The sequence below is a fragment of the Microlunatus spumicola genome, assembly GCF_039536445.1.
In the GTDB taxonomy this organism is placed as follows: domain Bacteria; phylum Actinomycetota; class Actinomycetes; order Propionibacteriales; family Propionibacteriaceae; genus Microlunatus; species Microlunatus spumicola.
Map to the genome: position 1 here is coordinate 245,756 of NZ_BAAAYR010000005.1, position 56,217 is coordinate 301,972.

The following is a 56,217-nucleotide window of genomic DNA, read 5'->3' on the forward strand; positions in this document are numbered from 1 at the left end:
CCTGGCCCAGCTCGGCCCGGGCGTTGGCGGCCTCCGTGCGCGCCGTGGCCGCCTCGGTCCGCGCGTGCGCCGCGCCGGCCTGCGCCTCGGCCACCTCGGCACGGGCGGCCGCGAGGGCCGCCTCGCCGCGGGCGTCGGTGGTGTCGCGCTCGGCACCGGCCAGGCGACGCCCGACCAGCACCCCGGCGGCGACGCCCACCAGCAGCGCCACGGCCAGCAGCAACAGCGTGATCCCGTCCATGGCCACGAGGATGCACGGGCCCACTGACACAACGCCCACGCCACACCGTCGGGCGCCCGACCGCGACCGGCGTCACGTCGCCGGCCCCCGTCTACGGTGGTCGCGTGCCCGCGCCCACCACCCCGGCCGTCGACCCCTACGAGCGCCCCGCCGAGCGCCGTGGCGGACCCGCCGCCGCGCACCTCGACGACCTGGCCGCGTTCGTCCAGGCCTCGCCGACCTCCTTCCACGCCGCCGCGGAGGGTGCCCGTCGCCTCGCGGACGCGGGCTTCTTCCGCCAGGACGAGTCGGAGCCGTGGGACGCCTCGCCCGGGGGCCACTTCCTGGTCCGCGACGGTGCGCTCGTCGCCTGGCGCGTGCCGGACCGTGCCGGCCCGCTGACGCCGTTCCGCGTCGTCGGCTCGCACACGGACTCGCCCACCTTCCGGCTCAAGCCCTCGCCCGACCTGGCCGCGTACGGGTGGCACCAGCTCGGCTGGGAGGTCTACGGCGGCCCGCTGCTGAACTCCTGGCTCGACCGCGAGCTCGGGCTCGCCGGGCGGCTGGTCCTGCGGGGCGGACGCACCGAGCTCGTCCGCACCGGGGCCGTGGCCCGCATCCCGCAGCTGGCCATCCACCTCGACCGCGCCATCGGCGAGACCGGGCTCAAGCTGGACCGGCAGCACCACACCGCGCCGGTTTACGGCGTCGGGGTGCCCGGGCCCGGCGTCCTGGACCACGTCGCCGGCCTCGTGGGCGCGACCGGTGCCGACGTCGACGCGTACGACCTGCTCGCCTTCGACACCGCCGCGCCCGCCGTATTCGGGCCCGAGGACGAGTTCTTCGCCTCCGGGCGGCTCGACAACCTCGTCTCCGTGCACGCCAGCCTCACCGCCCTGCTGGCGGCGGGGGAGAGCGACGAGATCGCGGTGCTCGCCGCCTTCGACCACGAGGAGCTGGGCAGCGAGAGCCGCACCGGCGCGTCGGGGCCCCTGCTCGCCGACGTGCTCACGCGCACGGGTGCCGCGCTCGGCGCCGGGACCGACGAGCAGCACCGCGCCTGGTCCCGATCGTTCTGCGTCTCCGCCGACGCCGGGCACGCCGTGCACCCCAACTACCCCGAGCGTCACGACCCCGTGAACCGCCCGCTCCTCAACGGCGGCCCGCTGCTCAAGATCAACGCCAACCAGCGCTACGCCAGCGAGGCCGTCGGCATGGCCCGCTGGCGCGACGTCTGCCGTCGTGCGGGCGTGCGGGTGCAGCCCTTCGTGTCCAACAACGCCGTGCCCTGCGGCTCGACCATCGGGCCGCTCACGGCGACGCGGCTGGGCATCGCCGTCGTGGACGTCGGCGTCCCGACGCTCTCCATGCACTCCGCCCGCGAGCTCACCGGCGCGCAGGACCCGTACGACCTCTCCCGCGCGCTCACCACCTTCTGGTCCGGCTAGGGCCTGCCGGTCCGGCGTCCGAGAAGGAGCCCGAGGGCCCGGCGAGCGTCCCTGGCCGGGCGGCCCGTCACCTCTACGGTGGACGTCCACGGCCCTGACCAGGGCAGACGACCACTCGGAGGACCGACGGTGTCCAGCTCCTACACCCCGCCGACCCGGCCTGACGGGTACTCGACCAGCACGTCGGGGACGTCCGGCTCGAACGGCACGTCCAGCACGTACGCCCCCGCGACCCGGACCGGCGACACCGACCCCGACGTCAAGCCGGTCAAGCCGCGCGGCCACGCCCGCGCCGACCTCGGCCTGCTGCTCCTGCGCCTGGGCCTCGCCGCGATCATGCTCGCCCACGGCTACCAGAAGCTCGTGCTGCAGGGCGGCTTCGCCGGCACGCAGGGCGGCTTCGCCCAGATGGGCGTGCCCTACCCGCAGGTCGCCGGGATCCTGATCATCGTCCTGGAGCTCGCCGGCGGCGTGGCCATGGCGTTCGGCCTCCTCACGGTGGTCGTGGGCCTCTGCTACGCGGCCGCCATGGCCGTGGCGATCGTCTTCGTCCACCTGGCCAACGGGTTCTTCGTCGCCCAGGGCGGCTACGAGCTCGCCGGGCTGACCGGCGTCGTCGCCCTGGTCCTGGCCATCTCGGGCGCGGGGGCCATCTCGCTCGACCGGGCCCTCTTCGGCGCCAAGCGCCGTCGTCGGGTTCGCGAGGCCCGCGAGGCCGGCGTCCTCTGACGCAGGGCTGAGGTCGAGCTACCTCACGGGTAGCTCGACCCCTCGCTCGTTCTCGGGCCGCGGGCCGAAGATGCGTCGGTCCGCCTCGGTGATCTCCACGTCGTTGATGCTCGCCTCACGGCGGCGCATCAGCCCGTGGGCGTCGAACTCCCAGTTCTCGTTGCCGTAGCTGCGCCACCACCGGCCCTGCGCGTCGCGGCACTCGTACGCGAACCGGACGGCGATCCGGTCGTCGGTGAAGGCCCAGAGCGACTTGCGCAGCGCGTAGTCCTGCTCGCGCTCCCACTTCGCGGTGAGGAACGCGACGATCTCCGCACGGCCGGAGACGAACCGGTCGCGGTTGCGCCAGACGGAGTCCTCCGTGTACGCCAGCGAGACCCGCTCGGGGTCCCGACTGTTCCACGCGTCCTCGGCCGCCTGCACCTTCGCCGCGGCGGTCTCGGCGGTGAACGGCGGCAGCGGTGGTCGGTCAGCCATGCTCCGGACCCTAAACTCGACCGACGTGGCTCTCACCATCGGCATCGTCGGACTGCCCAACGCCGGCAAGTCCACCCTCTTCAACGCACTGACGCGCAACGACGTCCTCGCGGCGAACTACCCGTTCGCCACGATCGAGCCCAACGTCGGCGTCGTCGGGGTCCCGGACCCTCGGCTGGGGGTGCTCGGCGAGCTCTTCTCCTCCGAGCGCACGGTCCCGGCCACGGTCAGCTTCGTCGACATCGCGGGCATCGTCCGTGGCGCGAGCCAGGGCGAGGGGATGGGCAACGCGTTCCTGTCCCACATCCGCGAGGCGGACGCGATCTGCCAGGTCACGCGGGTGTTCGTGGACCCGGACGTCACCCACGTCGAGGGCAAGGTGGAGCCGGACGACGACATCTCGACCATCGACACCGAGCTGATCCTCGCCGACCTCCAGACCATCGAGCGGGCGCTGCCGCGGCTGGAGAAGGAGGCCCGCACCAACAAGGACAAGCTGGCCGTCATCGCCGCGGCGAAGGAGGCGCAGGTGGTCCTGGACTCCGGTCGTACGGTCTTCGCCGCCGGTCTCGACCTCGCGCCCTTGCGCGAGCTGTTCCTGCTCACGGCCAAGCCGTTCCTCTACGTCTTCAACTGCGACTCCGACGAGCTCGCCGACACCGCGCTGCTGGACCGGCTCCGCGCCATCGTCGCTCCTGCGGAGGCGATCTTCCTCGACGCCAAGATCGAGTCCGAGCTGGTCGAGATGGAGCCCGACGAGGCGCGTGAGCTCCTCGCCGAGATGGGCATGGACGAGCCCGGCCTCGACCACCTCGCCCGCGTCGCCTTCGACACCCTCGGCCTGCAGACCTACCTGACCGCCGGCCCCAAGGAGTCCCGCGCCTGGACGATCCCCAAGGGCGCCACGGCGCCCGAGGCCGCCGGCGTGATCCACACCGACTTCCAGAAGGGCTTCATCAAGGCCGAGATCGTCTCGTACGACGACCTCGTCGCGGCGGGTTCGGTGAACGCAGCCCGGGCCAAGGGCCAGGTGCGCCTGGAGGGCAAGGACTACGTCATGGCCGACGGCGACGTGGTGGAGTTCCGCTTCAACAACTGACCCCGGGCGCGCTCGCCGAGTGCGCGCTCCCGCACCCGACACGCCGGCGTGTCGCGCAACAAGTGCGCACTCGACGAGCGACTCGGCCCCGAGAGCCAGCGCACGGGACCTTCGGCCCTGTCCCCGTCACGCTCGAGCGGTCGAGGCTGGGCCGGCGGCCGAGGACCGCCGCACGCGAGGGGGGACAACGTGAGGTCGTACGTCTGGGGTGCCCTTCTCGTCGTCCTGCTGGGTCTGGTCGCCGTGCCTCCGGCCGAGGCAGCGCGGCGTGCCAAGCCCTACGACTTCGACGGCAACGGACACCCCGACCTCGTCGTGGGTGCACCGGGGCTGCAGGTCAACGGGCAGCCGGCTGGCGGCGTGGTCGTCCTGCCGGCCTCCGCGACCGGAATGTCGCAGGACGAGAAGGTCATCACGCAGTCGAGCCGCGGGGTCCCCGGGGCGTCAGAGGCCGGTGACGAGTTCGGACGCTCGATCGCCAGCGGCGACTTCAACCGGGACGGGTACGCGGACCTGGCGATCGGTGCCCCCGGGGAGACGTCGGCGAAAGCGCTGCACGTGGGCGCGGTGACGGTGGTCTACGGCTCGGCGCACGGCCTCGGCACGAAGCACGCCCGTCGCCTGCGGATCAGTACCAGAGACGTGTACGAAGCGAACTTCGGGACGTCGCTCGTCGCCGCCGACTTCGACCGGGACGGCTTCGCCGATCTCGCGGTCGGGTCTCCGGGAGCAGCCCCCGCCGTGCGCGACGAGTTCTTCCAGCCGAGCGGGACCGTCTCCGTCTTCGGCGGCGGTCGAAAGGGGCTGTCTCGCGCAGCGCATCTGGTCCTCCGCGGCGACCGAGACGCGTCGGACGGGGACATGCGGTTCGGCGAGAGGATCGCCGCCGGTGACCTTGATCTGGACGGAGACGTCGATCTCGTGGTGGCTTCCGACGGCTTCGCGGACAGCGGGGATGACTCGATGCCAGGGTCCCTCAGCTACTGCCTCAACGGAAGGTCAGGACCCAGGGGTTGCGCCCGCCTCGCGTACGGGGTCGGCTGGGCCGGCCCGAGCTCGGTGCTGGTCGCCAACGTCTGGGGCAGCGAGCGGCCAGAGATCGTGCTCGCGAAGCCGGTCGGCTTCGACGACGACGAGGGCCACGTGACCGTTCTGCGGCTGAAGGGGAGCAAGCGGTTCACCGTCGCCGAGGCCCGGTCGATGAACGGTTTCGACGTCGGTCTGCCGGGGACGGGAGATTGGGCGGCACGCCTGGGGGCCAGCGTCGACGCGGGCGACGTCGACCGGGACGGCTACGCCGATCTCGTGATGGGAGCACCAGGCGCGAACGACGGACGAGGGCGCGTGCTCGTGGCTAGGGGAGGAGCTGACGGCCCTCGATCGACGGGGAACGAGGCGTACAGCCAGGACAGCCCCGGCGTCCCGAACGCTGGTGAGTCCCAGGACTACTTCGGCAGCAGCGTGACGCTGCTCGACCACGACCAGGACGGCCGCCTCGACCTGACGGTCGGCGCGCCGGGCGAGAACGGCTCCGGGGCGATCACGACGCTCCGAGGGGCCGGCGACGGCTTCACGGCTGCAGGGTCACGGACGTTCGACCTGAGGTCCCTGGGCTACGAGCACCCGGAGGAGGCTGGGTTCGGCGGAAGCCTCGGTCACCGCTGACGGGTCACTTCTTCTTCTTGGTCTTCCCGCCCTTCTTGCCCAGCTCGGCCTGAGCGGCGGAGGACTTGCGCGGGTTCTTCTTGCCCTCCTTGGCGGCCTTCGCGTTCGCCTTCTTGGCGGTGTCGCTGCCCTTGCCCTTCTTGTCGGCCATCGTCGGCCTCCTTCCGTCACCCACTCCTACCCGGGGCGACCGGCGTCCAGTTGCACCAGTGGCGCCACTCGGCGCGCGCCACGCCGCGATCGCGTACCGGGTGGCGCCACTCGCGCACCTAGAAGTGGTCGAGGACCCCGCGGACCCGGCCGGCGACGAGGGCGTCCCAGTCCGCGTCCTGGGCCGGGTCTCCACCCGTCAGCAGGCCCAGGGCGCGCAGGTCGCGGCAGGGGGTCGCGCCGGTGACGAGGAGAGCGAGGCCGCGCGAGGTCAGGGTGCGGTCGTCGACGGCTGCACCGCGCTCGCACCGGACCGTCCCGCCCTGGGCGACGACGGCGTACGCACCGTCGAGGTCGGGCAGGACGTCGCCGGCGAGCGTGAACCCGGACCGCAGCGTGAGGCCCGGGGCGCAGCGGGCGCCCGTGAACGCGGCCTCCACGTCGAGCACCTTGAGCATGTAGAGGTCCTCCTGGACCGGCGTCCAGGCGGTCGTGGGCAGGAGGAGCCGGACGAGGTCGTCGCCGGAGGTCCGCAGCCGGACGGTCGGGGCCACGCTGGAAAAGCTGCCGAGGGTGCGCAGCAGGGCGGCGTACGCGTCCGCCCGGAGCGCGACCAGGTCGAGGACGAGCAGCTCCGGCGGAACCTGGCCGGGCCCGCGGACCCAGGACGCGTAGCCGAGCAGCGTGCCGTCGGCGTCCTCCGCGAGGGTCGTGCCGGTGACGCTGCCGACCAGCTCCGCGTCGCTCCCGGGGAACCGCACGCCGCGGCGGGTCAGCGGGCCGTCGAGGCCGGAGGCCCAGGCGTCGTAGACCCGGCGGATCCCCTCGGCGTCGTCGGCGCCGGCGCGTCGCAGCCGGACGTCGGGGGCGGGGGCGACCGAGGCGAGGGCGGCACCGGGCACGTCCACGCGGCGGGTGGCGGCGATGACCTCGTAACCGAACCGCCGGTAGATCCGCGGCGCGGTCGGGAAGAGCGTGGAGACGACGGCTCCGCGCTCACGGGCCCCCTCGAGCAGGGCGACCAGCACCGGCCCGAGCACGCTCCGGCCGCGCTCCTCGGCGGCGACCGTCACGTCGCCGATGCCCGCGACCGGCAGCACCCGCCCACCGAACCAGCCCTCGTACGCGTGGTCCACCGCCTGCGCGACGAGGCGGTCGCCGTCGACGGCGCCCCACCAGTGCGAGCCCGGCTTCTCGAGGTCGTCCGGCGCCAGGTCGGTCGCCGGCCAGCCGAACGCCTCCTGCTCCAGCCGCTTCGACGCGAGGGCGTCCTCGGGTCCGAGCCGGCGCACGTCGATGGTCACCCCGTCATCCTGCCAAGCCCGCTGCTCGGTGGCGCGGTGCCGAAGTCTCTCGGCGCTTCGCGACGCCCAGCCACCGCACCTCGCGGCGTCCGACCCGGGTCGAGGTTCGCCCGGCATCCCTCCCTCGTCGTCCTGGCGATGCACGCACCTGGACGCTGCCGAGCGCCGAGGAACGTCGGCACCACACCACTAGCCTCGCCGCGTGGACGAGCTGCGGACCGGCATCGGGTGGGACATCCATCGGCTCGTGGCCGGTCACCGGCTCGTGCTCGGCGGGGTCGAGGTTCCGGCCCCCGCGGGCTTCGACACCCACTCCGACGGCGACGTGCTGAGCCACGCGGTCGTCGACGCGCTCGCCGGGGCGATGGCCGACGGCGACCTCGGCGTGCACTACCCCGAGGACGACCCGGAGGCGGACGAGGCCCGCAGCCTCGACTTCGTGGTCGCCTTCGCCGCCCGCGTCCGCGACCGCGGGTTCGAGGTCGGCTCGCTCGACAGCTTCGTCGTCCTCGGGACGGTCCGGCTCCGGCCCCACGTCGACGCGATGCGGGCCAACCTCGCCGACGCGCTCGGCGTGCCGCTCGACCGCGTGTCGGTCAAGGCGCGGTCCGCGGACGGGCTCGGGCCCGAGGGTCGTGGCGAGGCGGCCAGCGCGTCCGTCAGCCTCCTGCTGCGTCCCCTCGTCGGGCGCCCGGACGGCGGTTGACAGACTGCGGGCATGACGAGCGCCGACCCCAGGACCGACACCGGGACCGACAGCGGGCCTGCCCTGCAGGTCCGCGGGGAGCAGCTGCCGCGCTTCGACGAGATCCTCACACCAGAGGCGCTGGGCTTCGTCGCCGCCCTCGCGGAACGTTTTCGGGGCCGGCGCGACGAGCTGCTCCAGGCCCGTGCGGACCGGTACGCCGCCGGCCGGCCGGGCGATCACCTCGGCTTCCGCGAGGACACCGCCGCCGTCCGCGACGACCCCTCCTGGCGGGTGGCGCCGCCCGCTCCCGGCCTCGAGGACCGCCGCGCGGAGATGACCGGCCCGACCACCCGCAAGATGGTCGTGAACGCCCTGAACTCAGGCGCCCGGGCCTGGATGGCCGACTTCGAGGACGCGACGTCGCCGACCTGGTTCAACGTCGTCGACGGCCAGCTGAACCTCTTCGACGCCATCCGCGGGCAGGTCGACTTCACCGACGAGCGGGGCAAGCGCTACGCGGTGGGCACCGAGACCCCGACGATCATGGTCCGGCCCCGCGGCTGGCACCTGGACGAAGATCATCTGGTGCTCGACGGGACTCCCGTGCCGGGCTCGCTCGTCGACTTCGGGCTCTACTTCTTCCACAACGCGCAGGCCTTGATCGACTCCGGCGCGGGCCCGTACTTCTACCTCCCCAAGCTCGAGAGCCACCTCGAGGCGCGCCTCTGGAACGACGTGTTCACCTTCGCGCAGGAGCGGCTCGGCGTCCCGTACGGCACCGTCCGGGCCACCTGCCTGATCGAGACGACCCCGGCCGCCTTCGAGATGGAGGAGATCCTCTACGAGCTCCGCGACCACTCGTCCGGCCTCAACGCCGGCCGGTGGGACTACATCTTCTCGATGATCAAGAACTTCGCGGAGGACGCCGGCCACGTGCTGCCGGACCGCTCGCAGGTCACGATGACGAGTCCGTTCATGGCCGCGTACGCGAACCTCCTGGTGAAGACCTGCCACGCCCGCGGCGCTCACGCGATCGGCGGCATGGCGGCCTTCGTGCCCAGCCGCAGCAACCCGGCCGCCACCGCGGCCGCGCTGGAGAAGACGACGGCCGACAAGTCCCGGGAGGCCGGGCTCGGGTTCGACGGTTCGTGGGTCGCGCACCCGGCGCTGGTGCAGACCTGCCTGGACGCCTTCGTCGCGGTCCTCGGCGACCGGCCCAACCAGCTCGAGCGGCAGCGCCCGGACGTCGCGGTGACGCGCGAGGAGCTGGTCGACGTCGCCACGACCGGCGGCGAGGTGACCGTGGACGGCCTGCGGACCAACGTCCGCATCAGCCTGGAGTACCTCTCGGCGTGGGTCGGCGGTGCCGGCGCCGTGGCGATCGACAACCTCATGGAGGACGCGGCGACCGTCGAGATCTCCCGCATGCAGGTCTGGCACTGGCTGCGCCACGGGGTGCGCACGGCCGACGGCACCCGGGTGACCGAGGACCTCGTCCGCTCGGTCCTTGACGAGGTGGTGACCACGCTCGCCGCGGCCGCCGACGAGCCCGGCGGGGCACGCCTGGCCGCAGCCCGGGAGGTGTTCGAGCAGACCTGCCTCGTGGGCGACTGGCCCGAGTTCTTCACCGGCTACGCCTACGAGCACTTCCTGGTCCAGCAGGGCCTCGTCCAGCAGGGCCTGGTCCAGCAGGGCACGAGCGGGACGGTGCCCGCGTGAGCGCCGGTGCCGACGGCCGGGCGAGCCTCACCCGGGTCGAGGCGGAGGTCCGCGCGGCTGCGCTGCGGGTCGAACACGTCGAGGTCGAGCTCGACCTGCTCGGGGACGCCCTGCCGACCTTCGGGTCGCGCACGGTCATCCGCTTCGCGAGCGACGTCGACACGACCTTCGTGGACTTCGCCGGCGAGGAGCTGCTCTCGGCCACGCTGAACGGTCGCCCGCTCGACCTCGCGACCTGGCAGCGGGCGCGTATCCCGCTCACCGGGCTGCAGGCGGACAACGTGCTTGAGGTCGAGGGCCGGATGGCCTACTCCAGCGACGGCGAGGGGCTGCACCGCCACGTCGACCCGGCGGACGGCCAGACCTACCTCTACGCGATGTCGTTCCTGGACGCCGCCCCGCGCTGGTTCGCCTGCTTCGACCAGCCCGACCTCAAGGCGCGCTACGCGTTCACGGTCACCGCGCCGCCCGCGTGGACGGTGCTGGGCAACGGCCCGGCCGTCGCGGAGGGCGAGGGCCGCTGGCGCATCGAACCCGCGCACCCGCTCTCGACGTACTTCACCACGCTCGTCGCCGGCCCGTACGCGTCGGTGTGGGGCGAGCACGACGGCATCCCGCTCGGCCTCCACATCCGCGCGTCCCTGCGGGCCGAGCTCGAGGCGCAGGCGCCGGACATGCTGGCGGTGACCGCGGCGTCGTTCGACTACTACCACCGGCTGTTCGGCATCCGGTACCCGTTCGGGGAGTACCACCAGGCCTTCGTCCCCGACTTCAACGCCGGCGCGATGGAGAACCCCGGCTGCGTGACCTTCCGCGACGGCTACGTGCCGCGCGGCCGGGTGACCCGCACGGAGCGCGCCACCCGCGCCGGGACCATCGCCCACGAGATGGCCCACCAGTGGTTCGGCGACCTCGTGACCATGCGCTGGTGGGACGACCTCTGGCTCAACGAGTCGTTCGCGGAGTACCTCGCGCACCGCTGCTGCACCGAGGCGACCTCGTACGCGCTGTGGCCCGAGTTCGGCATCCTGCGCAAGGACTGGGGCTCGGTCGCCGACCAGTCGCCCTCCACCCACCCGGTGGCCGGCAACGCCGCGCCGGACGCCGCGGCCGCGCTGCAGAACTTCGACGGGATCTCGTACGCCAAGGGCGCCGCGGTGCTCCGCCAGCTCGCCGCGCACGTCGGCGACGACGTCTTCCTGGCCGGACTGCGCGACTACATGAACCGGCACGCGTACGGCAACGCCACGTTCGGCGACCTGCTCGACGCCTGGACCGGCGCCGGGGCTCAAGACCTGCCCGTCTGGGCGGGCGCCTGGCTCAGCACCACCGGCATGGACACCCTCGACGTCGAGCACACCGACGCCGGCGTCCGCCTCGTGGCGATGGCGCCGGCCGGGGGAGAGGCGCGCCCGCACACCGTCCAGGTCGGGCTGGTCGACGAGACCGGCGGGCTCACCGTCCTGGACGCGGTCGACGTCGGCACCGAGCCCTCGGCGGTGGTCCCGGTCGCGGCGCCGGCCGTGCTGGTCACGCCGGACGCGACGGACCTCGCCTGGGCGAAGGTCCGCTTCGGCACCGACGGCTGGGAGCGCGTTCTCGCCGCCCTGCCGGGACTGCAGGACGAGACGGCCTCCGTGGTCGTGTGGAACGCGGTCCGCGACGCCGTGCGCGACGCGACGCTGGACCCGGCCTTCGCGCTGCGGGTCGTCGAGGCGGCCCTCCCGACGTCGGGCTCGGAGATCGTCTGCGCCTCGGTGCTCGGCTTCGCGCTCGACCAGCTGGCCGGCGTCTACGCTCCCGTCGCCGAGCGTGCCGGGCGGGCGGAACGCGTCCGTGCGGTGGCCTGGCGGCTCCTGCGGAGCGCGCCCCTCGGGTCCGACCGGCAGCTCGTCGCCTTCCGGCAGGCGGTGCGGTCGGAGGCCGACCCGGAGCGGCTGCGCGCCTGGTACTCCGGACGGGACCTGCCCGAGGGCGTCGAGCCGGACCCCGAGCTGGTGTGGTCGGTCGTCGAGCGCTGGTCCGCCCTGCAGACCGGCACCGACCTGCTCGAGGACGCCCTGGCGCACGACTCCTCGGCGTCCGGCCAGGTGCACGCGGCCCGCGCCCGGGCGCGCCGCCCGGATCCCGCGGCCAAGGAGGCCGCCTTCCGGCTGCTCGTCGAGCCCTCCTCGGCCGGGGCCTACGAGCTCTACGCGACGGGGGAGGGCTTCTGGGCGGTCGGGCAGGAGGAGCTCACGGCCCCGTACGTCGCGCGCTACTTCGGCGAGATCGGCCGGACCGCGGCGTTCCGCGAGGGCTGGGCGCTCGGCCAGGTCGCGACGCAGGCCTTCCCGCGGACCGCGGCGGACGAGCAGACGCTGCGCCTGGCCGACGACGCGCTCCGCACCGATCTGGCCGCGCAGGTGGGACGGGCTGTGACGGACGGCACCGACCGGCTCCGACGAGCGGTGGAGTCGTTGCGGAAGTGGTCCTGACGATCGTCCGGAGAGCAGGCAAAACCCCTGGTCAGCGCGTGTTCGAGCCTCGTCGCGTCTCACGAAGCGGATAGCCGGGAAAAGCATCCGCGCGAGGTCACAATCATGTTGCTTATCGGCGCGGCTTCTGTCGCTGGCTTGTGCAGGCTGGTCCGCTCGCCTAGAAAGGACCCCGTCGTGCGTGCGGGGTCTCGACGTGCCTTCGCGCTGATCGCGTCGATCGACGCAGATTTTCCTGAGGAGGAAGTACATGCGAGCAAGAACTCGCTTGCTGGCGGGCGCTGCGGTGACCTCGCTGGCGCTCTTGGCCGGTGCGTGCGGAGGCGGCAGCACCAGCACGCCGGGGACCTCGGCCAACGCGGGCACGCCCGTCAAGGGCGGCGTGCTGAACATGCTCGGCGTCGGCGACGTGGACTACATGGACCCGCAGTCGGCCTACTACTCGGGCTCGTACATGGTCCACCGCCTGTGGAGCCGGCAGTTGTACACCTACCCGGCCGACCCGGCGAAGAACACGACCTCGGTGCCCGACCTGGCCGACGGCCCCGTGCAGACGAGCGAGGACGGCCTGACCGTCACCGTCAAGCTGCGTGACGGCGCCCAGTGGAACACCACGCCGGCCCGCGCGGTCGTCGCGAGCGACGAGATCATCGGCGTCAAGCGCACCTGCAACCCGGTCCAGCCCTTCGGCGGCATCCCGGACTTCCAGGAGCTGATCGTCGGCTACGCGGACTTCTGCTCCGCGTTCGCCAAGGTCAAGCCGACCGCCGCGGCGATCAAGGACTACGTCCAGAAGACCGACCTGCCGGGCGTCACCGCGCCCGACGACAAGACGATCGTCTTCAAGCTGACGCACCCGGCCTCGTACTTCCAGGACATGCTGACGCTGACGGCCCTCGGCCCGGCCCCCGTCGAGTTCCTCGACGCGGTCCCCGGCGCGGAGTTCGGCAACGACGTCAAGAACCTGATCTCCAACGGCCCGTACTACATCGACGAGTACACGCCGACGAAGACGATCGACTTCAAGCGCAACCCCGCCTGGAACGAGGCGAGCGACCCGATCCGCAAGGCCTACGTCGACCAGATCAAGGTCAACGAGACCGGGACGCAGGAGAGCATCCAGCAGCAGCTGGAGACGGCGACCGAGTCGGCCGACATGGCGTTCGACACCTTCCCGCCGGCCACCCAGGTGCCCGGGCTGCAGGCGCGCAAGGACCCGAACCTGAGCATCGGCCAGGAGTCCTCGTCGAACCCGTTCCTGATCTACAACACGGTCTCGCCGAACAACAACAAGGCGATGGCGAACGTGGCCTTCCGCCAGGCGCTGTCGACGAGCATCAACCGGGCGAACCTGATCCAGGTCCTCGGTGGGCCGGCGCTGAACACGACGCTCACCAACGTCCTCCCGGCGAACATCGTCGGTGGCGAGCAGGGCTTCGACCCCTACCCGTACGACGCCGCCAAGGGCAAGCAGATGCTGTCCGCGGCCGGTGGTGACGGTGCGACGATCAAGATCCTGTACCGCAACGCGTCGCAGGGTTCGACGAAGGTCTTCCAGACGGTCCAGCAGCAGCTGACCGAGCAGGGCATGAAGGTCGAGGGCGTCCCGGCGCCGAACGCCGACTTCTACACCAAGTACCTGCAGCAGGGCAGCGTCGCCAAGCGCGGCGTCTGGGACATCGCGATCGCCGGCTGGGGCTCGGACTGGTACGGCAACGCCGCCCTGTCCTTCTTCGGCCCGCTCTACAGCGGTGAGGCGGCCTACCCGCCGATCGGCAGCAACTACGGGTTCTACAACAACCCGAAGACGAACGAGCTGATCAAGCAGGCGACCGTCGCCAAGACGCAGGACGACGCGGCGGCGCTGTGGCGCCAGGCCGACCAGTCCGTCATGGCCGACGCGGCGTTCTTCCCGATCACCAACCCGAACACGGCGAACTACAAGGCCACCCAGGTCAACAACGCCGTGTTCATGCCCTCCTTCCAGAACTTCGACCCGGCGAACGTCTGGCTGGCGTCTGGCAAGCAGGGCGGTTAAAGCCTGAAGCAGGGCTTGCAGGACTGACCGTGACGCTCCCGCCCGGGTCCCCGGGCGGGAGCGTCCTGGTGAGTAGGTTCGAAAGATGGTCGACCGGGCTCGGGGTCCGGGCCTGACCGAGACGAGAGGGAGCTAGATGGCGCTGCTCGAGGTGGAGGACCTCCACGTCTCGTTCAACACCGCGGACGGGGTGGTCAAGGCCGTACGCGGGCTGACCTTCTCCGTGGACCGGGGACAGACCGTCGGGATCGTGGGCGAGTCGGGCTCGGGCAAGAGCGTCTCGACCCAGACGATCATGGGTCTCACGGCCGGCGCCCGCGTCAGCGGCCAGGCCCGGTTCGAGGGCGCGGACCTGCTGACCATGAACGACAAGGACCTGCGGGCGATCCGCGGGGCCAAGGTCGGGATGATCTTCCAGGACCCGCTGTCGAGCCTCCACCCGTACTACAAGGTCGGCTGGCAGATCGTGGAGATGATCCGCGCCCACGCCGACGTCTCCAAGGCGCAGGCCAAGAACCGCGCGATCGACCTCCTCCGGCTGGTGGGCATCCCCAAGCCCGAGGCGCGGGTCGACGAGTACCCGCACCAGTTCTCCGGGGGCATGCGCCAGCGCGCGATGATCGCGATGGCGATGGCCCTCAACCCGATCCTGCTGATCGCCGACGAGCCCACCACGGCGCTCGACGTGACCGTGCAGGCCCAGGTGCTCGACGTGATGGAGCGGCTGCAGACCGAGTTCGGCACGGCGATCGTGATGATCACGCACGACATGGGCGTGATCGCCGACATCGCCGACGACGTGGTCGTCATGTACGCCGGCACGGCCATGGAGAAGGCCGAGCGGCGCGAGCTCTTCTACCACAACCACCACCCGTACACCGAGGGTCTGCTGGCCTCGATCCCGCAGCCGGGCGCGGACCGCACCAAGCGCCTGCTGCCGATCCACGGCACCCCGCCGAGCCTCATCCAGCTCCCGACCGGGTGCCCGTTCCACCCCCGCTGCCCGTACGCCTTCGACAAGTGCGTCGCCGAGACCCCGCCGCTGGCCCCCGTGCACGGACGCGAGGACCACCGCTCCGCGTGCTGGCTGCCCTCCGACGAGGCCGAGCGCCAGGCCGAGCGCGAGCGCGTCCAGGCCGTGCTCGCCCAGCAGAGCGAGATCAGCACCGACGTCGCCAAAGATCTCGCTGGAGCCGCCTCGTGAGCACCGCCACCACCACCGCCCCGAGCCGGACCGGCGGCTCGTCCGACGTGCTCCTGCGCGTCGAGAACGTGGTCAAGGAGTTCCCGGTCGCGTCCAACAAGCTGTTCGGCCGCAGCAACGACGCCGTGCACGCGGTCGACGGCGTCAGCTTCGAGCTGCGCAAGGGCGAGACCCTCGGCCTGGTGGGGGAGACCGGCTGCGGCAAGTCGACCCTGGCCCGCTGCATCACCCGGCTCTACTCGATCACCGGCGGGACGATCGACTTCGACGGCCGCGACATCAGCCGCCTCGAGGGCAGCGAGCTCCGCGACGTGCGTCGCGAGGTCCAGATGATCTTCCAGGACCCGTACGGCTCCCTGAACCCCCGGCGCCGCGTCGGCTCGATCATCTCCGACCCCTTCGTCATCCACGGCACCCTCGACGGCCAGGCCCGCAAGCGCCGGGTGCAGGAGCTGATGGAGCTCGTCGGGCTCAACCCGGAGCACTACAACCGCTTCCCGAACGAGTTCTCGGGCGGCCAGCGCCAGCGCATCGGCGTCGCCCGCGCGCTCGCCCTGCAGCCCAAGCTGATCGTCTGCGACGAGCCGGTCTCGGCCCTCGACGTGTCGATCCAGGCGCAGATCATCAACCTGCTGGCCGACCTCCAGGCCGAGCTCGGGCTGACCTACCTCTTCATCGCCCACGACCTGTCGGTCGTGCAGCACGTCAGCGACCGGGTCGCCGTGATGTACCTGGGCAAGGTCGCCGAGCTCGCCGACGTGGACGACCTCTACGGCCACCCGCGACACCCGTACACGAACGCGCTGCTCTCGGCCGTGCCGGTCGCGGACCCGAACGCCGCCGCCCAGCGCGAGCGGATCGTCCTCATCGGCGACGTCCCCTCGCCGATCCACCCGCCGTCGGGCTGCCACTTCCACACGCGGTGCCCCAAGGCGCAGGAGCTCTGCGTCGCGGAGGACCCGCCGCTGGTGCCCCGCTTCTCCGACGCGCCGGGTCACGTGGCGGCCTGCCACTTCCCGGTCGCCGACGGCGAGGACCTCAGCAAGGCCGAGGCCAGCATCGAGCAGGAGGACGCCTCCGACGTGCAGGTCGAGTCCGTGCTCGCGGGGCTCGCCGACACCCCGGGTTTCGCGACCCCCGCCCGTGAGGAGGAGGCGCGATGAGCGAGGAGACCCTCCGCACCACCGAGGCGGACGAGGGCCGGCTGGCCGTCACCGCCGACCGTGGTGCCGAAGCCCCCGGCGGCTCGACCGTCGACACCGCCGACGGCCCCACCCGCATCCAGGGCCGCAGCCCGTGGCAGCTGGCCTGGGAACGGCTGCGGCGCGACCGCGTGGCGATGGTCTCGCTCGCCTTCATCGTGCTGATCGTCCTGTTCGCGCTGCTGGCGCCGCTGATGGCGCTGCTCACCGGCCACGGCGTCAACCAGCAGTTCAACGAGACGGGCCTCGATCCGAACGGCCTGCCGAGGGCGCCCAACGGCGAGTTCTGGTTCGGCACCGACGACCTGGGCCGCGACATCTTCGTGCGCTGCGCGTACGGCGCCCGGATCTCGATCCTGGTCGGCGTGGTCGCCACCGGCTTCACCATCGTCGTCGGCGTGGTCGTCGGCCTGATCGCCGGCTACTACGGCAAGGTCGCCGACACGGTTCTGTCCCGCGTCATCGACGTGGTCCTGTCGTTCCCGTTCCTGCTCTTCGCCATCTCGCTGGTGTCGATCGTCGGGGCGAGCCTCTCGGTGACGATCTTCGTGATCGCGATGTTCAGCTGGGCGTCGGTGGCCCGCATCGTGCGCGGCCAGGTGCTGTCGATCCGCGAGCGCGAGTACATCGAGGCCGCCCGGTCCCTGGGCGCCAGCAGCACGCGGATCATGTTCGTCGACGTGCTGCCCAACGTGCTGGCGCCGATCATCGTCTACGCCACCCTGCTCATCCCGTCGGTCATCGTCACCGAGGCGACGCTGTCGTTCCTCGGGCTCGGTGTGCCGGCCCCGACCGCCACCTGGGGGAACATGATCTCCGAGGCGCAGGCCGGCGGGCTCTACCAGCTCGCGCCCTGGTTCCTGGCCTTCCCCAGCCTGCTGCTGCTGGTGCTGACCCTCGCGTTCAACCTGCTCGGCGACAGCGTCCGTGACGCCTTCGACCCGCGGGGCGACCGGATGCTCCAGAAGTAGGGAGGAGAGAACATGTTGCGCTTCCTCGTCCGCCGGGTCCTCCTCGGCATCCTGGTCCTGTTCCTGACCGTCTCGCTCGTCTTCGCGCTGTTCTACGTCTACCCGTCGGACGTCGCGCGGACCCTCGCGGGACGGCAGGCGACGCCGGAGACCATCGCGCTGATCAAGGCGCGGCTCGGGCTCGACCAGCCGACCTACGTGCAGTACGGCCGCTACCTGTGGAACCTGCTGCACGGCAACCTCGGCTACGACTACTACCACAACGTCCCGGTCACCCAGATCATCGCGACGGCGCTGCCGAAGACCGTCTCGATCGCCCTCGGCGCCTCGGTGATCTGGCTGCTGCTGGGCGTGCTGAACGGCGTCCTGTCGGCCGTCCGGCCGCGCTCCGTGGCCGATCGGACCCTGACGGTCTTCTCGCTGTTCTTCTACTCGCTGCCGACCTTCGTCCTCGGTCTGACCCTGCTGTACTTCTTCTACTTCAAGCTGACGATCGCGGGCATCACGTTCTTCCCGCCCGGTGGGTACGTCAACCTCGCCGACGACCCGTTCACCTGGTTCCGGTCGCTGATCCTGCCGTGGCTGACCCTGGCCCTGGTCCAGGCGGCGCTCTACACCCGGCTCACGCGCGGGTCGCTGCTCGACGTCCTGGGCGAGGACTACATCCGTACGGCCCGGTCCAAGGGCCTCGGCGAGCGGCGCGTGGTCTACCGCCACGGCCTGCGCAGCGCCCTGACGCCGATCGTCACCCAGTTCGGCATCGACCTCGGCGTGCTCGTCGGCGGCGTGGTCGTGACCGAGTCGGTCTTCGGTATCGACGGCATGGGCTTCGAGGCCGTCCGCGCGATCAACGACCAGAACTCCCCGGTGATCATCGGCGTCGTGATCGTCGCCGCCGGCGCCGTCGTGGTCGCGAACATCGTGGTCGACATGCTCTACGCCGTCCTCGACCCCCGCGTCCGCCTGAACTGACGGGTTCCGCGCGGCGCCGCCGGCCCTCGTACACCTGCGCGGTCGTCCCGCCCGTCCCAGGACTTTCACGTAAACGTGAAAGTCCGGTACTGACCACGGCAGATCTGCCGGGCAAGGTACGAGAGTTCCGTGGTCAGTGGCGCAGGCGCTCTGACGGGCTGAGCTTCGACGCTCTCCAGGGTGGTCTCGACCGCGCGATCGGCGGCCGTCGTCCCGCCTGTCCCAGGACTTTCACGTAAACGTGAAAGTCCGGTACTGACCACGGCAGATCTGCCAGGCAAGGTACGAGACTTCCGTGGTCAGTGGGCCGGGGAACCGCTGGGGACCGCCCGCGGAGCGGTGACCGGGACACGCCCCGCGCCGCCTAGGGTGTCCGGGTGATTCCTGCGCACGACCGCCGCCTGATGCTCGTCCACGCCCACCCCGACGACGAGACGATCGCCAACGGCGTGACCATGGCCCGCTACGTCGCCGAGGGGTCGAGCGTCACGCTCGTCACCTGCACCCTCGGCGAGGAGGGCGAGGTGCTCGTGCCCGAGCTCGTGCACCTCGACGCCGAGCACGAGGACGACCTGGCGCCGCAGCGGCTGAGCGAGCTCACCGAGGCGATGCGCCTGCTGGGCGTGACCGACTTCGTCCGGCTCGGGGCCGACGGCCGCTACCGCGACTCGGGGATGGCGTACGACGACAAGGGCCGGGCGATCGCGCGCGACGTCCTGCGCGACGGCATCTTCTGGACCGCCGACCTGCTCGCCGCCGCCAACGACCTCGTCGCGCTCATCCGCGACCGGCGGCCGCAGGTGCTGGTCGCGTACGACGAGATCGGGGGCTACGGCCACCCCGACCACGTCCAGGCGCACCGCGTGGCGACGTACGGCTACCTGCTCGCGGGCGTGCCCAGCTACCGCCGTGACCTCGGCGAGCCCTGGACCGTCGACCGGGTCGTCTGGAGCACCATGAGCGCCACCCGGATGCGGGAGGCCGTGTCGCAGCTCCGGGCGGCGGGGGACACCGAGACGTTCGCCGGGTTCGAGGACGCCGGCGAGGACCTGCCGATGGTGTCGTCCGACGAGGCCATCGCCGCCGTGGTCGACGGGACCGCGTACGTCGGCCAGAAGCTGGACGCCATGCGCGCGCACACGACGCAGATCCGGCCGGACGGAACCTTCTTCGCGGGCGGCAAGATGTCGGTCGACAGCATGTGGTCGCACGAGTTCTACCGGTTCGCGGCCGGGGTCCCGTTCCCCGGGCCGCAGGGCACCGGCAGCACCGGCTGGGCCGACGACCTGTTCGTCGGCCTGGACTGACCGGACCCCCGAACCCCGAACCCCCGCCTCCCGCGGTCGACAGCCGTCAGGCGCTCGGCGGCGCCAGGTAGTGGTAGCGGTGGTGGCGCACGAAGCCGAGCCGCTCGTACGCCGCGTGCGCGACGTCGTTCGCGGTCTCGACCTGCAGGTAGGACCAGCGGGCGCCACGCCGGGCCGCCCAGCCAGCCAGCGCGAGCACGACCGCGGTGCCCAGGCCCTGGCGCCGGTGCTCCGGGCGCGTCCACACGGCGGCGACCCCGAGCCAGCCGTCGGCCAGGTGCCCCCGTGCGACCGCGACGACGCGCCCGTCGACCTCCACCCGTGCGAAGGCCCGCGGCCGGCGGCCGTCGAGCAGCCGGGTGACCAGGGCGGGGTCGGCGTCGTGGGGCCGGTACTCGTCGAACGTCGCCCGCCAGCCCGCCGTCAGCTCCTCGTCGACGACCACCCGCGGGTCCGGCGGGACCTCGCCGAGGAGGTCGGCGAGCCGGGTCACGAGCACGTCGGTCGCCACGTACGTCTCGGCCCAGCCGAGCGTCCGCAGGGCCGCGTCCTCGTCCGACCCGGTGACGACCTGGGCGAGCGGGGCGATCCCGTGCTCCGCCGCGTACGCCTCCACCGCCGCGGCGGCCTCGTCCACGGGCATCCCCGGGTCGCCCACCGCGAGGCACGAGTTGGCGCGGCCGGTGAAGCCGCCGCCCGCCCGCAGGAACCAGTCTCCCAGCGGATCGAGGTCGACCGCCCAGGCCTCGACGCCCAGCCGGTCGACGGCGGCCGCGGGCGTACGACCCGGGTCCGGTCCACCCCGGGCGGCCGGGGCGCGGCGGGCCACGACGACGTCGCGGAGGGGGACGTGCCAGGAGTCCGCCGGAGTGGCCGGCGACGCCGGGTCGAGCAGGCCCTCGAGCGTCACCGCGTCGTCGTCGAGCCCGACCACCCAACCGACGACGTCGCTCGCCGAACCGTCCGGCTGCCGCACGCGGACGACCCAGCGTTCGCCGGCGCGCGCGCCGCTCAGGACCTGCATGGCGTGACTCACCCTCCCGCTGGCTGACCGTGCCCGCCCGGGCGGGCGACCAGGCGCGATACTAGGAGCGCTCAACCTGCCACGCACGCATCCCTGCCCGTCGCGGCCCCGACCACCGGGCCCGCGGGCACCGCCTCACCGAGGAGTCCCTTCGTGACGTACGTCATCGCCCAGCCCTGCGTCGACCTCAAGGACCGCGCCTGCGTCGAGGAGTGCCCGGTCGACTGCATCTACGAGGGCAAGCGGATGCTCTACATCCACCCCGACGAGTGCGTCGACTGCGGCGCCTGCGAGCCCGTCTGCCCGGTCGAGGCCATCTTCTACGAGGACGACACGCCCGAGGAGTGGAAGGGCTACTACGACGCCAACGTCGGCTTCTTCTCCGAGATCGGCTCGCCCGGCGGCGCCGCCAAGATGGGCGTCATCGACGCCGACCACCCGATGATCGCCGCGCTGCCCCCGCAGGAGCACGCCGAGTGAGCGTGCTCCTCCGCGTCGGCCGGCTCTCCTGAGCCGGCGATGAGCGTCACGGCCTCCGCCCGTCGCGGGCTCGGCGCCGGGCTCCCGGACTTCCCCTGGGACACCCTCGCCACCGCCCGCACGACGGCGAACGCCTACCCGGGCGGGGTCGTCGACCTCTCCATCGGGACGCCGGTCGACCCCACGCCCGAGGTCGCGCAGCGTGCCCTCGCGGACGGTGCCGACAGCCCGGGCTACCCGCTCACGTCCGGCACCCCCGCGCTCCGCGAGGCGCTCGCCGCGTACGTGGACCGGCGCTGGGGCGCGGCCGTCCTCCCCGAGGCGACGCTGCCGCTGGTCGGCAGCAAGGAGCTGGTCGCCTGGCTCCCGACGCTGCTCGGGCTCGGGCCGGACGACACGGTCGTCTACCCCGAGGCCGCCTACCCGACGTACGCGGCCGGCGTGCAGGTGGCGGGCGCGCGCGGCGTGGCCTGCGACGACCTCACCCGGCTCGACGCGCGCGGGATCCGCCCGGCGCTGGTCTGGCTGAACTCGCCCTCCAACCCCACCGGCGAGGTGCTCGCCCCGTCGGTGCTCGCCGAGCGCGTCGCCTGGGCCCGCGAACATGGCGCGATCGTGGCGTCGGACGAGTGCTACGGCGAGTTCGGCTGGGAGGCCGACCCGGTCTCGGTGCTGCACCCGGACGTCTCCGGCGACGGGCACGACGGCCTGCTCGCCGTCTTCTCGCTGTCCAAGCGTTCCAACCTCGCGGGCTACCGGGCCGGCTTCCTCGCCGGCGACCCGGCGCTCGTCTCCGAGCTGCTCGAGGTCCGCAAGCACCTCGGCATGCTCGTCCCGCGGCCCGTGCAGGACGTGATGGTCGCCGTGCTCGCCGACACCGCGCACGTCGAGGTGCAGCGCGAGCGCTACGCCGCGCGCCGGGCCCGGCTGCGTCCCGCGCTCGAGGCCGCCGGGTTCACGATCCACCACTCCGAGGCCGGCCTCTACCTCTGGGCGACCCGCGGCGAGGACAGCCGGACGACGCTCGCCTGGCTCGCCGAGCGCGGCATCCTCGTCGCCCCCGGCGACTTCTACGGGGACGCGGCGCGGCAGTTCGTGAGGCTCGCCCTCACCGCGACCGACGAGCGCATCGACGCCGCCGTGGAGCGTCTCACCCGTTCCGTCTGAGCCTTCCTCCGTCTGACCACCTCTGCGGTGGTCGGACGGAGGAGACCTCGGGTGAGCACGCTGACCCCCGCGGTAGTGACAGCGCGAGCCGATCCGTTGACGGCCCCGCCACCTCAGCGCACGATGAGAGCACCGCGTCCCCCGCGCGCGTCCAGACTCTTTCCGAGGGCGGCCGACCGTGACGCGATGGTGGCGCTGGACGGTGGCCCTGCTGCTCTGCGGAGCGGGGGTGCTGCTCGGCCCGGCCCCTGCGGCGACGGGCGCTCCCGCGGCCGACGACCCGGGGTTGGGCAGCGTCGTCGCCGACCTGGGCACGGTGGTGGCGTACGCCGCGCCTGGCTTCAGCCCGGACGGCGCGTACCACGCGTCCCTCGTGCCGGCCGGCGACCGGTGCGACCTGCGGGTCTTCGACGTCCGCGCGCGGAAGCCGGTCGGGCTCACCCACGCCCACGTCCTCTGCGACGCGACGGGGATCCGCTGGGCCGCGGACACCGACACGCTGGTCTGGCTCGTGGACGCGGCGCCGGGACTGGTGATCGCGTACGCCTGGGACGCGGACCCCGGGCAGGTACGGGTCCAGGCCGCCGACGCCGAGGTCTTCGCCCCGGCCTCGGGCTACCCCAGGCCCCAGGTCTCCGCCGACGGCCGCTTCCTCGCGTTCATCGGCCGGTCCGACACGCATCCCGCGCCCGCGGTCGACCCCTCCCGGAACGCCTGGTTCGTGTGGGACCGCAGCACGGGCGTCAGCCTGCCGCTCTCCGCGGGCGACGTGCACGTCGAGCTCGGCCAGTGGGCCCCGAAGGGCCACGCCTTCTTCGCCGGCACGGGAGGCCGGACGCCGTTCGACCTGCGGACCGGGGCGTGCTTCGGCTCGGGGGCCGCCTGCCGGCTGCCCGCCGACCCGCACCCGTTCTTCGCCGACGGCTGGTCCGTCGACGGCACCGCCGTGGTGGGCGAGATCGTGCTCGGCGGGGGCGACAACGTCATCGCGGTCCACGACTTCGGGGACGGCTCGACGACGCCCTTCCCGACCCGGGCGGGCCGCGTCGACTACGCGCTGTTCGTCGGCACCGGTGCCGACCGGGTGCTGGGCTACCTCCGGGAGGGCACCGCCCTCTGGACCCGCACGAGGGGCACGGTGGTCCGGTCCTCCGTCGGCGTCGCGTACGACTCGCCCACGGGCCCGTACCTGCTGACCGGCGAGCCCGTGCGCGACGCGTTCCGCTACGTCAACCTGGACACCGGCGCGTCCGCCCCGGCGACCTACCGCGGCACGGGCGGCTACTGGACGATGGACGGGTCCTCCTTCCTGGGGCTCGGCCCCGGCGGCTGCTCGTCGCTGCGCCAGTGGTCCCCGGCCACCAACACCGTGAGCCTCTTCGGCCCGCCCCCGCCACGGAGCTGCTACTCCGTGCCGACCGGCCCGAGCAGCCGGTCCAGCTCGTCCGCGTCGGGTCGCTTCGCCGTCGTGAGCGTGGTGACGGCGGGGGGCGCGAGCGCTGGTTCCCCGTACGTCGCCGACCTCCGCCGGCACGTCCTGTCCGGTCCGCTGCGCGGCTACCCGCTCGGCTTCGCCCCGGCGGGAGACGTGCTGGAGGTCGGTCGGCCGCTGGGGTTCGACCGCTACCACCTGCTGCTCGTCGACCCCCGGCCCGTCCCCGACGTCGACGACAAGCCGCGCTGGAGCCCGGCGACGCCGGCGAACGGTGCCCGGGTCGAGGCGGCGGTGGGCGAGCAGTCGCACGTCCAGCTGGGTGCGTCGGACCTGCAGGGCACCCCGGTGAACCTGTACCTCCGGTGGCGCGACGCCGACGGTGTGCCGATCGCCTCGGCCCCGAAGGGCTGGTCGTGCGAGCGGAAGCGGCTGGCCGCCGGGGCGACGGTCGCCGACTGCACGTTCGCGCCGCCGAGGGACTTCACCGCGGTGCGCTACCTCGACGTCAGCGTCAAGAACGTCGCGACCGGCGCGCAGAGCGACACCCGCAGCTACCGGGTCCGCACGGGCTGACGTCTCGGCCCTGCCTCCCCGCTTGCCAGCCCTCCCTCCGCCCAGCCCACCTGGCGTCCTGACCACTGGTCGCTCCGGACCCGGCTTTCGTGGTGGACGGCGTCCCCAGTGACCAGTGGTCACCTGGGGGTGGTGGGAGTGGCGGCAAGAGCCCCGAAGGGACCAGTGGTCACCTCACCCGGGAGCGCACGTACGCAGACCGAGGCGGCGACGCGCCTAGCGGACGGTGATGCGGACCGTCCGGCCGGCGTCGCCCTGCTTCACCCAGGTGGGCAGGGTGAACTGGTCCCGCGTCCAGACCCGGTCGTCGACCTCGACGGTCTGCACGCCGTGGCGGCTCGCGTTGGCGACGGCGTACTGCGCGTAGGCCCAGGCCAGCCGCTTGGTCTTCGCGGTCATGGTCACGACCTTGTCCGTGGCCTTCGCGTCGCTCCGGAACGTCTCCTCCAGCGACTCCGCGAGCCCGTCGGCGTCGCCGTCCTCGTCGTCGTCGTGGACGAGGCAGGTGACGGCCCGGGCGGTCTGTCCGGTGAGGGCGCTGGCGAGCACCCGGGCGTCCGGCTCGTGGTCGCGATAGGCGTCCGGGTAGGCGCTGCGCTGGACGGCCTGCGCGACCTTGGTGATGTCGCGGGTCTCCCAGTCGTTCACGCGCACGAGCGCGTTGTAGAACTTCGTGGTCGCGTAGTACGGGTCCATCAGCTGCTTCTCGCTGCCCCAGCCCTGCGACGGCCGCTGCTGGAAGAGCCCGACGGAGTCGCGGTCGCCGTAGTCCAGGTTCCGGATGCCGGTCTCCTGGTAGACGGTGGCCATGGCGATCGAGCCGGCCCTCGGGGCGAGGCCGCGGCGGACGGAGAGCCCCACGACGATCGAGGTGTAGTGCGCCTGGTCGAGGTCCAGCTCCACGTCCCGGTCGTTCACGGTGACGACGCAGCGCTCCTCGCCGGGCACGGGCGGCGCCACGCCCCGGTCGCGCAGGAACGCGCGCACGCCGAGCGCGGCGACGACGACGAGGGCCACCACGACGAGCAGCGCGCCGACGGCGAGGGCGCGGCGCCGGGCGTACGCGGGGGCGGGGCCGCCTGCCCGACGGCGCGTCGACGTCCGGGCGGCCGACCCCGAGGGCTTGCGCGCGGCGGTCTTGCGGGCGGCGGGCTTCCGGGGCGGGGTGCGAGCGGGCACGGGCGGCCCGGCTACTGGTTGCTGTGCAGCGCCGCGTTCAGCTCGACGGACTGCCCGGCGCGGCGCCGCACCTCGATCGCGCCGCTGAGCGAGTTGCGCAGGAAGAGCAGGCCGCGCTCGCCGGAGAGGGTGGCGGCCTTGACGACCTGCCCGCCCGGCAGCGTGACCTTGGTGCCGGCGGTGACGTAGAGGCCGGCCTCGACCACGCAGTCGTCGCCGAGCGAGATGCCGATGCCGGCGTTCGCACCGACGAGGCAGCGCTCGCCGATGGACACCTGCTCCTTGCCACCGCCCGAGAGCGTGCCCATCACGGAGGCGCCGCCGCCGATGTCGGAGTCGCGACCGACGACGACGCCCGCGGAGATGCGGCCCTCGACCATCGAGGTCCCGAGCGTCCCGGCGTTGAAGTTCACGAAGCCCTCGTGCATCACGGTCGTGCCCTCGGCCAGGTGCGCGCCGAGCCGGACCCGGTCCGCGTCGGCGATCCGCACGCCGGTGGGGAGGACGTAGTCGACCATCCGGGGGAACTTGTCGACGCCGTAGACGGTGACGACCCCGTACGCGGCACGCAGGCGCCAGCGCACCGCCTCGAAGCCCGCCACGGCGCAGGGACCGGCGGTGGTCCACACGACGTTCGGCAGGACGGCGAAGAGGCCGTCGAGGTTGATCGAGCGCGGTGCGACCAGGCGGTGGCTGAGCAGGTGCAGCCGCAGGTAGGCGTCGGACGTGTCGGCCGGGGCGGCGTCGAGGTCGACCTCGACCCGGCGCAGCTCGACGCGGACGCCGCGGACCTCGTCCGTGCGCTCCGCCGCCTGCCACTCCGCCGGCGCCGGCCCGTCGGACGCGGCGCCCAGCGCGGGCGCGGGGAACGCGGTGTCGAGGACCCCGGCGCTCTCGTGCACGGTGGCGAGGCCCCAGCCCCAGGCCAGGCGCGGGCCGGCGGTGGTCTCAGCGGTCGCGGCGTCGGTCTCGGCGTCGGTCATGCGCCCAAGGTTAGAGGGGAGGGCCGTCGGCGGCTCCCCTCCGGCTCGGGAGCGACGAGGTCGCCCCTCGATAGGGTCGGCCCCGTGCCCACGTCGCCCTCGGAACCCCTGCCCCGGCTCGACCTCACCGGTGACCTGACCGACCTGCTGGTCGCGCTCGTGGACGTCGCGTCCGTGAGCGGTGACGAGGCGCGGCTCACCGACGCGATCCAGGCCGCCCTCGAGCCGCTCGACCACCTCGAGCTGGTGCGCGACGGCGACGTCCTGGTCGCGCGTACGCAGCTGGGACGCGCCGAGCGCGTGGTGCTCGCGGGGCACACGGACACGGTCCCGATCGCGGGGAACGTCCCCTCGCGGACCACCGGCTCCGGCGACGACCGGGTCGTGCACGGGCGCGGCGCCTGCGACATGAAGGGTGGCGTCGCCGTGCAGCTCGCCGTCGCGGCCGCGCTCACGGAACCCTCGCGCGACCTCACCTACATCTTCTACGACAACGAGGAGGTGGAGGAGAGCCGCAACGGGCTGGCCCGCATCGGCCGCGAGCGCCCCGACCTGCTCGCCGCGACCTTCGCCGTGCTGGGGGAGCCGTCGAACGCCCGCGTCGAGGGCGGCTGCCAGGGCACCATGCGCGCCGAGATCACCCTGACCGGCGTCGCCGCGCACTCCGCCCGCTCCTGGAAGGGGTCCAACGCCATCCACGCCGCCGGGCCGCTGCTCGAGCGCCTCGCCGCCCACGTGCCCGCGCAGGTCGAGGTCGAGGGGCTCGTCTACCGCGAGGGCCTGAACGCGGTCCGCATCGCTGGCGGCATCGCCGGCAACGTCGTCCCCGACCGCTGCGTGGTCGAGGTCAACTACCGCTTCGCGCCGTCGAAGAGCCCGGCGCAGGCCGAGGCCTACCTGCGCGACGTCCTCGACGGCTTCGACCTCGAGGTCACCGACGTCGCCGCCGGCGCCCGGCCGGGGCTCGACCAGCCCGTGGCCGCCGACTTCGTGGCCGCGGTCGGCGGCGAGCCGCAGCCCAAGTTCGGGTGGACCGACGTCGCCCGGTTCTCGGCCCTGGGCATCCCCGCCGTGAACTTCGGCCCCGGCGACCCGGGCAAGGCCCACGCCGACGACGAGTTCTGCCCGACCGCGGACCTGCACACCTGCCGCGACGCCCTGCTGCGCTGGCTGGCCTAGCCCGCGGTCGAGGCGGACCAGGTCGTCGGGACCCACTCGCCGAGGAGGTTCGCCGCCACGAGGGTGCTGTCCTCGGGGTCCCACAGCAGCACCACCCCGGCGGCCTGGGTGAGGGCGACGAGCGCCGCCATCTGACCGGCGCCGACCGGCAGGGCGTGGCGCTGCTCGTCCTCCGTCACCACCATCAGCTCGAACGCCTCGCCGTCGGGCCGTCCCGGCGACCAGTTCGCGTTCACGAACGTCACCCGCTGCGTCCCCGCGCTCGCCCCCGTCACCCTGGGAGGATCGCACCGCCCCCGACCACGGTGCGGGGGACTGGTCGAGACGGCGCCCGCGGCTAGGGTCGGAGCGTGACGGACCGGACCGAGGGCAGGCGCTTCGTCGAAGGATCGGTGGTGCGGGGCGGTACGCAGCGGCAGGGCACGACGACGGACCAGCGGCTCCTGGAGTCGCGCGGGCCGACGGACTGGGTCCACACCGACCCGTGGCGCGTGCTGCGGATCCAGGCCGAGTTCGTGGACGGCTTCGGCACGCTTGCCGAGCTCGGCCCCGCGACCGGTGTCTTCGGTTCCGCACGTACGCCCGCCGACCACCCCCTGTACGCCGCCGCCGAGCAGGTCGGCGCGCGGCTGGCGGCGGCCGGCCAGGCCGTCATCACCGGCGGCGGCCCCGGGATCATGGAGGCCGCGAACAAGGGCGCGGCGGAGGCCGGCGGGATCTCGGTCGGGCTGGGGATCGAGCTGCCGTTCGAGACCGGCCTGAACCCGTACGTGAACCTCGGCATCAACTTCCGCTACTTCTTCGCCCGCAAGACGATGTTCGTGAAGTACGCCCAGGGCTTCGTCGTGCTGCCCGGCGGCTTCGGCACGCTCGACGAGCTCTTCGAGGCGCTCACGCTCGTGCAGACGCGCAAGGTGACGTCGTTCCCCGTGGTGCTCTTCGGTAGCTCCTACTGGTCGGGCCTCCTCGGCTGGCTGCGCGAGACCGCGCTGACCCACGGGGCGATCTCCGAACCCGACCTGGAGATGTTCACGGTCACCGACGATGTCGACGAGGCGGTCGCGGCCGTGGTCGCCGACCCGGAACCGGTCACCCCGGAACGTCCGGAGTAGGGCCCCGCTCCGAGCGGCGTGGCACGATCTCACCCATGGAGTGGTTCATCGCTGCGGTCGCCGTCGTGGCGCTCGGCGTGGCCGCGGTCGTCGCGGCAGGAGGCGGGGGGTCGATGGCGAAGGACCCGGTGCGGGACACGTACGCGATGACGGTCTCCGACGAGCCGCTCGACGCCGGGGCCGTGCGGGGGCTCCGCTTCGGCGTGGCGCTGCGCGGCTACGCGATGGACCAGGTCGACGCCGTCCTCGACCGGCTGGCAGCCGAGCTCGAGGCCCGCGACGCGCGGGTCGCTGAGCTCGAGGCGCAGCTGGCCGGCACCGGTCGTTCCGAGGTGGAGCGGTGAGCCTGCGGCTGGAGGTCTCCCGCGAGCTGCGGGCGAGCCCGGAGCGCGTCTGGGACGAGCTCGTCGACTGGCGGGGGCAGGACCGCTGGATCCCGCTCACGCACGTCCGGGTCACCGGGACGCGCAGCACGGGCCTCGGCGCGCGGGTGGCGGCGCTCAGCGGGTTCTGGCTCGGACCCGTGCCCGTCGGGCTGCTCGACCGTTTCGTCGTCACCGGCTGGACCCCGCCCGGGTCCGCGCCGGGCGACGCCCCCGGCGAGCTCGCCGTGCTGCACCTGGGCCCGTACTTCACCGGCGAGGGGTCCTTCAAGGTCCTGCCCGACCCGGCCGGTGCGCGGCTGGTCTGCACCGAGGTCTTCACCGTGCCGGGAGGCGCTCCGGTGGAGGCGCTGCTGCGCCTCGTCCTGCCGGTCATGCGGCGGGGGTTCGCGGCGAGCCTCGACACGTTCGCCGGGCTCGTCGAGCGTCCCCGTGGGGCCTGAGCCGGAGGTCGTGCACGGCCCGGACGGTCTCGTCCGGTGCCCTTGGTCGCTCTCCACGCCGGAGTACGTCGCCTACCACGACACCGAGTGGGGCTGGCCGGTCGCGAGCGTGGCCGGGCTCTACGAGCGGCTGACCCTCGAGGCGTTCCAGTCCGGGCTCGCGTGGATCACGATCCTGCGCAAGCGCGAGGGGTTCCGGCGGGCGTTCGCCGGCTTCGACCCCGAGGTCGTCGCCGGGTTCGGGGACGACGACCGTGAACGGCTGATGGCCGACGCCGGCATCGTCCGCAACCTTGCGAAGATCGACGCCGCCCTCGCGAACGCCCGGGTGGTCGCCGACCTGGGGGAGGGGTTCGCGGACCTGGTGTGGTCGTTCCGGACGGACTCCCCGCGCCCGGGGCCCGGTGAGTTCCGGGCCGTCACGCCCGAGTCGACGGCGCTGGCCAAGGCGCTGAAGGCCGCCGGGATCCGCTTCGTCGGCCCCACCACGGCGTACGCGCTCATGCAGGCGACCGGCCTGGTGGACGACCACCGCAGCGACTGCGAGGTCCCCGACGCGGCCCTGCTGCGGGCCGCCGTCGAGGCCGTCGCCGCCCAGCGTGCGAAACCCTGGGGTCGTACGCGATAATTAGCCGAGTACCACGATCCCCTAGCAGATGAGGATGCACGATGGCAGCGATGAAGCCGCGAACCGGTGACGGACCCATGGAGGTCACCAAAGAGGGTCGCGGGATCGTCATGCGCGTTCCGCTCGAAGGCGGCGGTCGCCTCGTCGTCGAGCTGAACGCCACCGAGGCCACCGACCTCGCCGAGGCCCTGAAGGGCGTCATCGGCTGAGGGAGATGACCCCTAGAACGACCAGGCCCCGCGCTCAGCGCGGGGCCTGTGCCGTCTCCGGACGCTCACGGCAACGCCACATCACCTCGCAGGAGCGCCTCGGGAACGCCCCCTGAGCCTGTCGAAGGGCCTCGAAGAGGTCGGCGCTTCTCATCACCAATGCCAACCCGTTCCGGGCCCTTCGACAGGCTCAGGGGGCGTTGACGGGCTCAGCGACCCGCGTGGTGGGCGATCGCGGCGCGGTAGACGTCGACCGTCTCGGCGGCGATCTTGGCCCAGCTGAACTCGTCCACGCAGCGCTGCCGACCGGCGAGGCCGAAGGCCTTCGCCCGCTCCGGGTCGGCCGTGAGCGCGTTGACCTTCGCCGCGAACTCGGCCTCGAACGCCGCGACGAAGGCCGGGTCGTCGGCCTTCGCCGGGTCGTACGGCACCAGGTAGCCGGTCTCGCCGTCGACGACGACCTCGGGGATCCCGCCCACGGCGCTCGCGACGACGGCGGTCTCGCAGGCCATGGCCTCGAGGTTGACGATGCCGAGCGGCTCGTAGACCGACGGGCAGGCGAAGACCGTGGCGTGGGAGAGGATCTGGCGCACGCTGGCCCGCGGCAGCATCTCCTCGATCCAGATCACGTTGCCGCGGGTGCTCTGCAGGTGCCCGAAGGCGTCGCCGATCTCGCGGGCGATCTCCGGGGTGTCCGGGGCACCGGCCAGCAGGACGAGCTGGGTGTCCGGGTGGAACTGCTCGGCGGCGCGCACGAGGTGGATGAGCCCCTTCTGCCGGGTGATGCGCCCGACGAAGACGACCGTCGGCTTGTCGAGCGCCATGCCGATCGACTCCGCGACGTCGGTGCCCAGGTCGGGCTTGAACTCGTCGGTGTCGATGCCGTTCTTGACCACGTGCAGCCGGGCGGGGTCGAGGTCGGTGTAGGACTCGAGGATCCCGGTCTTCATGCCCTCGCTGACCGCGATGACGGCGTCGGCGGCCTCGAAGGCGGTGCGCTCGGCCCAGGACGAGAGGCGGTAGCCGCCGGCCAGCTGCTCGGCCTTCCAGGGCCGGTGCGGCTCGAGCGAGTGCGCGGTGACGACGTGCGGGACGTCCTGGAACAGCCCCGTCAGCAGCCCGCCGAGGTTGGCGTACCAGGTGTGCGAGTGGACGACGTCGACCGGCGGCACCGCGGCGACCATGCCCAGGTCGGCCCCGAACACGCGGATCGCGGCGTTCGCGCCGGCCGGGTAGGTCTCGGGGTGGGCGGTCGCGCCCTCCCGCGGCTCGCCCATGCACTGCACGTCCACGTCGACGAGCGCGCGCAGCTGGGGGACCAGCTGGGCCACGTGCACACCGGCGCCGCCGTAGATCGTCGGCGGGTACTCGCGGGTCAGCACGGACACGGACAGCCGCCGGTCGGGCGCGGCCGCCTCGTCCGTGGCTGCGAGGGTCTCGGCGTCCTGGACGTCGTCGGCGGGGCTCATCTGGGCATGCTCCCACAACGTGACGTGCGTCTCTGCGGGGCGTCGGCCCACCCCCGACGACCCCGCGTGAGGCCGGTCGTACGGTGCGCTCTAGGTTTCCCTCATGGCTGTACCAGCGAAGGTTCTGTCCATCGTCCTCGCCGGCGGCGAGGGCAAGCGCCTGATGCCCCTGACGATGGACCGGGCCAAGCCGGCGGTCCCCTTCGGCGGGACCTACCGGTTGATCGACTTCGTCCTGTCCAACCTGGCGAACGCCGGGATGCGCCAGATCGCCGTGCTCACCCAGTACAAGTCGCACTCGCTGGACCGCCACATCTCGCTGACCTGGCGCATGTCGACGATGCTCGGCAACTACGTGACGCCGGTCCCGGCGCAGCAGCGGCGCGGGCCGCACTGGTACCAGGGCAGCGCCGACGCGATCTTCCAGTCGATGAACCTGATCAACGACGAGAAGCCGGACTACGTCGTCGTCTTCGGCGCGGACAACATCTACCGGATGGACGTCTCGCAGATGCTGCAGGCGCACATCGACGGGGGCCATGGGCTGACCGTGGCCGCCATCCGCGTGCCGCGCAGCCAGGCCTCGGCCTTCGGCGTGATCGACGCGGCGCCCGACAACAAGATCACCGAGTTCCTGGAGAAGCCGGCCGACCCGCCCGGCCTGCCCGACGACCCCGAGTCGTCCTTCGCCTCGATGGGCAACTACATCTTCACGACCGACGCCCTCATCGAGTGCCTCGAGCGCGACGCCGACCTCGAGGACTCGCGCCACGACATGGGCGGGGACATCGTGCCCGCGTTCGTCGACGCCGGGGACGCGCAGGTCTACGACTTCACGGGCAACAACGTGCCGGGGTCGACCGACCGCGACAAGGCCTACTGGCGCGACGTCGGGACGATCGACGCCTACCACGAGGCGCACATGGACCTGGTGTCCATCGACCCCGTCTTCAACCTCTACAACCAGGGCTGGCCCATCTGGACCTACCCCGTGCAGCAGCCGGCGGCGAAGTTCACCCTCCGCGGCCTCGCGCTCGACTCGCTGGTCAGCCCCGGCTGCATCATCTCGGGCGGCTCGATCGAGAGCTCGGTGCTGTCGCCGAACGTCCGCGTCGACGAGGGCTCCAAGGTGGACCACTCGGTGCTGCTGACCGGGGTGCGGATCGGCCACAAGGCCGTCGTCCGCAGCGCGATCCTCGACAAGAACGTCGTGGTCCTCGACGGCGCCCAGATCGGCGTCAGCAAGGCCGACGACCTCGCGCGCGGCTTCACCGTCTCCGACAGCGGGATCACCGTCGTCGGCAAGGGCGTCACGGTCCGGTGAGCCCGGCCGTCGGCTGAGCCCGGTGGTCAGCCGAGCCCGAGCTCAGCCGAGGTCGGTGGTGCCGGGCTCGACCAGCGCCCGGACGATCGCGTCGACCTCGGCCGCGTAGAGCACGGCGGGGTCGAGCCCCGCGGCGCCGAGGTGCCCGCCCAGCTCCAGGCTGATCACCCCGTGCAGCCGCGTCCAGGACGCCAGGGCCAGCCGCAGCACCCGAGGCGCGTACGCATCCAGCCCGGCGTGCTCGGCCCACGCCCGGACGGCGCCGTCGAGCGTGTCGCCATCCGCCCGCCCGGGGGTGCCGGGCGCCCCTGAGGTCTCGGCGGGGGAGCCGTCCGCCGCCGCCAGGGCCCGGACGAGGACCAGCATGCTGCGGGTCGCGGCCGGCACCGTGCGCTCCGGCGCGAGGTCCACGCCCGAGCCGGCGCGGGACTGGAAGACCAGCCGGTACTCGTTCGGGTGCTCGCCGGCCCAGGTTCGCGCGGCCCCGAGCACCGCGGCCAGCGTCTCGTCCGCGCCGCCGCCGGCCGCGCCGCGGGACTCCAGGAAGTCGGCGAAGTCGTCGTACGCGTCGACGACGAGGTCGGCCAGCAGGGCGTCGCGGTTCTCGAAGTAGCGGTAGACCGCCGCCGGCGACATCGCCATCTCGCGGACGACCCCGCTGAGCGACACCGCGTCGGGCCCGCCGGAGCGGATCTGCTCCATGGCCAGCGCCTTGATCTCCCGGACCGTCTGCACCCGCCGTTCCTCGCGGCGGGTCGGTCTGCGCTGCTCGGTGCTCATGAGTCCCCCTTCCGTGAAGTTCGTTGACACCGTAACAGGTACTCACTAGTGTGAAGGGTATTCACATCGTGAACCACAGCAGCAGAAGCAGAGGAACCCACGTGACCAGCTCCGCACCGGCGCCAGCCACCACCACCCGCGTCGTCCTGCCCGGGGTCGTCGAGCCCGCGGGCCTCGAGCTCGTCACCGCGCCCGTCCCGGACCCCGGCCCCGGCCAGCTGCTCGTGGCGGTGGAGGCCACCGGGATCTCGTACGCGGAGCAGGCGATGCGCAAGGGCCGCTACTTCGGCCAGCCCGCCTTCCCGTTCACCCCCGGCTACGACCTCGTGGGCCGGGTCCTCGCGGCCGGCCCGGGCGCCGACGCCGCGCTCGTCGGCCGGCGGGTCGCCAGCATGACCAAGACCGGGGCGTGGGCGGGCCACGTCGCCGTCGAGGCCCGTGACACCGTCGCGGTGCCCGACGGGATCGCCCCGGAGGACGCCGAGACCGTGGTGGTCAACGGGGTCACCGCGTGGCAGATGCTGCACCGCGCCGCCCGGGTCCGGCCCGGCGCGACGGTCCTGGTCTTCGGCGTGAACGGCGGGGTCGGCGGCATCCTCGTCCAGCTCGCGCAGCACCACGGCGTACGCGTGATCGGTGCCGCCTCGCCGCGCCACCACGAGGCCCTGCGTGCGGCCGGCGTCGAGCCCGTCGACTACGCCGACCCCGACCTGGCCGGACGGGTCCGCGCGCTCGCCCCCGGAGGCGTCGACGCGGTGTTCGACAACATCGGCGGCGCGACCACCCGCACCGCGTGGTCGCTGCTCGCGCCCGGCGGGACGCTCGTCTCGTACGCGATCATCGACGCGGTCAGCGGGACCGGCGGGCTGTGGAGGCCGTTCCTGTCCGCGATCGGGCAGGCGCTCCTGTGGTCGGCGCTGCCGAACGGCAGGCGGGCGACGTTCTACGACCTCTGGTCGGGGCACCGCACCCGGCCCGCACGGTTCCGGAGGCGTCTCGAGGAGGACCTCGGCCACGTCTTCGCGCTGCTCGCCGACGGCACGATCACCGCCAACGTCGCCGCCCGCTTCCCGCTGACCGACGTCGTCCGGGCGATGGAGCTGGCCGAGTCGCGCACCCTCAACGGCAAGGTGGTGCTGGTCCCGTGACCGCCCCGACCTCCACCGGCCCGACCTCCGCCACGACGCCCGACCCTCGGTCGTCGCGGTGGACCGGCGCGGCCCTCCTGCTCGCGGGCGTGGGGTTCGTCGTCGTCGAGGCCGTCGTGGCCGCGGCCTGGGACGTCCGCCCCTACAGCTACGCCGACGACTACGTGAACGTCCTCGGCAGCCGCTTCGTCGGCGAGTTCGGGGGCTACGCGATCTCCTCGCCCCGCTGGCTGCTGATGGACGTCGGCTGGGTGGCGACCGGGCTCCTCGTCGCCGCGGCCGCCGCCCGGCTGGCGCGCGGGTTGGCCGGGTGGCGTCGCGGGCTGGTCACCGGGGCCGGGGTCGTGGTGGCGCTCGGGCTCCTGGTGTTCGCGGTCGTCCCGCTCGGACCCGCCACGATCGCCGCCGGGCTGCTCCCGCTCTACCTCGCCGGCGCGTTCGGCTCGATCGTCGCCGGCAACGCGCTCGCGGTCGCGGTGGGGCTGCTGGGGCGCCGGCTCGGGCTGCCCGCGGGGGTTCGCGGGGTGGGCGTCGGGCTCGGCGTGGTCGGTCTGCTGAGCATCCCGCTCACGTACGGCAGGCTCGCCATCGGCGTCGCGGAGCGGATCCCGATGTACAGCTTCCTGGCCTGGGCGGTGCTGACCGGGGTCGCGCTGCTCGTCGCCGGGCGGCCCGCGAGGAGCGCGCGAGAGGCGTAGGAGAGGCTGCCCTACGACTTCTGAGGGGAGCCTCCGCTTGCTGGCGGGACCCCTCCGGCCGGGGCTAGCGTCGGCCTCCAGCGACCCCGACACCGCCTGGAGGCTCCCATGACCGACCTGCTCGAGATGCCCCCCGTCCACGACTGCTCGGCCACGAGCTGCGCGTACAACCACGACGGCTGCCACGCCTTCGCGATCAGCATGAACGCCGACGCCGAGTGCGCGACGTTCCTCTCCCTCAACGACAAGGGCGGCCTCGACGTCGTCGCCCAGGTCGGCGCCTGCCAGCGCGCCGACTGCGTGAACAACGAGGCCCTCGAGTGCCGCGCGCCGTTCGTCAGCGTCGGCTCCGCCGCCTCCGGCGCGGACTGCCTGTCCTACGCCGCCGCCTGAGCTCACCGCCTCCAGCCGCACCACCCGAGCCGTCCCGGACCACGTCCGGGGCGGCTCGCGGCGTCTCCGCGCTGGTCGAGAGCCCGCCCCACCTGTCCCCGGTTTTTCATGTTTACGTGAAAGACCGGTACTCACCACGGCAGATCTGCCGTGCTCAGTACCGGTGTTTCACGTAAACGTGAAAGTCCTGTGACTCGAGTGACCGCTGCCGCACCCGAACGAGGGGGCGGCGTCAGGCAGGAAGGCTCAGCGCTTGACGGCGGCGAGGAGGCCGTCGCCGACGGGGAGGAGCGTCGCGACGAGGTCCTCGTTCTCGGCCACGGCCTCGAGGGCGCTGCGCACGGCGAGGGTCTCGTCGTCGTCGTCGGAACCGTCCGCGACGCGGTCGTGCCACAGGGCGTGCGTCATGAGGAGCAGGCCGCCGTGGCGGAGGAGCCGCAGGCCCTGCTGCACGTAGTCGGCGTACTCCAGGGTGTCGCCGGCGACGAGGACGAGGTCGTACGCGCCGTCGCTCAGCTTGGGCAGCACGGTCAGGGCGTCACCCGCGATCAGCCGGAACCGCTGGCTCGGGATGCCCGTCGAGCTGAAGGCCTTGCGGGCCTGGCGCTGGTGGTCGGCCTCGAGGTCGACGCTGGTCAGGATCCCGTCGGGCTGCATCCCCGCGAACAGCGCGAGCCCGGACTGGCCGGTGCCCGTGCCGATCTCGACGACCGCCTTCGCCTGCACCGTGCGGGCGAGGAAGGTCAGCGTGCTGACCGTGCCGCGGCTCAGCGGCTCGACGCCGAGCGGCTCGGCCTCGACCCGGGCCTGCGCGGCCGCGTCCCCCTCGACCGCGAAGTCCTCGGCGTACGCCCAGCTCGCGGGCTTCGGCGCGACGTCGGGCGACGTCGGCTCACCGTGGTTGGCGGCAGGGGTGGAAGCGGCAGGCGAGGGACTCACGACGGCAGCCTATCGGTGCGGGCGGGTCGCGAGCGTACGGCGCCGACCCGGCCGGCGGGGGGCAGGGGGCCGTGCGGCGGACGGGTGGCAGCGGCCGGTGCCCGCGTGGGAATACCCTGCCGACCATGAGCCATACCGTCGTCGCCGAGCTCGTCGCGGCCGTCATGAAGGTCGAGGTCGCGGTGGGTCAGCGGGTCGCGGCCGACGACGCGGTGGTCATCCTCGAGTCGATGAAGATGGAGATCCCGGTGCTCGCCGAGGTGGCGGGCACGGTGGTCGAGATCGTGGTGGAGAACGGCGACGTCGTGAACGACGGCGACCCGCTCGTGGTCATCGACCCGTCCTGACGGCGGCGCTGCGCCGACCTGTCGCCGACCGCGTTCCGTAGGATGACGGCCATGGCTCCTCCGCCGTTCGGCCGGCTGCTCACCGCGATGGTGACGCCCTTCGACGCCGACGGCGCGCTCGACCTCGACGCCGCCGCGACCCTGGCCACCACGCTCGTCGACCGCGACGCCCACGACGGCATCGTGGTGAACGGCACGGGCGGCGAGGCCCCGACCACGAGCGACCGCGAGAAGGCCGACGTCGTCCGCGCGGTGGTCGACGCGGTGGGCGACCGGGCGCACGTCGTCGCCGGCGTCGGCACCAACGACACCGCGCACACCCTCGAGCTCGCCGCCGCCGCGGAGAAGGCCGGCGCGGCCGGGCTGCTCGCGGTCACGCCCTACTACTCCCGCCCGCCGCAGTCCGGGCTGCTCGCGCACTTCCGGACCCTGGCCGACGCGACCGGCCTGCCGGTGATGCTCTACGACATCCCGCACCGCGCCGGGACGGCCATCGCGTCGGAGACGCTGCTGCGCCTGGCCGAGCACCCGCGCGTCGTCGCGGTCAAGGACGCGAAGAGCGACCTGGTGGCGTCCGCGGCCGTGATGGCCGCGACCGACCTGGCCTACTACAGCGGCGACGACGCGCTCACCCTGCCGCTGCTGTCGGTCGGGGCCGTCGGCGTGGTCGGCACCTCGACCCACTTCTGCGGGCCCGAGGTCCGCGCGCTGATCGACGCCGCGATGAGCGGCGACCCGGCGGAGGCGCTGCGGCTGCACCGCCGGCTGCTGCCGATCTTCACGGGCATCTTCGCCACGCAGGGCGCGATCCTCGTCAAGGCCGGGCTCGAGCTGCAGGGGCGCGGGGTCGGCGGCGTACGGCTGCCGCTCGTCCCCGCCACGCCGGAGCAGCGGGTCGCGCTCGGCGAGGCCCTCGACGCCGCCGGGCTCGCGTCGGCACCGGCGCCCGCCGCCGTCTGACCCCTTCCCGGCACGCGCCGGGGAACACGGGCCCGGCCTGCTTCGTTCTTGCCACGTACGAGACGTGGGAGGGAGGTGCACAGGTTGCTGACAGGTTTCGTGAAGTCGCTGGACAGGTCGGCTCGCCACGATGAGGCCCTGGTCGCGACCGCTCCGGCCGCGCCTGTGTCGCAGGAGGCACTTCCCGTGCGTACCGTCCCTGGCTCCGCCCCCACCGAGACCGCCGAGGTCGTGTGGCAGCCGCCGAGCTGGGAGGAGATCGTGCGCGACCACAGCGCGCGCGTCTACCGCCTCGCCTACCGCCTCACCGGCAACGCGCACGACGCCGAGGACCTGACCCAGGACGTCTTCGTCCGGGTGTTCCGCTCGCTGCACCGCTTCCAGCCGGGGACGTTCGAGGGCTGGCTCCACCGCATCACCACGAACCTCTTCCTCGACGGCGCCCGTCGCCGCCAGAAGATCCGCTTCGACGGCCTCGCCGAGGGCAGCGACGACCGGCTCGCGAGCTCGTGGCCGAACCCGTCGCAGCAGCTCGACGACGCCGACCTCGACCACGACGTGGCCGCCGCCCTCAACGCGCTCGCGCCCACCTTCCGCGCCGCCGTCGTCCTCTGCGACATCGAGGGCCTGACGTACGAGGAGATCAGCGAGGTCCTCGACCTCAAGATCGGCACCGTCCGCAGCCGCATCCACCGCGGCCGCGCCCAGCTCCGCGAGGCCCTCGCGCACCGCCGTCCCACCCTCGAGCACACCCGCTACCTCGGCGTCGACGCCGAGGCGGGTCGCGCGGCGGAGCTCGACGGTGCCGACCCGAGCCCCACGAGCTCCAGCGGGTGGAGCTCGGCAGGGGGTGAGGGGGGTCGCTCCTCCTCACGACGCGGGCTCGACGGACGGGTGCACGCGGTCGCCCTGTGAGAGACACGTGAGCAGCGCCTGCGACGGCCTCGCCGAGCTGCGCTCCGGCTTCGTCGACGGCGCCCTGTCCCCGGAGGACAGCGAACGCGTCGTCGCGCACCTGCTCTCCTGCGCGGACTGCCGTGCCGACGTCGCGGAGCTGCGGGCCGTCCGTGACCTCCTCGGCCGCAGCGGTGCCGGGACCCCGGCGCCCGCGCCGCTCTCCGCACGGCTCGTCTCCATCGCCGACGACGCCTCCGTGCGGCCCTGGACGAAGGCCTTCGACGGCTCCCGCGGGCTCGCGCTCCCGTCCGAGCGGCGCCGTGCGCGGGTCCGGGCGGTCCTGGGCACGCTCGCGACGGGCGCGATCCTCGGCGTGGTGGGGCTGACCGGCTGGTTCGCCGCCCCGAACGGCAACCTGGCCGCCGTCGCCGACCCCGCGGACGAGGCGCAGGCCGAGTTCGGCGCCGCCGCGGCCGAGCTCTCGGTCACGGGCGCCTCGCTCAGTGCCCTGATGCTGCTGGACTCGCTCCCCGAGGCGACGCAGGACGGTTCCCAGGTCGAACGGCCGTCGCAGAAGATCCACCACGCGGAGGGCGAGCCGGAGGCCGTCGACCTCCTCGACCGGGCCATGGCCGCCGGCCGCACCACCACCGTCGCCGGCGACCAGGCCGTGCTGGCCCGGATGGACGAGCGGACCGTCGCCGCCCGCGTCGGCGTCGACACCCGCAGCCGCCAGGGTGCGATGGTCAGCGTGTTCGACCCCGACGGGCACGTGCTCGCCAGCTCGTTCGCGCAGGCCCAGGTGGCCGCCGCCGACGGCGCCTCGCCGGTCGACCTGATCGCCCACGCGTACGCGCTCAGCACCGGTTCGGGGCTGCACGTCGCCGGCCGTCGCGCCTCCGTGGTCGAGGCGCGTGACGAGCACGGGATGGTCGCCAAGCGCTGGTGGGTGGACGACGCCACCGGCGTCCTGCTGTGGCAGGAGAGCTACGACGACGAGGGGCTGAGCACGGCCGCCGGCTTCACCGAGGTGGACGTGGTCCCGTACGCGAACGTCGCGCCGACGAAGGCGGCGACACGTCTCGCCACCTCCGTGGTCAGCGCGGACGCGGCCCAGCTGAGCCGTTCGGGCTGGTCCTGCTCCGACGAGATGGCCGGGCTGGACCTGCTGGAGGTCACCACCGACACCCCGACCGACCCGCGGTCCGTGCACGTCGTCTACGGCGACGGGGCGAGCACCGTGAGCGTGCTGCAGCGCCACGGCCGGCTCTCCGGAGCCCCGGCCGGCGCCCGCTGGGACGACAAGCTGCAGGCCTGGCGCCACAGCGGTGCGGTCCGCTGGGCCACCTGGCAGTCCGGCGACACGGTCTACACGGTGACGACCGACGGACCGTCCTCGCTGCTGCGCCGGTCGGTCGCCGCGTTCCCTCACGAGGGGCCGGTCGAGACGACTACCCTGGGCCGCGTGCGTGAGGGCTGGTCGAGGATCCTCGCCGATCTGAAGGGCTGAGGATGTCGCACGGCGTGGGCCCGGACCGCTCGGGCTCGTCGGTGCCGTCCGCGTCGGTCGACGGGCCGGGCGCCGCACCCTCCTACCACTGGCCCTTCGGCGAGGCCGCGACACCGCCCCCGCCCCGTCGACCCCGGGGCACCGGGATCGGCGGCGTGGTCGCCGTCGCCACCGTCACCGCGCTGCTCGTGGGCGGGGGAGCGGGCTTCGGTGCCGCCCGGCTCGCCGCCGGCGGCAGCGCCTCGGCCACCTCCGACCCGGCCCGCAGCACCGACCCCGCCCCGGCCCCGCTGCCGCCGGGCGAGACCACGAGCACCGTCGAGGTCGCCCGCCGCGTGCTGCCCGGCACGGTCATGATCGAGGTCGGCTCGGGTAGCGGCACGGGCACGGGCTCCGGCTTCGTCATCGACCGCCAGGGCCACGTGATGACCAACAACCACGTCGTCGCCGGCGCCTCGAAGGGCAGCCGCATCCGCGTCGTCTTCTCCGACGGCCGCCGGACCACCGCGTCCCTCGTCGGGCGCAGCCCCTCGTACGACCTGGCCGTCATCAAGGTGAAGGCCGACGACCAGCTCCGGCCGCTCGAGCTGGGCGACTCCCGGTCGGCCGCGGTCGGCGCGCCCGTCGTGGCCGTCGGGTCCCCGCTGGGCCTCCCGGGCACGGTCACCCAGGGCATCGTCTCCGCGCTCGAGCGCCCCGTGACGGTCAACGAGTCCGGCAGCGCCGACGCGCCGACCGCCTACATCGACGGCATCCAGACCGACGCGCCGATCAACCCGGGCAACTCCGGCGGCCCGCTGGTCGACGCGGGCGCGCGGGTCATCGGCGTGAACTCGGCCATCCTGACGCTCTCGTCGGGACAGGGCCAGACCGGCAACATCGGCATCGGCTTCGCCATCCCGGTCAACCAGGCGAAGACGATCGGCGAGCTGCTGGTCAAGGACGGCAGGGCCACCTACCCGGTGGTCGGGGCCCAGCTGCAGGAGGGCACGGACGGCGTGGAGCTGACGAGCGTGGAGGCCGGCGGCGCGGCCCGCAAGGCCGGGCTGAAGGTGGGCGACCTCATCTCGTCCGTGGACGGCCGCCGGGTCGAGACGCGCGAGGAGCTGGTCGTCATGGTCCGTACGCACCGCCCGGGCGACCGGGTCACGTTCGGTTACACGCGCGGCTCGAGCCGCGCCGAGGCCGAGCTCACGCTCGGCGGACGGGTGGGCTGACGTGACGCCGCTGCTGCTCGACATCAACGGGCCGGAGTTCGCGCTGCTCCTGGTCCTGGCCGTGATCCTCTTCGGGCCCGAACGGCTCCCGGACCTGGCCCGCAAGGCGGCCCGGCTGATCAACTACCTGCGCACGACCGCCAACAGCGCGCAGCAGCAGCTCACCCAGCAGCTGGGCCCGGAGTTCGAGAACCTCGACTTCCGCGACCTGAACCCGCGCTCCTTCATCCAGAAGAACCTGCTGGACAACTCCGTCATCGCCGACGTGAAGGCCGAGATCGCGGGCGTGGGGGAGACCCTCGGCGAGAGCCGCGAGTCCGTGCACGCCTCGATTGAGGGGGCCAAGGACGTCAGCCCCGGCGGCCCGGCCGACGCGATGGCCGCGGCCACCCCCGCGCACACCCCGTACGACGCCGAGGCGACGTAGCCGAAAGCCTCCTGAGCCTGTCGAGGGCCTAGCGGAGATGCCCCCTGAGCCTGTCGAAGGGCTCAGCGGAAACGCCCCCTGAGCCTGTCGAAGGGCCTCGAAGAGGTCGGCGCCGCTTCAGCAGAACGCCAACCCCTCCGGGGCCCTTCGACAAGCTCAGGGGGCGTTCTTGCCGACTCGGCTAATCAGACCGGGGAGAGTCCCAGCTGGCGGCCGAGGAGGTTGCGTCCGCGGGCGGCGATCCCGTCGGCGAGGGACTGGAGGGCCTGCGCGGCCGGGGTCTCCGGGTCCTCCGCGACGATGGGGGAGCCGACGTCGCCGCTGGCGCGGACGCGCGGGTCGAGCGGAACCTCCGCGAGCAGGGGCACCGGGTAGCCGAGGCGCGTCGTGAGGCCCTGGGCGACCGACTCGCCGCCGCCCGTGCCGAAGACGTCGTGGCGCTGCTCCTCCCCGCAGTGCGGGCAGGTGACGGCCAGGTAGGACATGTTCTCCACCACGCCGATCACGCGCTGGTTCATCATCGACGCCATCGTGCCCGCGCGCTCGGCGACCTCGGCGGCCGCCTGCTGCGGGGTGGTGACGACGATGACCTCGGCGTTCGGGAGCTTCTGCCCGAGCGAGATCGCCACGTCGCCGGTGCCTGGCGGCAGGTCGAGGAGCAGGTAGTCCAGGTCGCCCCAGTAGACGTCGGCCAGCATCTGGGTGAGCGCCCGGTCGAGGATCGGGCCGCGCCAGGCGACCACCTGGTCGCGCTTGGGCTTGAGCATCCCGATGGAGATGACCTTCATGCCCTGCGTCGGGACCGGCATGATCATGTCCTCGACCGCGGTCGGACGCGCGTCCGCGACCCCGAGCATCGCGGGCACGGAGTGGCCGTAGATGTCGGCGTCGAGCACGCCGACGAGGTGGCCGCGACGGGCTAGCGCGAGGGCGAGGTTGACCGTGACGGAGGACTTGCCCACGCCGCCCTTGCCGGACGCGACGGCGATGACCTTGGTCAGCGAGCCCGGCTGGGCGAAGGGGATCTCGCGGTCGGGCGTCCCGCCCTTGAGGACGTCGCGCAGGGCGCCGCGCTGCTCGTCGCTCATCACGCCGAGGTCGACGTCCACGCCGCTGATGCCCTCGACCGCGGACACGGCGGCGGTCACGTCGCGGGTCAGGGTCTCCTTCATCGGGCACCCCGACACGGTCAGCAGCACGCGGACGCGGGCCCGGCCGGCGGCGTCGACGTCGAGGGTGTCGACCATCCCGAGCTCGGTGATCGGGCGGCGGATCTCCGGGTCGTTGACGCCGTGCAGCGCCGCGCGGACGCGGGGGACGAGGGGGTGCTCAGCGGTGGTGGTGCTCACGGGCCCAAGCCTAGGTCGGCGCGCGGGCCGTCCCGGCCGCCGATCTCCTCACACCGGCCAGGTGAGACCGGTCCAGGCCGCGTCCCAGAACATCCACTCGTAGCGCGTCGTCGTGGCGAAGTGCGTCCGGCAGCGTGCGCGTTCGGCCGGGCCGGTGCTCGGGCCCAGGGCGTCCGCCGTGGCGACGACGGCCTCGACGACCGCGTCGAACTCGGGGCTGGCGTACGTGGCGATCCAGGTGGCGTAGACGGGGTCCGGCGAGGAGCGCTCCAGCAGCGTGCGGCCGACGTCGCGGTAGACCCAGTAGCAGGGCAGGACGGCGGCGACGGCCTCGGCGTAGGTCCCGGTCGCGCAGACGGCGAGCAGGTACGACGTGTAGGCCAGGGTCGTCGGCCCGACCGGCGTCGCTGCGACGTCGGCGCTGCTCAGCCCCAGCTCGGCGAGCAGCCGGGCGTGCAGGTCCTGCTCGACGGCGATCGCGTTCGCGGCGTGCGCGGAGAACATCCGGACGGCGGCCGGGTCCGTCGCCCGCGCCGCGGTCAGCGCGAGCGCCCGGGCGTACGCCTGCAGGTAGTGGCTGTCCTGGGCGACGAAGGCGGCGAACGCCTCCCGCGGCAGCGTGCCGTCGGAGAGCCCGGTGAGGAAGGGGTGCGCCACGATCGCGTCGTACGTCGCCGCGCCGGCGGACCACAGCTCGGCGGCGAAGCCGTCCTGCCCGCCCTCGTCCCGGACGTCGCTCACCGGGAGCGCGCGCCGTCGCTGCGGCGGTTCGACTCGCGCAGCTGGGAGTCGCGCCGAGAGGAGCCGTTCGACGCGTGCCGGTCCGGCTTGCTGAGGTCGCCCTCGTCCTCGTCGTCGTCGAGCTCGTCCATGATCGCGCGCAGCTCGCCGCGGAGCTCGCCCCGCAGGAAGTCGCGCGTCGCCAGCTCGCCGACCGACATCCGCAGCCCGGCGATCTCGCGGGCGAGGAAGTCCATGTCGGCCCGGCTCTGCGCGGTCTGCTCGCGGTCGGCCTCGAGCGCGACCCGGTCGCGGGCCTCCGTCCGGTTCTGCGCCAGCAGGATCAGGGGAGCGGCGTACGAGGCCTGCAGCGACAGGATCAGGGTGAGGAAGATGAAGGGGTACTCGTCGAACCGCGGGCGGGGCGGGCCGAAGGGCACGTTCCACAGCACCCACAGGACGATGATCACCGTCATCCCGATGAGGAACTTGGCCGTCCCCATGAAGCGGGCGAAGCTCTCGGCGAACTTGCCGAAGGCGTCCCGGTCCCAGCGCAGCGTCGGCAGGACCGACCGCGTCCGGCGACCTGGCGTGTTGAGGCGCTGCTGCTCGCGGCTGGTGCCGCGGTCGCCGTCGCGGTCAGCCCTGGCCACGGCTCACCGCCCTGCGGGCCCGGGGCTCCGTGCCGTCGCCCCGACCGTCACCTCTGCCGTCGCCGGTCGCCTCCTGGCTCGGCGCGTCGAGCTGGTTGCCGCGCCAGTCGGCCGGCAGCGCGTGGTCGAGCACGTCGTCGACGGTGATGGCGCCGATGAGGCGGTGGTCGCCGTCCACCACGGGCGCGTTGACGAGGTTGTACGTGGCGAAGTAGCGGCTGACGGCGTGCAGCCCGGCGTTGACGCTGACCGGCTCGATGTCGGTGTCGACGATCGCCGAGACCAGCGTCGACGGGGGCTCGCGCAGCAGCCGCTGGAAGTGCACGGCGCCGATGTAGCGGCCCGTCGGCGTCTCCAGCGGCGAGCGGCAGACGTACGCCATGCAGGCCAGCGCCGGGGTCAGCGTGGGCTCCCGGATCCGGGCGAGCGCGTCCGCCACGGTCGCGTCGGGCGGCAGGACGACCGGCTCCGGCGTCATCATGCCGCCGGCGGTGAACTCGCTGTAGCTGAGCAGCCGGCGCACGTCGCGCGCCTCGTCCGGCTCCATCCGCTGCAGCAGCACCTCGGCCATCTCCGGGGAGAGCTCGTTGATCAGGTCCGCGGCGTCGTCGGGGTCCATCTCCTCCAGGACGTCGGCGGCCCGGTCGGAGTCGAGGGAGGAGATCAGGGAGACCTGCTCGTCCTCGGGCAGCTCCTCGATCGCGTCGGCGAGCTTGGTGTCGTCGAGGGCGGACGCGACCTCGTTGCGCCGCTCGGGCGTCATCTCGTGGAGCTCGCGGGCGACGTCGGCCGCCTTCATGTCCTCGAGCTGGGCGAGCAGCTGCTCGGTGCCCTGGCTGCTGGCGCTGCCGGGCAGCCGGATGTTGCGCCAGTCGACGATGGTGACGTTCCCGGGACGCCCGAAGCGGCGGGCGGGACCCGCGGCGCGGAGCGCGACCTGCGACAGCTCCCAGTCGCGGCTGCGGACCGGCTGGATCGCGACGTCGAAGATCACGGCCTTGCCGGCGTGGTCGAGACGGTCGACGGTCAGGTCGAACAGGTCGTCGATGACGAGCGTCTCCGACTCGCGACGCTCGAAGCGACGGGTGTTCACGACGCCGGTGATGACGACCTGGACGGCGTCGATGCTGGAGGTGCGGACCATCGGGATGAAGATGCGGTGACGGGCGAAGAGCTCGACGACCAGACCCTTGACGCGGGGGGCCAGCATCCCGGCGCGTCGCTGCACGACGACGTCACGCAACCGGCCGACCTGGTCGCCCGACGCGTCGAGGACCGGCAGGCCGCGGATGCGTGAGACGAAGATCGTGCTCGAGGTCGCGGACGCCACCGCCCGATTATGTTCCTCTTTCGGACCGGCACCGGACCAGGACGCATGCCAGACGTGCGGGCTCCCGACCGGTGGTGAGTTGATCATGAGAGGCGATGATCAGATGAGTGCTCCGGAGCACCATGATCAACGGGCCGCGCGGGTCGTGCTCCAGGACCTGTGCGTCGACGTGACCGACCTCGACGCGGCCGCTGCCTTCCTGGGGCCGCTGCTCGGCCTGAAGGGGGAGGAGCGCCGGCCCACGGTGCTGCGGCTCGGCGACGGGGTGCCGGCGCACACGGTCTGGCTGAACCTGGTCGCGGAGCCGCGCACGGTCAAGAACCGCGTGCACCTCGACGTCGACGTCGCGGCGGTCGACGACGTCGTCGCCCTGGGCGCCCGGGTGAGCGACGACCGCTTCCCGTGGACGGTGCTGACCCACGACCAGGCGGGGGAGCTCTGCGCCTTCGTCCGGCCTCCCGAGCGGCTGCGGGCCTACCGGCTGCACGAGCTCGTCGTCGACTGCCGCGACCCCGACCGGCTCGCCGCGTGGTGGGCGGAGCGGTTCGGCGTCGAGGCGCAGACGAACGCCGAGGACACGTGGATCGAGGGCGGCGGCCTGCCCTGGGCCGTGAACTTCGTCCCGGTGCCCGAGGCGAAGACGGTCAAGAACCGCGTGCACTGGGACGTGGTCGGCTCGACGGACGAGCTGCTCGCGGCCGGCGCGACCCTGCTGCGCACGCGGGACGACGAGATCGCGTGGGATGTCCTGGCCGACGTCGAGGGCAACGAGTTCTGCGTGTTCCGGCCCTCCTCGTGACGGGTCGTGAGGCTCTTTCGCCTCACGATCCGGAGTCTCGACCGTCACTTCAGAGGCGAGGGTGACCCCTGGGCAGGGCGGCTGAGAGCGGCTTAAGGTGCTCGGGCTCGGGGACCCCAACGCTGCGGAGGCGCTCATGCCCGTACCCACGTCCGTCCCCGGAACCGCCGCTCCCGCGGCCGGAGCCCGTCGTGCCGCGCTCGCCGGCCTGGCCGCGCTGGTCCTCGTGGCCCCGCTCGCCCCCGGCCGGCCCGCCGAGGCCGCGCCGGTCGCCGTCGCCCCGAGCGCCGGGGCCGCGTCGGCCCTCGCCTCGTCGCAGGCGCGCCTCGGGACGAAGCTGTCCGGGATCCTCGACGACGCCCGCAGTCGTACGGAGACCGACGTCTCGGTGCTCGACGCCGACACCGGCGCCGTCGTCTACTCCCGGCGCTCCACGAGCGCGAACCTGCCGGCCTCCAACGCCAAGGTCCTCACGGCCGTCGCCGCGATGCACGTGCTCGGCCCCGACTACCGCTTCACCACCGACGTGGTGCGCCGGGGCGGGGTCACCGACGGCGTCCTGAACGGCTCGCTCTACCTGGTCGGGCACGGCGACCCCTCGAGCCGCCAGTCCGACTACAAGGCGCTGGCGGCCCAGGTCCGGGCCGCGGGGATCACGAAGGTGACCGGCAAGCTCGTCGCGGACGGCAGCTTCTTCGACGCCCAGCGCTACCACCCGGCCTGGTCCACCTCGTACGCGTCGTCGTACTACGCGGCCCAGACGGCCGCGCTGACGGTCGCGCCGAACGCGGACCTCGACACCGGCACCGTGATCGTCAAGGTCAAGGGCGGCAGCCGCGGGAGCCGGCCCAAGATCAGCACGACGCCGGGGATCGCCAAGAAGTACGTCCGCCTGGTCGGCAGTCCCTCGACCACCGGCTCGACGAGCCTGTCGCTGTCGCGGGCGTCGGGCGGGAACGCGATCACCGTCCGCGGCCACGTCCGGGCGGGCACGACGTGGTCGGGCCTGGTCACGGTCGACAAGCCCGAGCTGTACGCGGCCGCCGTGTTCCGCGAGGAGCTGAAGCGGCAGGACATCACCGTCGTGGGCGGCACCAAGCTTGGAACCACGCCCGCGACGAAGCGCACCCGGGTCGCGCGCGACCGGTCCGTGCCGCTGTCCCAGCTGCTCGTCCCCTTCCTCAAGCTGTCGAACAACCTGCACGCGGAGGCCCTGACCAAGACGATGGGCGCGCAGGGCGGCGCGCCCGGCAGCTGGCCGGCCGGGGTGGCCCGGACGACGGCCTACCTGCGCGACCTGGGCGTCCCGACGAAGGGCCTCGACCTGGTCGACGGCTCCGGGCTCTCGCGCCGCGACCGGGTCACGCCGCTGACGCTGGCGAGCACCCTCGTGGAGGTCCGGGACGAGCCCTGGTGGTCGGCGTTCGACGCCGCGCTGCCCGTCGCCGGCGTCGACAGCCACTGGGTCGGCGGCAACCTTCGACACCGGATGAACGGCACGCGCGCGGCGGACAACGCCCACGCGAAGACCGGGTCGCTGACCGGGGTGACGGCGCTGAGCGGCTACGTGAAGGGTCGCGACGGGCGGCGCTACGCGTTCTCGATCCTCAGCAACTACGCCGGCGCGACCCCACGGCCGATGGAGAACGAGGTCGTCGTCGCGCTCGCCGGCTGGCGGGGGTAGCGGACGCCGCGTCGACGGGTGCGGGGTAGAACAGGGGCCATGACGCTCCAGCTGCCGACCGTCGCCCGGGCCGCGCTCCTCGGTCTGGCGACGGGCTCACGATCGTTCACCGGGCTGGCCGCGCAGGTGCTCGCGACGCCGTCCCTCGCGACGCGGCAGCCCGAGCAGGCCCTCGGCCGGCTGCGCGTGAAGGGCCTCGTCGGGCTGCTGGCCGCGGGCGAGCTGGTGGGCGACAAGCTGCCGGCGGTCCCGAGCCGCCTCGCACCGCCCGTGCTCGCCTCCCGCCTCGGCCTCGCGGCGCTCACCGCGCTCCTGGCCAGCCGGGCCGCTGACGTCGACGGGCGCGCCAGGCGTGGGCCGACGGCGTACGAGCAGGGTCCGGCGGAGGCCTCGCAGCCGCCCGAGGTCCGGGCGCCCGTGGTGCCGACCACGGCGTACGTGGCCGTCCCGGTCGCCGTGGTCGCGAGCCTGGCGTCCGCGTTCCTGGGGCACGCGTGGCGGGGGTGGGCGTCGAAGGCGTTCGGTCGTGACTGGCCGGGTGCGGTGGCCGAGGACGCCGCCGCGCTCGCGCTCGCCGCGGTCGCCACCCGCTGATCCGGCGGCCGGCGCACCGGGCGCGCACAGGAGACACCTGGGAGACGGACAGGCGCGCCCGCTAGATTTGGGCTCTCGATCCCGAGGAGAACCCCGCCATGTCGTTCGCGCGTCCCCAGCCCAGCTCGCTCTTCGAGCTCCAGTTCCCCCAGTCGGTCGGGATCTACAACACCTACGACGAGGCGCAGCGCGCCGTCGACTACCTCTCCGACGAGAAGTTCGAGGTGCAGAACCTCGCCATCGTCGGCACCGACCTCAAGTCGGTGGAGCGCGTGCTCGGGCGTCGGACGTGGAGCACCGTCGTCGCGCAGGGCGTGCAGTCCGGCCTGTCGACCGGTCTGCTCGTGGCCCTGGTCCTGCTGATCTTCCTGCCGCAGTCGGGCAGCTTCCTGCCGCTCTTCCTCGTCGCGCTGGGCATCGGCATCGTCCTGGGCGTCGGCTTCGCCGCCCTCGGCTACGCCCTGAGCCGCGGCCGCCGCGACTTCACCTCGGTCACGCAGACCGTGGCGACCAAGTACGAGGTCCTCTGCGAGCACAAGGTCGCCGCCCAGGCCCGCGAGATGCTGCTCAAGCTGCCGGGCGCCCGCGCCGCCGCGTTCGAGTAGGCGCTCGAGCGGTACCCGACCACCACGAGCGGTACGCCATCCCGGTCCCGGACGACCCCGGACCGGGAAGGCGTACCGCTCGCGGTCGTTCCTACAGCCAGCGGTTCCGTTTGAACCCGGCGTACAGCGCGACCATGATCACGGCGATCAGGCCGAGGAACATGTAGTAGCCGTAGTGCCAGTGCAGCTCGGGCATGTTGTCGAAGTTCATGCCGTAGATGCCGGCCGCCATCGTCGGGACGGCGATGATCGCCACCCACGCCGAGATCTTGCGCATGTCCTCGTTGTCGGCGACCGACGCACGCGCGAGCCCGGCCTGCAGGATCGAGCTCAGCACCTCGTCGAAGGACGCGACCGCCTCGCGCACCTGCGTGTGGTGGTCGGCCAGCTCGCGGAAGTAGGCCCGGGTCTGCGGCGGCACCACGGGCAGCTCGCGGGTCGCGAGCCGCATCAGCGGGGCGCCGAGCGGCAGCACGCACCGCTTGAACTCGATCAGCTCGCGCTTGAGCTGGTAGACGCGGTCGACCTCGTGCGAGCCGCCGCGCGCGAACACCGCGCTCTCGACCTCGTCCACGTCGGTCTCGATCTCGTCGACGACCGCCATGTAGTCGTCGATGATCTTGTCGGTGATCGCGTAGAGGACCTCGGACGGGCCGCGGGACAGCCGCTCCGGGTCCGCCTCCAGCGACCGCCGCAGCGCGCTCAGCTGGGCGTGCTCGCCGCGGCGCACCGTGATCACGAAGTGGTCGCCGAGGAAGATCATCACCTGTCCGGTGGTGACGACCTCGGAGTTCTCGGTCATCTCGTCGTGGTCCACGTACGCGACCGTCGAGACGACCATGAAGAGGTCGTCCCCGAACGTCTCGAGCTTGGACCGGTCGTGGCCGTTGACGGCGTCCTCGATCGCGAGCGGGTGCAGCGCGAACTGCGAGGACAGGGCCTCCAGGTCGTCGTTGCCCGGGTCCTTGAGCCCGAGCCAGACGAAGCCCTCGCCCTCCTGCGCGTTCCGCGCGGCCTGCGTGAGGCTCCCGGCGGGCCGGCGTACGCCGTCGACGTACCAGGCCCAGGCGACGATCGAGCTCGCCTCCTCCTCGACCAGGGGGACGCGCTTGCGCTCCGGCGCGCGGCGGCTGAGGCCCGGCAGCGCGGTCAGCGACGTGATGCCGGGCAGGTGCCGGCGCTGGGGGACCGTCGTCATCGCGCGGTCACCGCCCGGTCGTCCCGTCCGTCGTCCCGCCGGCGGTGGTGCCCGCGACCTCGCGCGCCCAGACGTCGGCCATCCAGGCCTCGACCTCGTCGGCGCTGCGGGGGAGGGCGGCGGACAGGTTCTCGTTGCCGTCCTCGGTGATGAGGATGTCGTCCTCGATCCGGACGCCGATGCCGCGCAGCTCGGCGGGCACGAGCTCGTCGTCGGACTTGAAGTAGATCCCCGGCTCGACCGTGATCACCATGCCGGGGGCGAGCGTGCCCTCGCGGTAGTTCTCGCGGCGGGCCTGGGCGCAGTCGTGCACGTCGATGCCGAGGTGGTGCGAGGTGCCGTGGGGCATCCAGCGCCGGTGCTGCCCGCCGTCCTCCGACAGCGCGTCCTCGAGCGGCACGGGCAGCAGTCCCCAGGCGTCGAGGTGCTCGGCCACGACCCGGATCGAGGCGCGGTGCACGTCGGCGAACGAGGCGCCCGGCTGCGCGGCGGCGATCCCGGCCTCCTGGGCCGCGAGCACCGCCTCGTACACCCGCCGCTGGGCCTCGGAGTAGGTCCCCGACACGGGCAGCGTGCGCGTGACGTCGGCGGTGTAGAGGCTGTCGACCTCGACGCCCGCGTCCAGCAGCAGCAGGTCGCCGAGCCGCAGGTCGCCGTCGTTGCGGATCCAGTGCAGGGTGCAGGCGTGGTCGCCGGCGGCCGCGATCGTGTCGTAGCCGACGGCGTTGCCCGCGTGGCGGGCCTGCAGGCCGAAGACGCCCTCGACCCAGCGCTCGCCCCGACCGGCGGCCACCGCCCGGGGCAGGTCGGCGACGACGGCCTCGAAGCCCTCGGCGGTCAGCGCGCAGGCCTCCCGCATCTGGTCGGCCTCGAAGGCGTCCTTGACCAGGCGCAGCTCGCTCAGCGCCGTCATCAGCCCGCCGTCGCGGTCGACGGCCTCCGAGCCGTCCGACAGAGAGCCGTCCGACACCGTGTCCAGCGGTGCCACCTCGGCGAGCACGGCCTGCACGTCGGCGGCCAGGTCCTCGCGGTTGGCGCGCACCCGGACGGTGTCGGCGTCCTTGCGCAGGTGCTCGGCCAGCTCGTCGACCGGCGCCGTCCGGAGGCCGGTGAGCGCGGCCATCTCGTCCAGCGACGGCCGCTTGCCCACCCACATCTCGCCGTAGCGCGCGTCGGCGTAGAACTCCGAGGAGTCCCGCGGGGCCCGCGGGCGGAAGTAGAGCGTGGCGTCGTGGCTGCTGCCCTCCGGCGGGTCCGTCGGCTCGAGCACGAGCACGGCGTCCGGCTCCTGGTCGGTCCCCAGGCCGGTGAGGTGCGCGAAGGCCGAGTGCGGGCGGAAGCGGTAGTCGGTGTCGTTTGAACGGACCTCGAGCCCGCCCGCGCCGATCACCAGCCGCTCGCCGGGGAACAGCGCGCCGAGCGCCTCGCGGCGGGCGGCCGTCCAGGCGGTCGCGGGCAGCGGCTCGGGGAGCGTGCTCGGGTAGGGCGCCCAGCCCTGGGAGATGAAGGCCTTGAACGCGTCGGAGAAGGGCACCGCCCGGTTCGAGGGCTTCGGCGGCTCCTCGCTCGTCACCACCGTGTCGACCGTCTCGACCGCGTCGTCCGTGCCGCTCGCGTCGCTCATCTGCGCGCCTCCCTCTCGTCCGTGATCCGCTGGGCATTGTCGCACCGCGAGGCAACGCCCCGGTGACCTGGAGGCGACGGGTTCGGAAAGCCCGGCTATGGGTCCGTACGGACGGCGGCCCGGGGGCGTCCACGTCCCCTGGGGGCGGCGCCGAGGTCCACTAGGTTGACCGCCATGACCAGGCTCTTCCTCGTCCGGCACGGCGAGACCGAGTGGAGCCGCGACGGCCGGCACACCTCGGTCACCGACCTCCCGCTGACCGACCGCGGCCGCGAGCAGGCGCTGAAGCTCTACGGCCACCTCGAACCCGAGTCCTTCGGGCTGGTGCTCACCAGCCCGCGGCACCGCGCGCAGATCACCGCCGAGCTGGCGGGCTTCGTGGGACCGCACGCCCCGGAGGTCGACGAGGACCTCGTCGAGTGGTTCTACGGCGACTACGAGGGCCGGACCAGCGCCCAGATCCACGAGCAGGACCCGGGCTGGACCGTCTTCACGCGCACCCCCGCCGGGGGCGAGAGCGCCGAGCAGGTCCGCGAGCGGCTGACCCGGGTGATCGAGCGCGTACGGGCGAGCGGCGTCGAGCAGGCCGTCGTGTTCAGCCACGGGCACGCGCTCCGCGCGCTGATGCTCTGCTGGCTCGGGCTCGACCTGTCCGTGGGCGACCGCTTCCCGCTGGACACCAGCACCGTCTCGATCCTCGGCCAGGCCAAGGGCCGGGGCTCGCTCGACCAGTGGAACGCGCCGCCCCGCTAGCCGGGTCGACGGGCACGGGCACCGGGCGCCACCGCCCTCAGTAGGCTGGGCTGCTGGACGCCGACGGTGTCCGAGGGGTTTCCCGCCGTCGAGCGGGGTCCCGGGAGAGGGTGAGTGCGATCAGAGCCGACGTCACCGCGCAGCTGCGGCTGCTCGACCTGCAGGCGGTCGACTCCGCGCTGGCCCAGCTGGCGCAGCGCCGCCGTACGTTGCCCGAGCAGGCCGTGCTCGACCGGCTGCTCGCCGAGTCGGCCGACGTGTCCTCCGACCTGGTCGGGGCGCAGACCCGCGTGTCCGACCTCGAGCTCGACACGGAACGGGCGGAGGCGGACCTCGAGCCCGTCCGCCAGCGGCTGACGCGCAACGAGAAGCGCATCGCCGACGGCACCGTGGACGCCAAGTCGCTCGGCTCGATGGTCGAGGAGGTCGCGCACCTGCGCCGCCGGATCGGCGACCTCGAGGACCTCGAGCTGGAGTCGATGGAGGCGCTGGAGCAGGCGCAGGCCGCGCGGGACGTCCTCCAGGAGCGCGTCGACGGTCTGGCCGCCCAGATCAGCGAGGCGACCGCGGCGCGCGACGCCGCCGTGCAGAAGCTCACCAACGAGGCGGGCTACCAGCGCACCGAGCGCGACCGGCTGCTGCCGGAGGTGCCGGCGGACCTGCTCACCCTCTACACGAAGATCGCCGCCAGCAAGGGCGGGGTCGGCGCCGCGGAGCTCAAGCAGCGCCGCTGCACCGGCTGCCAGCTCGAGGTGAACGCCAACGAGCTGCGGGACTACGCGTCCGCCGCGGCGGAGGAGGTGCTGCGCTGCGAGGAGTGCGGGCGCATCCTCGTCCGCACGGCCGAGTCGGGTCTGTGAGGCCGGCCCGTCGGGCCGGCCGTCGCGGGGGTCGGGGCGGGCGGCGATGACCGCCACCCGGATCGGCCTGCCGAAGGCCGTACTGCAGGCGCCGGAGACGGCCGGCGTCACGCGCGGGCTGGAGCACATCCGCGCGGAGCTCGAGGTGCCCGAGGCGTTCCCGCCGGAGGTCCTCGCCGCCGCCGAGCGCGCCGCGGCCGCGCCCCGGCTCCCCGGGCTGGACCGCACCGACCTCGAGCTGGTCACCATCGACCCGCCCGGGTCCAAGGACCTCGACCAGGCGCTGCACATCGCCGCCCGGCCCGACGGCGGCTTCACCGTCTCGTACGCGATCGCCGACGTCGCCGCGTTCGTCACCGCCGGTGACCCGGTCGACCGTGAGGCCCACCGCCGCGGCGAGACGTTCTACGGCCCCGACAGCCGGAGCCCCCTGCACCCGCCCGTGCTCTCCGAGGGGGCGGCGAGCCTGCTGCCCGGCCAGGAGCGGCCCGCCCTGCTGTGGACCGTCCAGCTCGACGCCAGCGGGGCCACGACGGACGCCGAGGTCGTGCGGGCCCGGGTCCGCAGCCGCGAGCAGCTGACGTACGAGCAGGCGCAGGACGACATCGACCACCCGGGACCCGACGGAACGCGTCCGACGCTCGCCCTGCTCGCGCAGGTCGGCCCGCTGCGGGAGCAGCGCGAGCGCGAGCGCGGCGGCGTGAGCCTGCAGATCCCTGAGCAGGAGGTCGTCCCGGCGGCCGACGGCAGCTTTGCCCTGACCTACCGCGCGCTGCTGCCCGTTGAGGGCTGGAACGCGCAGGTCTCGCTGCTCACCGGTATGGCGGCCGCGCACCTGATGATCTACGCGCGCGTCGGCATCGTCCGGACGATGCCGCCCGCCACGAGCGCGTCGCTGCGCCGCCTGCGTGCGGTCGCCCGCGCCCTCGGCATCCGGTGGCCGGCGGAGCTCGACTACCCCGAGCTCGTCCGCAGCCTCGATCCCTCGCGTCCCGCCGACGCGGCGATGCTCGACGCCTGCACCGTGCTGTTCCGGGGGGCGGGCTACGCCGCGTTCGACGGCAGCGTCCCCGAGGACCCGGAGCACGCCGCGCTGGCGAGCGACTACAGCCACGTTACGGCGCCGCTGCGCCGCCTCGTCGACCGCTACGCCGGCGAGGTCTGCCTCGCGCTCTGCGCGGGTACGCCCGTCCCCGAATGGGTGCGCGAGGCGCTGCCCGGCCTGCCCGCCGAGATGGCCCGCGCCGACCAGGCCGCGCACCGCTACGAGCGCGCCGTCGTCGACTGGGTCGAGGCGTGCGTCCTGCAGCACCGGGTGGGGGAGACGTTCACGGCGACCGTCGTCGAGGTCGACGCCGAGCACCACCGCGGCACCGTCGTCGTCCAGCAACCCGCCGTCGAGGCCCGCGTGATGGGCGACGCCCTCCCGCTCGGCCACGAGATCCAGGTCCGCCTCACCGAGGCCGACCCCGAG

55 protein-coding genes and 2 pseudogenes (1 of these 57 running past the window's edge) are annotated in these 56,217 nt (G+C 73.2%); 40 read left to right on the top strand and 17 right to left on the bottom strand.

Annotated features, from left to right (window positions below; translation table 11 throughout):
• Positions 1-241 (bottom strand): annotated as a pseudogene (locus ABD665_RS19010) (hypothetical protein); the annotation flags it as partial.
• 104 nt (positions 242-345) lie between these two features.
• Here ABD665_RS19010 and ABD665_RS19015 point away from each other — a divergent pair.
• Together ABD665_RS19015 and ABD665_RS19020 are read left to right on the top strand one after the other, a co-directional pair.
• The gene (locus tag ABD665_RS19015; RefSeq protein ID WP_204911202.1) at positions 346-1,668 is read left to right on the top strand and encodes a M18 family aminopeptidase; all 1,323 of its coding nucleotides are present in this window, start codon (positions 346-348) and stop codon (positions 1,666-1,668) included.
• Between the two features lie 129 nt (positions 1,669-1,797).
• A complete protein-coding gene (locus ABD665_RS19020) occupies positions 1,798-2,397 on the top strand; it encodes a DoxX family membrane protein (RefSeq protein ID WP_204911203.1) in 600 nt (199 codons plus the stop codon).
• Between the two features lie 18 nt (positions 2,398-2,415).
• On the opposite strand, the gene ABD665_RS19025 is transcribed toward ABD665_RS19020, so the two are convergent.
• Positions 2,416-2,874, bottom strand: a complete 459-nt coding sequence (locus ABD665_RS19025; RefSeq protein WP_204911204.1) for a DUF1348 family protein — start codon at positions 2,872-2,874, stop codon at positions 2,416-2,418.
• A gap of 25 nt (positions 2,875-2,899) precedes the next feature.
• On the opposite strand from ABD665_RS19025, the gene ychF reads away from it, so the two are divergent.
• The 3 genes and pseudogenes from ychF to ABD665_RS19035 all read left to right on the top strand — a co-directional run bounded on the left by ychF (position 2,900) and on the right by ABD665_RS19035 (position 5,638).
• The gene (gene ychF / locus ABD665_RS19030; protein WP_204911205.1) at positions 2,900-3,973 is read left to right on the top strand and encodes a redox-regulated ATPase YchF; all 1,074 of its coding nucleotides are present in this window, start codon (positions 2,900-2,902) and stop codon (positions 3,971-3,973) included.
• A 243-nt stretch (positions 3,974-4,216) separates the two neighbouring features.
• Positions 4,217-4,537 (top strand): annotated as a pseudogene (locus tag ABD665_RS21695) (FG-GAP and VCBS repeat-containing protein); the annotation flags it as partial.
• 3 nt (positions 4,538-4,540) lie between these two features.
• The gene (locus ABD665_RS19035) at positions 4,541-5,638 is read left to right on the top strand and encodes an FG-GAP repeat protein (protein ID WP_344742759.1); all 1,098 of its coding nucleotides are present in this window, start codon (positions 4,541-4,543) and stop codon (positions 5,636-5,638) included.
• Between the two features lie 4 nt (positions 5,639-5,642).
• Here ABD665_RS19035 and ABD665_RS19040 read toward each other — a convergent pair whose 3' ends face one another.
• On the bottom strand, positions 5,643-5,789 hold the full coding sequence (locus ABD665_RS19040; RefSeq protein ID WP_204911207.1) for a hypothetical protein: 147 nt from the start codon (positions 5,787-5,789) through the stop codon (positions 5,643-5,645).
• A gap of 118 nt (positions 5,790-5,907) precedes the next feature.
• A complete protein-coding gene (locus tag ABD665_RS19045; protein WP_204911208.1) occupies positions 5,908-7,092 on the bottom strand; it encodes a GNAT family N-acetyltransferase in 1,185 nt (394 codons plus the stop codon).
• Between the two features lie 202 nt (positions 7,093-7,294).
• Between ABD665_RS19045 and ispF the strand changes: the two genes are divergently transcribed.
• The 9 genes from ispF (at position 7,295) to mshB (ending at position 19,670) form a co-directional block, all read left to right on the top strand.
• Positions 7,295-7,798: a 2-C-methyl-D-erythritol 2,4-cyclodiphosphate synthase gene (gene ispF / locus ABD665_RS19050; RefSeq protein ID WP_204911209.1), complete on the top strand. Its 504-nt coding sequence runs from the start codon at positions 7,295-7,297 to the stop codon at positions 7,796-7,798.
• Between the two features lie 12 nt (positions 7,799-7,810).
• On the top strand, positions 7,811-9,499 hold the full coding sequence (gene aceB / locus ABD665_RS19055) for a malate synthase A (RefSeq protein WP_204911210.1): 1,689 nt from the start codon (positions 7,811-7,813) through the stop codon (positions 9,497-9,499).
• Positions 9,496-11,976 (top strand): aminopeptidase N, encoded by a 2,481-nt coding sequence (pepN, locus tag ABD665_RS19060; RefSeq protein WP_204911211.1) that lies wholly within the window; start codon positions 9,496-9,498, stop codon positions 11,974-11,976. The genes aceB and pepN overlap by 4 nt, the downstream gene beginning before the upstream one ends.
• A 250-nt stretch (positions 11,977-12,226) precedes the next feature.
• A complete protein-coding gene (locus tag ABD665_RS19065; protein ID WP_204911212.1) occupies positions 12,227-14,014 on the top strand; it encodes an ABC transporter substrate-binding protein in 1,788 nt (595 codons plus the stop codon).
• Between the two features lie 136 nt (positions 14,015-14,150).
• A complete protein-coding gene (locus ABD665_RS19070; RefSeq protein ID WP_204911213.1) occupies positions 14,151-15,218 on the top strand; it encodes an oligopeptide/dipeptide ABC transporter ATP-binding protein in 1,068 nt (355 codons plus the stop codon).
• Positions 15,215-16,381, top strand: a complete 1,167-nt coding sequence (locus ABD665_RS19075; protein ID WP_204911214.1) for a dipeptide ABC transporter ATP-binding protein — start codon at positions 15,215-15,217, stop codon at positions 16,379-16,381. Before ABD665_RS19070 ends, ABD665_RS19075 begins: the two co-directional genes overlap by 4 nt.
• The gene (locus ABD665_RS19080) at positions 16,378-17,391 is read left to right on the top strand and encodes an ABC transporter permease subunit (RefSeq protein WP_204911215.1); all 1,014 of its coding nucleotides are present in this window, start codon (positions 16,378-16,380) and stop codon (positions 17,389-17,391) included. Before ABD665_RS19075 ends, ABD665_RS19080 begins: the two co-directional genes overlap by 4 nt.
• A 12-nt stretch (positions 17,392-17,403) precedes the next feature.
• Positions 17,404-18,363, top strand: a complete 960-nt coding sequence (locus ABD665_RS19085; RefSeq protein WP_204911216.1) for an ABC transporter permease subunit — start codon at positions 17,404-17,406, stop codon at positions 18,361-18,363.
• 377 nt (positions 18,364-18,740) lie between these two features.
• Positions 18,741-19,670, top strand: coding sequence for an N-acetyl-1-D-myo-inositol-2-amino-2-deoxy-alpha-D-glucopyranoside deacetylase (mshB, locus tag ABD665_RS19090; protein WP_344742765.1), 930 nt, complete (start codon positions 18,741-18,743; stop codon positions 19,668-19,670).
• Positions 19,671-19,716: 46 nt separating this feature from the next.
• Here the strand turns inward: mshB and ABD665_RS19095 are convergent, their stop codons facing one another.
• Complete coding sequence (locus ABD665_RS19095) at positions 19,717-20,694, bottom strand: GNAT family N-acetyltransferase (protein WP_204911217.1); 978 nt, start codon at positions 20,692-20,694, stop codon at positions 19,717-19,719.
• A 153-nt stretch (positions 20,695-20,847) separates the two neighbouring features.
• Between ABD665_RS19095 and fdxA the strand changes: the two genes are divergently transcribed.
• The 3 genes from fdxA (at position 20,848) to ABD665_RS19110 (ending at position 24,349) form a co-directional block, all read left to right on the top strand.
• Complete coding sequence (gene fdxA, locus ABD665_RS19100; protein WP_204911218.1) at positions 20,848-21,174, top strand: ferredoxin; 327 nt, start codon at positions 20,848-20,850, stop codon at positions 21,172-21,174.
• A gap of 39 nt (positions 21,175-21,213) precedes the next feature.
• On the top strand, positions 21,214-22,341 hold the full coding sequence (gene dapC, locus ABD665_RS19105) for a succinyldiaminopimelate transaminase (protein ID WP_204911219.1): 1,128 nt from the start codon (positions 21,214-21,216) through the stop codon (positions 22,339-22,341).
• 178 nt (positions 22,342-22,519) lie between these two features.
• A complete protein-coding gene (locus tag ABD665_RS19110; protein ID WP_204911220.1) occupies positions 22,520-24,349 on the top strand; it encodes a TolB-like translocation protein in 1,830 nt (609 codons plus the stop codon).
• Between the two features lie 216 nt (positions 24,350-24,565).
• Here the strand turns inward: ABD665_RS19110 and ABD665_RS19115 are convergent, their stop codons facing one another.
• Positions 24,566-25,528, bottom strand: coding sequence for a hypothetical protein (locus ABD665_RS19115; RefSeq protein WP_204911221.1), 963 nt, complete (start codon positions 25,526-25,528; stop codon positions 24,566-24,568).
• A gap of 11 nt (positions 25,529-25,539) precedes the next feature.
• A complete protein-coding gene (gene dapD, locus ABD665_RS19120) occupies positions 25,540-26,511 on the bottom strand; it encodes a 2,3,4,5-tetrahydropyridine-2,6-dicarboxylate N-succinyltransferase (protein WP_204911222.1) in 972 nt (323 codons plus the stop codon).
• Positions 26,512-26,595: 84 nt separating this feature from the next.
• Here dapD and dapE point away from each other — a divergent pair, with 84 nt between their 5' ends.
• On the top strand, positions 26,596-27,690 hold the full coding sequence (gene dapE, locus ABD665_RS19125) for a succinyl-diaminopimelate desuccinylase (protein WP_344742769.1): 1,095 nt from the start codon (positions 26,596-26,598) through the stop codon (positions 27,688-27,690).
• On the opposite strand, the gene ABD665_RS19130 is transcribed toward dapE, so the two are convergent.
• Complete coding sequence (locus tag ABD665_RS19130) at positions 27,687-27,965, bottom strand: hypothetical protein (RefSeq protein ID WP_204911223.1); 279 nt, start codon at positions 27,963-27,965, stop codon at positions 27,687-27,689. The two genes, dapE and ABD665_RS19130, sit on opposite strands and share 4 nt — an antisense overlap.
• 75 nt (positions 27,966-28,040) lie before the next feature.
• Between ABD665_RS19130 and ABD665_RS19135 the strand changes: the two genes are divergently transcribed.
• Genes ABD665_RS19135 through ABD665_RS19155 form a run of 5 tightly spaced genes read left to right on the top strand, consistent with a single transcriptional unit; the run spans position 28,041 to position 30,465 of the window.
• Positions 28,041-28,802 (top strand): LOG family protein, encoded by a 762-nt coding sequence (locus ABD665_RS19135; RefSeq protein WP_204911224.1) that lies wholly within the window; start codon positions 28,041-28,043, stop codon positions 28,800-28,802.
• Between the two features lie 35 nt (positions 28,803-28,837).
• Positions 28,838-29,146 (top strand): DivIVA domain-containing protein, encoded by a 309-nt coding sequence (locus tag ABD665_RS19140; RefSeq protein ID WP_204911225.1) that lies wholly within the window; start codon positions 28,838-28,840, stop codon positions 29,144-29,146.
• Entirely contained in the window at positions 29,143-29,628 is a 486-nt protein-coding gene (locus ABD665_RS19145) for an SRPBCC family protein (protein ID WP_204911226.1), read from the top strand. Before ABD665_RS19140 ends, ABD665_RS19145 begins: the two co-directional genes overlap by 4 nt.
• Positions 29,618-30,256 carry a DNA-3-methyladenine glycosylase I gene (locus ABD665_RS19150; protein ID WP_344742772.1) on the top strand — a complete coding sequence of 213 codons (639 nt, stop codon included), beginning with the start codon at positions 29,618-29,620 and terminating at the stop codon, positions 30,254-30,256. The genes ABD665_RS19145 and ABD665_RS19150 overlap by 11 nt, the downstream gene beginning before the upstream one ends.
• A gap of 41 nt (positions 30,257-30,297) precedes the next feature.
• Entirely contained in the window at positions 30,298-30,465 is a 168-nt protein-coding gene (locus ABD665_RS19155) for a DUF3117 domain-containing protein (protein ID WP_091075091.1), read from the top strand.
• Positions 30,466-30,674: 209 nt separating this feature from the next.
• Here the strand turns inward: ABD665_RS19155 and glgA are convergent, their stop codons facing one another.
• Positions 30,675-31,859 (bottom strand): glycogen synthase, encoded by a 1,185-nt coding sequence (gene glgA / locus ABD665_RS19160; protein ID WP_204913893.1) that lies wholly within the window; start codon positions 31,857-31,859, stop codon positions 30,675-30,677.
• Positions 31,860-32,037: 178 nt separating this feature from the next.
• On the opposite strand from glgA, the gene glgC reads away from it, so the two are divergent.
• Positions 32,038-33,258, top strand: coding sequence for a glucose-1-phosphate adenylyltransferase (glgC, locus tag ABD665_RS19165; RefSeq protein ID WP_204911227.1), 1,221 nt, complete (start codon positions 32,038-32,040; stop codon positions 33,256-33,258).
• Between the two features lie 42 nt (positions 33,259-33,300).
• On the opposite strand, the gene ABD665_RS19170 is transcribed toward glgC, so the two are convergent.
• Positions 33,301-34,038, bottom strand: a complete 738-nt coding sequence (locus tag ABD665_RS19170; RefSeq protein WP_204911228.1) for a WHG domain-containing protein — start codon at positions 34,036-34,038, stop codon at positions 33,301-33,303.
• A 101-nt stretch (positions 34,039-34,139) separates the two neighbouring features.
• Between ABD665_RS19170 and ABD665_RS19175 the strand changes: the two genes are divergently transcribed.
• The 3 genes from ABD665_RS19175 (at position 34,140) to ABD665_RS19185 (ending at position 36,277) form a co-directional block, all read left to right on the top strand.
• Positions 34,140-35,186 carry a zinc-binding dehydrogenase gene (locus tag ABD665_RS19175; RefSeq protein ID WP_204911229.1) on the top strand — a complete coding sequence of 349 codons (1,047 nt, stop codon included), beginning with the start codon at positions 34,140-34,142 and terminating at the stop codon, positions 35,184-35,186.
• The gene (locus ABD665_RS19180) at positions 35,183-35,884 is read left to right on the top strand and encodes a hypothetical protein (RefSeq protein ID WP_204911230.1); all 702 of its coding nucleotides are present in this window, start codon (positions 35,183-35,185) and stop codon (positions 35,882-35,884) included. Before ABD665_RS19175 ends, ABD665_RS19180 begins: the two co-directional genes overlap by 4 nt.
• Before the next feature lie 108 nt (positions 35,885-35,992).
• Positions 35,993-36,277 carry a DUF1540 domain-containing protein gene (locus ABD665_RS19185; RefSeq protein WP_204911231.1) on the top strand — a complete coding sequence of 95 codons (285 nt, stop codon included), beginning with the start codon at positions 35,993-35,995 and terminating at the stop codon, positions 36,275-36,277.
• Positions 36,278-36,523: 246 nt separating this feature from the next.
• Here the strand turns inward: ABD665_RS19185 and ABD665_RS19190 are convergent, their stop codons facing one another.
• Positions 36,524-37,216: a class I SAM-dependent methyltransferase gene (locus tag ABD665_RS19190; protein ID WP_204911232.1), complete on the bottom strand. Its 693-nt coding sequence runs from the start codon at positions 37,214-37,216 to the stop codon at positions 36,524-36,526.
• A 125-nt stretch (positions 37,217-37,341) separates the two neighbouring features.
• Between ABD665_RS19190 and ABD665_RS19195 the strand changes: the two genes are divergently transcribed.
• The 6 genes from ABD665_RS19195 to ABD665_RS19220 all read left to right on the top strand — a co-directional run bounded on the left by ABD665_RS19195 (position 37,342) and on the right by ABD665_RS19220 (position 42,574).
• Entirely contained in the window at positions 37,342-37,563 is a 222-nt protein-coding gene (locus ABD665_RS19195; RefSeq protein ID WP_204911233.1) for a biotin/lipoyl-binding carrier protein, read from the top strand.
• A 51-nt stretch (positions 37,564-37,614) separates the two neighbouring features.
• Positions 37,615-38,523 carry a 4-hydroxy-tetrahydrodipicolinate synthase gene (dapA, locus tag ABD665_RS19200; RefSeq protein WP_204911234.1) on the top strand — a complete coding sequence of 303 codons (909 nt, stop codon included), beginning with the start codon at positions 37,615-37,617 and terminating at the stop codon, positions 38,521-38,523.
• Positions 38,524-38,709: 186 nt separating this feature from the next.
• Positions 38,710-39,438, top strand: a complete 729-nt coding sequence (gene sigE, locus ABD665_RS19205) for an RNA polymerase sigma factor SigE (protein WP_204911235.1) — start codon at positions 38,710-38,712, stop codon at positions 39,436-39,438.
• Between the two features lie 7 nt (positions 39,439-39,445).
• On the top strand, positions 39,446-40,930 hold the full coding sequence (locus ABD665_RS19210; RefSeq protein WP_204911236.1) for a zf-HC2 domain-containing protein: 1,485 nt from the start codon (positions 39,446-39,448) through the stop codon (positions 40,928-40,930).
• A 2-nt stretch (positions 40,931-40,932) separates the two neighbouring features.
• Positions 40,933-42,147: a S1C family serine protease gene (locus ABD665_RS19215; RefSeq protein WP_344742780.1), complete on the top strand. Its 1,215-nt coding sequence runs from the start codon at positions 40,933-40,935 to the stop codon at positions 42,145-42,147.
• Between the two features lies 1 nt (position 42,148).
• Entirely contained in the window at positions 42,149-42,574 is a 426-nt protein-coding gene (locus ABD665_RS19220) for a twin-arginine translocase TatA/TatE family subunit (RefSeq protein ID WP_204911238.1), read from the top strand.
• Positions 42,575-42,759: 185 nt separating this feature from the next.
• On the opposite strand, the gene ABD665_RS19225 is transcribed toward ABD665_RS19220, so the two are convergent.
• Genes ABD665_RS19225 through ABD665_RS19240 form a run of 4 tightly spaced genes read right to left on the bottom strand, consistent with a single transcriptional unit; the run spans position 42,760 to position 46,626 of the window.
• A complete protein-coding gene (locus ABD665_RS19225; RefSeq protein WP_204911239.1) occupies positions 42,760-43,923 on the bottom strand; it encodes a P-loop NTPase in 1,164 nt (387 codons plus the stop codon).
• A gap of 48 nt (positions 43,924-43,971) precedes the next feature.
• The gene (gene tenA / locus ABD665_RS19230; RefSeq protein ID WP_204911240.1) at positions 43,972-44,664 is read right to left on the bottom strand and encodes a thiaminase II; all 693 of its coding nucleotides are present in this window, start codon (positions 44,662-44,664) and stop codon (positions 43,972-43,974) included.
• Positions 44,661-45,296 (bottom strand): DUF1003 domain-containing protein, encoded by a 636-nt coding sequence (locus ABD665_RS19235; protein WP_204911241.1) that lies wholly within the window; start codon positions 45,294-45,296, stop codon positions 44,661-44,663. The genes tenA and ABD665_RS19235 overlap by 4 nt, the downstream gene beginning before the upstream one ends.
• Positions 45,283-46,626 (bottom strand): magnesium transporter MgtE N-terminal domain-containing protein, encoded by a 1,344-nt coding sequence (locus ABD665_RS19240; RefSeq protein ID WP_344742786.1) that lies wholly within the window; start codon positions 46,624-46,626, stop codon positions 45,283-45,285. Before ABD665_RS19240 ends, ABD665_RS19235 begins: the two co-directional genes overlap by 14 nt.
• Before the next feature lie 103 nt (positions 46,627-46,729).
• Here ABD665_RS19240 and ABD665_RS19245 point away from each other — a divergent pair, with 103 nt between their 5' ends.
• The 4 genes from ABD665_RS19245 (at position 46,730) to ABD665_RS19260 (ending at position 50,308) form a co-directional block, all read left to right on the top strand.
• Positions 46,730-47,425, top strand: coding sequence for a VOC family protein (locus tag ABD665_RS19245; RefSeq protein ID WP_204911243.1), 696 nt, complete (start codon positions 46,730-46,732; stop codon positions 47,423-47,425).
• A gap of 136 nt (positions 47,426-47,561) precedes the next feature.
• Entirely contained in the window at positions 47,562-49,109 is a 1,548-nt protein-coding gene (gene dacB / locus ABD665_RS19250; protein WP_204911244.1) for a D-alanyl-D-alanine carboxypeptidase/D-alanyl-D-alanine endopeptidase, read from the top strand.
• A 39-nt stretch (positions 49,110-49,148) separates the two neighbouring features.
• A complete protein-coding gene (locus tag ABD665_RS19255; protein WP_204911245.1) occupies positions 49,149-49,703 on the top strand; it encodes a hypothetical protein in 555 nt (184 codons plus the stop codon).
• A 98-nt stretch (positions 49,704-49,801) separates the two neighbouring features.
• Complete coding sequence (locus ABD665_RS19260) at positions 49,802-50,308, top strand: general stress protein (protein WP_204911246.1); 507 nt, start codon at positions 49,802-49,804, stop codon at positions 50,306-50,308.
• 91 nt (positions 50,309-50,399) lie between these two features.
• On the opposite strand, the gene corA is transcribed toward ABD665_RS19260, so the two are convergent.
• Both corA and ABD665_RS19270 read right to left on the bottom strand, forming a co-directional pair.
• Entirely contained in the window at positions 50,400-51,506 is a 1,107-nt protein-coding gene (corA, locus tag ABD665_RS19265) for a magnesium/cobalt transporter CorA (RefSeq protein ID WP_204911247.1), read from the bottom strand.
• Between the two features lie 7 nt (positions 51,507-51,513).
• On the bottom strand, positions 51,514-53,130 hold the full coding sequence (locus ABD665_RS19270) for an aminopeptidase P N-terminal domain-containing protein (RefSeq protein WP_204911248.1): 1,617 nt from the start codon (positions 53,128-53,130) through the stop codon (positions 51,514-51,516).
• A gap of 174 nt (positions 53,131-53,304) precedes the next feature.
• Between ABD665_RS19270 and ABD665_RS19275 the strand changes: the two genes are divergently transcribed.
• The 3 genes from ABD665_RS19275 to ABD665_RS19285 all read left to right on the top strand — a co-directional run.
• Positions 53,305-53,883 carry a histidine phosphatase family protein gene (locus tag ABD665_RS19275; RefSeq protein WP_204911249.1) on the top strand — a complete coding sequence of 193 codons (579 nt, stop codon included), beginning with the start codon at positions 53,305-53,307 and terminating at the stop codon, positions 53,881-53,883.
• A 110-nt stretch (positions 53,884-53,993) separates the two neighbouring features.
• Positions 53,994-54,743 (top strand): CT398-like coiled coil hairpin domain-containing protein, encoded by a 750-nt coding sequence (locus tag ABD665_RS19280; protein WP_204911250.1) that lies wholly within the window; start codon positions 53,994-53,996, stop codon positions 54,741-54,743.
• 46 nt (positions 54,744-54,789) lie between these two features.
• Positions 54,790-56,217, top strand: partial view of an RNB domain-containing ribonuclease gene (locus ABD665_RS19285; protein WP_204911251.1) — the 5' portion only. Its footprint extends 30 nt past the window's final position; the window shows 1,428 of its 1,458 coding nt (coding positions 1-1,428); the start codon lies at positions 54,790-54,792; its stop codon lies beyond the right edge, outside the window.

What these genes read in the sequence shown, in the direction of transcription:
- ABD665_RS19025 (WP_204911204.1), bottom strand. Translation starts at nt 2,874, where the DNA reads ATGGCTGACCGACCACCGCTGCCGCCGTTCACCGCCGAGACCGCCGCG.
- ABD665_RS19040 (WP_204911207.1), bottom strand. Translation starts at nt 5,789, where the DNA reads ATGGCCGACAAGAAGGGCAAGGGCAGCGACACCGCCAAGAAGGCGAAC.
- aceB (WP_204911210.1), top strand. Translation starts at nt 7,811, where the DNA reads ATGACGAGCGCCGACCCCAGGACCGACACCGGGACCGACAGCGGGCCT.
- ABD665_RS19065 (WP_204911212.1), top strand. Translation starts at nt 12,227, where the DNA reads ATGCGAGCAAGAACTCGCTTGCTGGCGGGCGCTGCGGTGACCTCGCTG.
- ABD665_RS19070 (WP_204911213.1), top strand. Translation starts at nt 14,151, where the DNA reads ATGGCGCTGCTCGAGGTGGAGGACCTCCACGTCTCGTTCAACACCGCG.
- ABD665_RS19080 (WP_204911215.1), top strand. Translation starts at nt 16,378, where the DNA reads ATGAGCGAGGAGACCCTCCGCACCACCGAGGCGGACGAGGGCCGGCTG.
- ABD665_RS19085 (WP_204911216.1), top strand. Translation starts at nt 17,404, where the DNA reads ATGTTGCGCTTCCTCGTCCGCCGGGTCCTCCTCGGCATCCTGGTCCTG.
- ABD665_RS19095 (WP_204911217.1), bottom strand. Translation starts at nt 20,694, where the DNA reads ATGCAGGTCCTGAGCGGCGCGCGCGCCGGCGAACGCTGGGTCGTCCGC.
- dapC (WP_204911219.1), top strand. Translation starts at nt 21,214, where the DNA reads ATGAGCGTCACGGCCTCCGCCCGTCGCGGGCTCGGCGCCGGGCTCCCG.
- dapD (WP_204911222.1), bottom strand. Translation starts at nt 26,511, where the DNA reads ATGACCGACGCCGAGACCGACGCCGCGACCGCTGAGACCACCGCCGGC.
- ABD665_RS19140 (WP_204911225.1), top strand. Translation starts at nt 28,838, where the DNA reads ATGGAGTGGTTCATCGCTGCGGTCGCCGTCGTGGCGCTCGGCGTGGCC.
- ABD665_RS19155 (WP_091075091.1), top strand. Translation starts at nt 30,298, where the DNA reads ATGGCAGCGATGAAGCCGCGAACCGGTGACGGACCCATGGAGGTCACC.
- glgC (WP_204911227.1), top strand. Translation starts at nt 32,038, where the DNA reads ATGGCTGTACCAGCGAAGGTTCTGTCCATCGTCCTCGCCGGCGGCGAG.
- ABD665_RS19170 (WP_204911228.1), bottom strand. Translation starts at nt 34,038, where the DNA reads ATGAGCACCGAGCAGCGCAGACCGACCCGCCGCGAGGAACGGCGGGTG.
- ABD665_RS19185 (WP_204911231.1), top strand. Translation starts at nt 35,993, where the DNA reads ATGACCGACCTGCTCGAGATGCCCCCCGTCCACGACTGCTCGGCCACG.
- ABD665_RS19195 (WP_204911233.1), top strand. Translation starts at nt 37,342, where the DNA reads ATGAGCCATACCGTCGTCGCCGAGCTCGTCGCGGCCGTCATGAAGGTC.
- dapA (WP_204911234.1), top strand. Translation starts at nt 37,615, where the DNA reads ATGGCTCCTCCGCCGTTCGGCCGGCTGCTCACCGCGATGGTGACGCCC.
- ABD665_RS19215 (WP_344742780.1), top strand. Translation starts at nt 40,933, where the DNA reads ATGTCGCACGGCGTGGGCCCGGACCGCTCGGGCTCGTCGGTGCCGTCC.
- ABD665_RS19245 (WP_204911243.1), top strand. Translation starts at nt 46,730, where the DNA reads ATGAGTGCTCCGGAGCACCATGATCAACGGGCCGCGCGGGTCGTGCTC.
- dacB (WP_204911244.1), top strand. Translation starts at nt 47,562, where the DNA reads ATGCCCGTACCCACGTCCGTCCCCGGAACCGCCGCTCCCGCGGCCGGA.
- ABD665_RS19255 (WP_204911245.1), top strand. Translation starts at nt 49,149, where the DNA reads ATGACGCTCCAGCTGCCGACCGTCGCCCGGGCCGCGCTCCTCGGTCTG.
- ABD665_RS19260 (WP_204911246.1), top strand. Translation starts at nt 49,802, where the DNA reads ATGTCGTTCGCGCGTCCCCAGCCCAGCTCGCTCTTCGAGCTCCAGTTC.
- corA (WP_204911247.1), bottom strand. Translation starts at nt 51,506, where the DNA reads ATGACGACGGTCCCCCAGCGCCGGCACCTGCCCGGCATCACGTCGCTG.
- ABD665_RS19270 (WP_204911248.1), bottom strand. Translation starts at nt 53,130, where the DNA reads ATGAGCGACGCGAGCGGCACGGACGACGCGGTCGAGACGGTCGACACG.
- ABD665_RS19275 (WP_204911249.1), top strand. Translation starts at nt 53,305, where the DNA reads ATGACCAGGCTCTTCCTCGTCCGGCACGGCGAGACCGAGTGGAGCCGC.